This is a genomic window from Arthrobacter sp. StoSoilB20 (genome assembly GCF_019977295.1).
In the GTDB taxonomy this organism is placed as follows: domain Bacteria; phylum Actinomycetota; class Actinomycetes; order Actinomycetales; family Micrococcaceae; genus Arthrobacter; species Arthrobacter nicotinovorans_A.
In genome coordinates this window covers 342,744-398,048 of sequence record NZ_AP024651.1, presented here as the reverse complement: position 1 = coordinate 398,048, position 55,305 = coordinate 342,744, and the positions used below count along the sequence as shown (strand labels likewise).

The following is a 55,305-nucleotide window of genomic DNA, read 5'->3' as shown; positions in this document are numbered from 1 at the left end:
ATCAGTGGCGTCGGCGCAGCGGTGGGTGTTCTGCTGGGCGGCTTCCTTACCGAATTCGTCTCATGGCGGTGGTGCTTCTTCGTCAACGTCCCCATCGCGATCATCGCGCTGATCGGCGTGTGGACTTTGGTGGGTGAAAGCAAAGCCGGAGGTTCCACCAAATACGACTGGCCCGGCGTCGTTCTTGCCGCTCTGGGCCTGGGCTCCCTGGTCTACGGCTTCGCCAACGCCGAGCACGGTTGGGGTGCAGTGGAATCCTGGGGCTTCATCGCGGCAGGTGTGCTGTTGCTGGTCCTGTTCGTTGCCGTCGAGCGCAAGGTCAAGAACCCCCTGCTGCCGCTGCACGTGGCCACCGAACGCAACCGCGCCGCTGCCTTTCTGGCCTCTTTCCTCGCCGGTGCAGTGCTGATCGGCGGCATCCTCTTTATCAACTTCTATCTCCAAATTGTCCTGGGGTTCGCGCCGTTCGCGGCCGGAATCGCGTCGTTGCCCATGACAGTGGTGCTGATCATCACGGCGGGCATCGTTGCGAAAAACCTGCCAAAACTGGGCGCCAAAATCCCGAGTGCACTTGGTCCGGTCTTCATGGCCGCAGCCATGCTGTGGCTCACCCAGGTCACGCCGGATGGGACGTATGCGGTAAACATGCTGCCTGCGTTGATCCTGATGGGCATCGGGCTGGGCCTGGTTTTTGTCCCCATGCAGAACCTCGCCCTCTTCGGCGTCGATAAGGACGACGCCGGAGTGGCCAGCGCCCTGGTCAACGCGTCACAGCAGATTGGCGGCTCGCTGGGCATCGCACTCTTCAGCGCCATCGCAGCCGCAGCCACCATGTCCGCCGGCGGTGAGCCCCTGGCAGCGCTGACCGCGGGCTACTCGATGGTGTTCCTTTGGGCGGCAGGGGTAGCGGTTTTGATCGTACCGATCGCATTCCTCCTGATCAGGATCGATCGCAAAACCTTCAGCGGAACAGGCGATACGCCGCACGTCCACTTGGGCTAGCTGCACGGCGCCGGCGCCGCATCGCGGGCGCCGGCGCCGATTTCTGCCGGCTGGGCCACACCAGGAATGGTTATTCATCCCGCCGGCGCGGGGGCGGTTTCCAAACGGGTGATGCGGTCCGGGAGGGGCTTCGGGATGACGCCCGGCCAGGAACCGTCACGCTTGAAGTTCATGAGGTTCCGGGCCCCTTCGGGGTCGTCAGCGCTGAGTGGGATGATGACGGTGCTGTGTTGCGACGGAGTGGCCGAGGTCTTCGGACTGACCCAGGCCGAGCCAACAGCTGCGGCTGCAAGGTCGAAAAACGGCTCCCCGTCAGCGGTACTCGCGCTGATCTGGATCTGGGTGTTCGGCATGTAGCCTTCCCCCACAGCCCAAACGTTGCGGATGATGTAGTCGATGAGCAAGTCGCCGTAGACGAGGGTGTATCCGGGTTCAATGGCGAACGCCACGGCGTACCCGGTGTTTCCCTTCACGTTCGGCGGCCCTCCGCCGGTAAAGCTGGTGACCGAAATTCCGGGGATGGCATCTATGGCCCCGCGGGCTTCGGCGATGGTCTGTCCACTGTCCGCGTCGTGTGGGATGGACTGTGAGGACGCCTCGGGCAATGGCACCGGAGCGGCACACGAGACGAGCGACAGAAGGATAACGGCAATCAGGGCAGCCTGGGTAGCGGTTCGGTTGGCGCGGCTCATTGCTCCACTATGTATTCATTGATTTTGAATCCGAGGCCGACCCGCCGACGCGCTCCGGCACGTTGGTTGGCAGCAGGCAATGACCGGATCCCACCGCAAACCGAACGATACTGGGATCATGCACAATCAAGAGCTGCACTACCTGCACGGCTTGGACGAGTTGCTGGCGGACCCCGAATCCCTGACCATGGCGAGGGTAGCGGAATATCTGGCCACAGTTCGCGTGGCAACTGCGAACTGGTTCGGTCGGACCGGCCGCGCCGAACGTTCGGCCTGGATCGATCGTGACGGCACGGGCTGGCGCGTGTGGGACACTGACGAGCGCGCTGGGATCATGGACTTCTCAATACTTCGTACCGAGTCGGAAACAGAGGCGCTCGTCAGCTTTCTCCGCCGGGCCCGGTATCACTTCGATCAAGACAAAACGGCGGTCCGGCGCGGCTTTTGACGCAGGCCGGGTCGCTTCACTGGTCGCCAACGTGGGATTCGGGCCGTAGGAACGGTGCCGCGTCTGGAGCTCACCACAAGCCCGCCGCCACAGCCCGCGGAACGGAATTTTAGATCACGACGGCGGCAGCCTTACGTAATGATTGACATGACATAACTCACATTCTGTAAGCTGATTTCGTAGTCAGGCAACGGCTTCCTTCGCTCTACCCCGGGGAGGTCCCCCATGGCCCCGAATTCACTCAAGGCCGAGAATCTCATGGCCCACGGCGTTGCGCTCTCGGCAGCCAGTATCGCCAGACGACGAGCCGCTGGACAGCACGGAAACCACAACGCGGCAAACAAGCCCGATGCCCTCCTTGGAGCGATAGCAGTCCGGCAGCTGTTCCACCGCTGGCCGTTGGTGCCGTCCCGTGAACTGGAACGCATCCGCCACGTCCTCATTCACTGCGACCAGCTCGGCTCACCTGACACACATCACTTGTCCGAACCGGCACAGGCGCTGCTGGACCTGATCAACTGCGAACTGGAGCGCCGGCGTTTAGTGGGGACCCAGGGCGCCGACGGGAGCCGGCCGGCTGATTTGGAGCAGCCTGCCGGAGGGGATCAGCCTGCCAGTGGGGACCAGCCTGCCAGTGGGGATCCGTCTGCCGGCGGGGATCACATCAGCTCCGACGTCGCCTAGTACGGGCATTGGTACCTGCCGGAATGGACTGCTTCACTTCAGGCATGTGCTGCCGCAGTTCCAGCACAAGGTGCTCCACTTCCCGACACGCGCTGCCGCAGTTCCAGCACAAGGTGCTTCACTTCAGGCATGTGCTGCCGCAGTTCCAGCACAAGGTGCTTCACTTCCCGGCACGCGCTGCTCCGCCTACTTGTTTGTGGTGGTCCGCATGGACGCCTGAAGCTCGCGGAGTTCCGCGAGGACGGCTGAACAGTGCGCGCAGCGTTCAGTGTGCTCCCGCACCCTGGCTTGGGCGTTTCCGCGCAGTCCGTTTCTGACATACCTGCCCAGGTATCGCAGGTATTCGGTGCAGGACTGGACAGTGGCCTGGCCGACGTGCTTCTGCAGGTACATCTGGCGGAGGCCCTCGCGCGCCCGTATGGCCAAGGCGGAGAGCGCATTCGGGGTCAGGCCAAGAAGCGGACCAGCCTGCGCGGGTTTCAGTCCTTCGACGTCGACGTACCAGAGCACGTCCTGCCAGCGCCTGGGCAGCTCGCGGAAAGCTCGCACCAAAATGATGGACTCGTGGGTCCCAAGGACGTGGTCGTCGCCGGAAAAAGCAAAGGCATCCACGGTACCCGAGTCGATCAGGACCAGCCTTGTTGCCTTCTGGTTCTTCCGGTGGGCCATCCGCCGGATTGTGGTCAACAGGTAGGACCGGAACGACTCCACCGGACCGCGGCCCTCAACGATCGCTTGGAAGACGGCGGCGAACGCTTCACCCACAATGTCTGCGGCATCGCTGGGGTTGTCTGATTCCGCGCGGGCCACGAAACCTCCCACCCGCCGGTAACGGATGAACAGTTCGCCGAAGGCGGCAACGTCACCGCCACGAACCAATGCCAGCAACTGTTGGTCGTTCAATGGTTGGGCGGAAGCAGGGTCACCGCGGTTTGGGCAGGGCAGGGCTTGGGCGGACATGACGGCCTTTCAGGGTAGGGAGGGCATGGATCAGGGTTGGAGGGAACTGCTGTTCTGCAGCCCTGATGAGGGCGCAGTCAAGGAAGGCCCCGCCCAATGCGCAATGTCCGGCATCGGACGGGGCCGCGTGAAAGGTGCTGAAATACCCCCGCAAGTACCCCCGGCTGGTACCTCCGCCTAGTACCTCCGCCCGGTACCTCCGGCGGGGGTGGTCGGTTACGGGAGGGCCGCTACGACGTCGATCTCCACCAGGAAGTCTCCCAGGAACGAACCCACGGTGGTCCGCGCCGGGTAAGGGGCAACGACGTACTTTTCGTAGACGGCGTTGAAGCCGTCGATGTCACGGCGTGGGTGATGCAGGTGCACGGTGGCTTTGACCACGTGGGAGAAGTCCAGGCCGTGCGCGCCAAGCACCTTGGCCAGGTTCTCCATGGCCCGGATCGTCTGTTCCTCGATGGTGATTCCTACGCGCTCGTCCGTGGTGGGATCGTGGGGCGTCTGGCCGGCGGTGTACAGGAATCCGTTGGCCACGATGGCCTGGGAGTAAGGGCCGGCCGGGCTGGGTGCGAGGTCGGTGACCACCTGTTGACGCGTCATGTTGGTGATGCCTTTCGTTAAGCGGAGGGGACGTGTGCTGCCGAACGCACACTGGACAAATGTTTGGGGGTTACAGAACTTTTGAGAGGAATGCCTTGGTGCGGTCGTGTTGGGGGCTGCCCAGGACTTGCTCGGGTGGACCGCTTTCCACCACTACGCCGCCGTCCATGAACACCACTTGATCGGCAACCTGGCGGGCGAAACCGAGTTCGTGCGTGACCACCACCATGGTCATTCCGGCCTCCGCCAGGGACTTCATCACGTCCAGGACTTCGCCTACCAACTCCGGGTCAAGGGCCGAGGTGGGCTCGTCGAAGAGCATCAGCTTGGGCTTCATGGCCAGTGCCCTGGCGATCGCGATGCGCTGCTGCTGACCGCCGGAAAGCTCCTGCGGGTAGGAGTGGCCGCGGTTGCCCAGGCCCACCCGGTCCAGCAGCACCTGCGCCTCCACCACCACTTCACGGCGGGGCCGGCCCAGAACATGCACCGGTGCCTCGATGATGTTCTCCAGCACGGTCATGTGCGGGAAGAGGTTGAAGCGCTGGAACACCATGCCGGCATTGAGCCTCGAGCGGGCTGTCTGGCGTTCCTTCATTTCGTAAAGCTTCCCGTTGCGCTCGGTGTAGCCCACCAAGTGCTCGTCGACGTAAAGCCGTCCGGCGTCAACTTTTTCAAGGTGGTTGATGCACCGCAGGAACGTGGTCTTGCCGGAACCGGACGGGCCGATCAGGCAGGTCACCGATCCCTTTTCAACCCTGAGGTCAATGCCTTTCAGGATTTCGATAACACCAAAGTTCTTCCGGACGCCCCGGGCTTCCACCATGGCCGTTGTCATCATGCTGTCCTTGTCCTGGGCTTGCGGATCCGTCGCGGTGCTGCATCAAAGCCGCGCCCGTACCTGCGTTCGAGTTTGTTTTGGAAGAAGCTCAGGACGGTGGTCATGAGCAGGTACCAGAGGCTGGCAACAATGAGCAGCGGGATGGTTTGGTAGTTGTTCGCGTAGATGATCTGGGCTGAGTAGAGAAGGTCGGAGATCGCAAGGACGCTCACCAGGGACGTGCCCTTCAGCATGGAAATGACCTGGTTGCCGGTGGGTGGCAGCACCACGCGCATGGCTTGCGGCAGGATCACCCGGCTCATGAGCTTCCCGCCGCTCATGCCCAGTGCACGGGCGGCGTCGTACTGTCCCTTGTCCACGGAACCGATGCCGCCACGGATGATTTCTGCCATGTAGGCTGCCTCGTTCAAGGACAACCCCAGGAGCGCGGCCCCCAACGGGGAGATCAGGACGTTCGCTGAACCGAGGACCACTGACGGTCCGCCGAACGGAAGCCCGAAGGCAATCACCGGGTAGAGCGCTGCAATGTTGTACCAGAAGATCAACTGGACCAGCAGGGGCGTACCCCGGAAAAACCAGATGTAGCCGCGGCTGATGGTGCTCAGGATGGGGTTGTCGGAGAGCCTCATGATCGCGAGCAGCGTGCCAAGGGCGATACCCACCGTCATGGACACCACAGTGAGCACGATGGTCAGCCCGGCGCCGGCCAGGATCTGCGGGGCGAACAGGTAGGAGGCCACCACGTCCCACCTGTAGCGCTGGTTGACTGCGACGTCCCACGCGGCCCCCAAGGCCAGCAGGACGAGGACCACAGCCAGGACCAAACGCACCGGATGTTTCAAGGGCACCACGGGAATCGCATCACCGGAAACCACTGCTGCGGAATCCTTGGTATCTGGAGTTGAGGGTTGCTGCTGCATAGCCACTGCCTCTTGTTTGGGAGTTTTCACTACTGGGTTCGAATTCAACTACTGCGCGACGTTGACGCGGGCTTCGGTGATGGCGCTGGTTTCAAGCCCGTACTTCCCGAGGACCTTGATGTATGAGTCGCTCTTGATCACGGCATCCAGTGCGGCGGAGACGGATTTCACCAGGCCGGATTCCTTCGGCACGCCCACCCCCACGGGAGCGAACTCATAGGTGTGGGCAATCTCGATCTGCGGATTTTGGGTGGCGGCAAAGTTCAGGATGGGCGAGTCGGCCAGCACAGTGTCCAGTCGTCCGCTGCCCAGCGCAGAAATCGCCTGCCGGGTGTCCTGGAATTCACTCTTCTGGATGGCGTCTTTGCCGGCGGCAGCACAGGCAGCGTCGTAGTCGGGAACGTTGACGGTCAGCTGGTAGGAGCCGGTCAACAGGCCAACCTTCATGCCGCAAAGCGCGTTCTGGTCCTTAATGCCTGCGGGATTGCCCTTGGGTACGGCGATCGCGCTGCCGATCTGCATGTAGTCGACAAAATCCAGGACTTCCATGCGTTTCTCCGTGGGGGTCATGGAGGACACGGTCATGTCATAACGGTTTGCCGCCAGGCCGGGAATGATGGAGTCGAAGTTGGCCACCTGGATCTCCACCTTGACACCCAATGCCTGGCCAATGAGGCGGGCCACGTCCGGGTTGGTCCCGGTCATTTCCTGTGTGCCTTCACGGTAGAACTGGGTTGGCTGCTCGTTGGTGGGGATGGCCACGCGCAGCACTTTGGATGTCTTGATGGATTCCGGAAGGAGCTCGACGGCGGCCTGGTTCACTTCCAGCGCGGGCACGCCTGTGCCTGCTGCTGCGGTTCCGCCGGAAGAATCCGACGCCGGTGCGTTGCCGGCGGGGTTGCAAGCCGTCACTGCCAGCAGGATCGCTGCTGTCACAACGACTGCGGGTAAGGCACGTTTGGTGCAGCGGGGTGCGGAGACATTCGTCATCAGGGAGTCCTCAGGTGTGCAAGGCCCATGGGGTCGGCCTTGGGGGTTGGTTGGGTGCGGGTGAACGCTTCATTGCGGTGCCGGATCAGGTCCCGGCCTTCGGTACGCAGTTCTTCAACGGTGGATACTCCCAGGAGCATCATGGTGCGGGTGATTTCGGATCGGAACATTTTCAGGACGTGGGCCACGCCGGCTTCCCCGGCGGCCGCAAGCCCGTAAAGATAGGGGCGCCCGATGGAACAGGCATCAGCACCCAGCGCCAGGGCCTTGACCACGTCCGAACCCCGGCGGATGCCGCCGTCGACGATGATTTCCAGCTGCCCGGCAGCCCTGTCCACGATGTCCGGAAGGACATCCAGCGCAGTGGCCATGTGGTCCAGTTGCCGTCCGCCGTGGTTGCTGACCTGGATGGCGTCGATGCCCAGCGCAACAGCCAGCGCGACGTCGTTCGGATTGACCACGCCTTTGAGGATGATCGGCCCGTTCCAGCGTTCGCGCAGATCCTGGATGTCGTCCCAGTCCGTGGGTTCGTAGGAACCGGCCAGCAGCGTGCGCCACATGTCCGGGGAGCTGGCCAAAGGACCCTCCGGGATGTCGGCATCGAGGTTGGGGAAAGCTATGGCGTCGTTGGCCAGGAACCCCAGCGCCCAGGCAGGGTGCAGCATTCCTTCCACCACGGTTTTCGGTTTGATGGACGGAGGTGCGGTAAACCCGTTGCGGTAGTCCCGCTCCCTGTGGCCGATGGCCCGGCAGTCAACGTTGACCAGCAGGGCTTCGTAGCCGGCCGCGGACACGCGGTCCAGGACGGCCTGCAGCAGCGCTTTGTCCGGCGTGGGCTCCAGGTTGAACCACCGGCGGAGGCCCGGCGCAGCGGCACTGACATTTTCCATGGTGGTGGTGCTGAGGTGGGCCAAGCCGTAGGGAATGCCATCGGCGAGCGCGGCCCGGGCCGCCGCGGACTCACCCTGGGGGTGGAACAAGCGCGTCCCGCCTGTAGGCGAGAGGGTCACCGGCATGGAGACGGGTCCACCCAAGAGCGTTGAGCTGAGGTCCAGGTTGTCCACGGATCCCCACTTGGGAAGGAAGGACCACTCATCGAACGAGGACCGGTTGCGCCGGAGCGAAACCTCGTCCTCGCCCCCTCCTTCGATGTAGTCGAAGATGCTTTTGGGAAGGCGCTTGGCTGCCAGCTTCCGCATGTCCTCCACGCTGTAGCATTTCCGGGCCAGGCGCTCCCCGGTGGAGCGGGCCGGTCCCTGCACCGAGGCGAGTGCCTTGATGTCTTTGAATTTCATGGGAGTCCTCTGGGTTCATGCCGGGCTTACCGCCCAGCTCCTTTCCCAATAGTGACGTAGATCTCATGTCCTCTATATGTGAAATCCTCCACAAGATCACAAATAGCCCTGTGATAACGTCCAGCTATGGACGCAGCCCAGCAACCCGGGATCCAGCAGGCGGCAGTACGGCTCTCCGATTGCATCCAGCTGATGCAAGCGGACCTGGTCAATGCCAACCCCACCCCGGAAAACCTGGGCCATCCCGTATCGGACGTGCTGATGTACGACCCCCTGGACCACTGGTCCAGCGTGGATGACCGCATCATCCTTGCCGTCGGATGCACCTACGGCTCACCGGACTTCGATCAACTCCTCCACCGGGCAGCGAACAGCAACGCCGCGGCAGTGATCGTCAAAGCGCACGGCGCAAAGATGGAGCAGCTCCGCTCGGCCGCCCTGGACTATGGACTGTCCGTGCTGGTAGCACCGGATGACGCGGACTGGACACGGCTGGTGGCACTGGCCAGGGCATCCGTCATGGGTGCCGCAGCCGACTCAGTGGCCGGGGTCCGGCTGGGAGACCTCTACGCTTTCGCCAACGCCGCGGCGTCCATCACCAACGGCGCCGCCAGCATCGTGGATCCGCTGGGCCGCATCCTTGGCTACTCCACCCTGCCGGGCCAACCGATCGATGAGCTGCGGCGCATCACTACTCTCACCTTGGAAGAGACCACCCCTCCGGCGTTCGACCAGGACTTCAAGATCGTCTACGCCGCCCCGGGAGCGGTGCTGGTGCCGGCGCCCGAGGACGGCATGGCCCGCCTTGCGCTCGCCGTCCGGGCTGGAGGCGAGCTGCTGGGTTCCATCTGGATCATCGATCCCGGCGAGGAAAACCGGGCAGCTGCGCTTAACGCACTGGACCGGATGGCGCCGCTGGCCGGTTTGCACATGCTGCATGCCCGCTCCGCTTCGGACTTCGGGGAGCGACGCAACGCGGACCTGATCCGAACACTCATGGACGACACTCCGCACGCCGCGTTCGCCGCCGCCCAACTGGGACTGGACACTGCCAACGGGCTGGCCGTAGCAGCGTTTTCGATTGTCCGCCCGGAGACCGGAAGCCTGGAATCCGTCCGTGACATCCACCGGCTCCTGCATCTGGTGACCACGGTGTGCAATGTCCAGTTCGGCACCGGCCACAGCGCCTTGCTGGGTTCAGTGGTTTATGCGCTCCTGCCGGGCGGCAAGGGGAACTCGCCCCGGGCGGTGCATGGACGGATCATCCAGGAAATCCAGGCGTACTCGCACACCATCAGCTCCTACCCGGTCATCGCCACGGTAGGGGGCATCGCCGATGGCATTGAGGATCTTCCCCGATCCCGGTCCGAGGCAGTCCAGACGCTGAACCACCTGCTGAACCTGCACACCCGCAGCGGGAAGGGCCGGGGTGCCGGCAACTCGCGCAGTGGGAACGCACGGGTGTCCGGGAATCCGCCGGGGGTTGCCCTCTATGAGGACTTCCAGATCCCGTTGAACCTGATCAAAGTGGGGGCGTTCATCGAGGAGAACGGGCTGGACGGCACGGATGAGATCGCCAGGATCCAGGCACGGGATGCCGAGCAGCAAACAGACTACCTGGACACCCTCCGCGCCTATCTGGCGAGCAACGGCAACATCTCGGCCATGGCCGCACAACTCCATGTCCACAACAACACGGTCCGGTACCGCGTGACCCGCCTGGCCGAGGACTTCAACCTGGACCTGGCGGATCCGCAGAAACGGCTCTGGCTGTGGCTGCGCCTGACCACCATGGACCTGGCCTCGAAGTGAGCCCGGTTCACAGTTATCCCACGCAGGCCGTGCCTTAGCGGATGATGGGAAGTCCCGCCGTCGGGAAGAGGCTGGGGAAGATCGACGGCGGTGGCACCGGTACCGTTTCGAGCGGAACAGTAACGGTGTCGGCGCCCACGGTGACCACGTGTTCCCGCACCTCAATGCGCAGGGGTTCGTCACTGTAGCCGGGTCCGGAGACGAGCGTGAGCCCGATTGAACCCTGTGCCAGGTCCACGGCCAGCAGCCGTCCCTGGACCTTCAGCCGGAACGACAGCCCTTCCCATTCCACGGGAAGGCGCGGATCGAAGCGCAGCACCTCGCCCTGGTCCCGCATGCCGGCGAAACCACAGACCAAGGAGCTCCAGATCCCTCCGGTGGAGGCGATGTGGACGCCGTCGATCGTGTTGCCGTGCGAGTTGTCCAAGTCGATGAACAGTGCGTCGGTGAAGTGCTGGAGCGCGACGTCGCCGTAGCCCACCTCGGCGGCCATGATGCCCTGGACGCAGGCGGACAAGGTGGAGTCGCCTGTAGTGATGGGATCGTAGAAGTCGAAAGCGCGCTGCTTTTCCTCGGCTGAGAAGTCCTGCCACTGAAGGAACATCGCCAGTACGGTGTCGGCCTGCTTGAGGACCTGGTGCCGGTAGATGACCAGCGGGTGGAAGTTCAGCAACAACGGGTACTTGGACTTGGGGGTGTTCCAGTCCCACGGCTCCAGTGTCATGAAGTCGTTGTCCTGGCTGTGGAGCTGCAGGTGCGGATCGTAGGGCAGGGACATCCGCTCCGCGGCCTGGCGCCACACCAAACGCTCGGTGTCGGCAATGCCCTCGTGTTCCAACGCAGCGGCGGCGCGGAGGTTGAAGCGCGCCATCACGTTGGTGTACAGGTTGTCATTGACCACGGCCGTGTACTCATCCGGGCCGGTGACGCCGTGGATGTGGAACATGCCGTCCTTGCCGAAGAAGCCCAGCGATGCCCACATGCGGGCTGTCTCGATCAGCAGGTCCGCCCCCAGTTCGTCGCGGAAGGTGGCGTCGGCGCTGGCCCATTCGTAGCGGTTGGCCGCAAAGGCAATCGCCGCGGCAATGTGGAACTGGGCAGTTCCGGCCGCGTAGTAGGCGCTGGCTTCAAGGCCGTTGATGGTCCGCCAGGGGAACAGAGCACCGTCCACGCTGAGTTCCTTGGCCCGTACCCGCGCATCGGGCAGCATGGCGTGCCGCGATTCCAGGACTTTCCGGGCACCACAGGGGTTGGTGTACGTCAGGTAGGGCAGGAGGTAGATCTCCTGGTCCCAGAAGTAGTGGCCCTCGTAGCCGGAGCCGCTCACGCCCTTCGCCGGGATGCCCGCCACCCCCGCACGCGCGGTGGCCTGTGCCAGCTGGAAGAGTCCCCAGCGGACCGCCTGCTGCATTTCGGGCTGGCCACCGACCAGGATGTCGGCCGTGGTCCAGTACTCGTCGTAATGCGCCTTGCTCTGGGCCAGGATGTCCGCGAACGGCACCAGGTTCGCTTCGGCGTCGGCTGCCAGGCTTTCGCCCCGGTCTTCGGCGTCCGAGGAGCCGGCCACCACGTAACTGACCGTTTTCTCCAAGCGGAACGTCTCGCCGTCGTGGATTGCCAGAACGTAGCGGACGGATGAGTCGTCCTCGCCCACCAGGGTCTCGAACGGCTGGCCTTCGGCCGAGATCCAATGGTCCACGGCCATGGCGACGCGCTGGCGCGATTCGGAGGTCTCCCAGGCGAGGCGCAAGGAGCCGTCGGCACCTTGAAGGTGCAGGGGCAGCAGCACACGCCCGGCGTGCCGGCCCGAACGTCGGGGGTCGTGGGCCGAGTGGTCCTCCACAGGCTGGTCCTGACGGTTCACGATGCCGGAGGTGATGTCCGCGGACACCACCCGGTCAGCCGTCAGAGACAATTCCAGGCCCAGGCATCCGCGCGAATCGAACCCGACTGCGCGTCGCTCCACCGTGGTGACGGTAGCGCCCGAGCGGCAGGCCCACGTGATGGATTCTTCATAGATGCCTGTGGAAAAGTCGACGCTGCGGTGGTAGTCAACCACGGCAGACTCCGCCAGGCTCAGGGCTTCGCCATCAATGGAAACCGTGAAGTTGTTGGCATCGGGAACATACACAATCCGCTGTCCGGTCCGGGCAAAACCGTAGGCATTCTCGGCGTGCTTGATATCCCAGATCTCGTGGAAACCGTTGATGAACGTACCGGGAAGTTCGGAATCGCCCGCTGTTGAATGCGAGCCGCGGATGCCAAGGTGGCCGTTGCCAAGCGCGAACAGCGTTTCCAGCGTCCCCTCGTCACCGGGGACGTGGATATTCTCCACGAGTTTCCAGGGCTCGCAGGGGAAGCGCAGCCGATCGGTGCTGATGAGTGCCATGGGCGGTTGCAGTCCTTCGAAAAAGTAGGGTCAGAGAAGATCGTTGAGGTCGTCGACCACCAGCGTGGCGCCGGCGTCGAGCAGTGTCTGGCGGCCCGCCCCGCGGTCCACACCGATCACGGCGTAAAAATTGGCGCCTGCGCCGGCTTGGACGCCGGACACCGCGTCCTCCACCACAATGCATTCCTCCACAGGCACGCCCAGCAGCCCCGCGCCATAGACGTACGTGGCCGGGTCCGGCTTACCGGGAAGTCCGACGGCGGCAGCCACCTGGCCGTCCACCACCACCTCGAAGTGGTGGTCAAGGCCGGCGGCCTTCAAGACAGCCGGCGCGTTCCGGGAGGACGAAACCACCGCCACCTTCAATCCAAGCTCCACTGCGGCGTTGATGAACTTGACCGACCCCTCGTAGGGTTCAACACCGCGGGAGTTGACGATCTCGTTGAAGATGGCGTTCTTGCGGTTGCCCAGGCCCTGCACGGTCTGGTTCGCGGGGTCGTCGTGGACCGGGCCTTCGGGCAAGGTGATGCCACGGGATGCCAGGAAATCACGCACGCCATCGAACCGTGGCTTGCCGTCGATGTGGTCGAAGTAGTCACTCTCCCGATACCCCTGCGGGTGACCGGCTTTGGCCAGATAGTCATCGAAAAGCTTCTGCCACGCATGCTCGTGCACCACGGCAGTGGGCGTCAGCACGCCGTCGAGGTCGAACAACAGTGCTGAAGCGCCTGTCCAGGCATTACGAAGATCAGTCATGTGCAGTAATCCGTTCAGCGCTTGTGGCGCGTGGTTTTGCGTTCGATGAGCTTGGTATCGAGCAGATGGTTGGAGGGCTGGTGGGGGGTTTCGGTATTCAGGAGTCGTTCGCACAGCAGGTTCGCTGCGAAGGCGCCTTGGTCTGCCACGGGCTGCGCCACGGTGCTCAAACCAAGGAACCCACTCATGGGGTGGTTGTCCATTCCGATCACTGACACGTTCTTGGGCACGGATAAACCGTATTCGCGGAGCGCCTTCAACGCACCGAACGCGGCTTCGTCGCAATGTGCGAACACCGCCGTGGGGCTCGCGCCGCGGGCGATGAGTTCCGTCATTGCCCGCCGGCCGTCATCGATGCTTGGCCCCGCACACACCACAAGGTCCGGGTGGACGGTGAGGTGGTGTTCATCCAGTGCACGCTTGAAGCCACGGAACCGCGGAGTCTCCGTCGCAACCGGGTGTTCATTGCTCGAGAGAACGGCCAAGTCCCAATGGCCCAGCCCCAGCAGGTGTTGGGTTGCCTGCCAGGCTGCGTGTTCGTCATCGATAGCTACATTGTCCCACGGAACATTTTCCATGCCCACGCTGGCTATCGCCAGTCCGCAGGCCTCCAACGCGGCCACCTCGCCGGGCACCAGGTCCATGGTGAGCAGGAGGAGCCCGTCCACTCTCTGCGCGAGGTTTCCCAGGTCTGCGAAGAACTGCCGCCGCACGCTGTCCTGGTTACGCAGGCTGATCAGTACGGTGTCATAGCCGCTGTCGCCAAGGACTTCCTCAGCTGCCTCCACGGCCTGCGCGAAGAACCAGGAGGTGGCAGTGGGTGCCACGATGGCCACTGAACCCGTCCTGCCGCCCTCCGGCCTGGACGCTGCAGCCAAAGCCTTGTAGCCCAGCTTGGCGGCAGCACCGGCTACCTGTTCTTGTTCCCGTTCGGAAACGTTCGGGAGGTGCCTGAGGGCCCGGGATACCGTGCAAATGGACAACCCGGAGAGGACGGCCACGTCCTGGATTGTCGCCCTGTGAGTGCTAACCATGCAACACGGCCTCAGCCCTTTCCACGCTCGCCTAACGCCTTCGCGTGCGACCCGTACCGGGTCACCAGCCAAAAGTGTAAGCGCTTACAATTTTGTCATTCAATAGAGTGCGGTCGAATGCGAAATTGTGACGCGAATCTCACCAAGAGATTGATTCGGGAGCCCGGATGCCGTCTAATCCGGAGATCAAACCCAGAACTTCAACCCGGAACTTCATCCCAAGAACATCAACCCAGGACGTAGAACTTCAGGAACGCACTGACGTCCACCAGCTCCGGTGGTTCGATCCTGTGGCCCATCCCCGGATAAGTCCGTGCCGTCAACGCGACGTTGGCTTCCAGCCATTCCGCAGTGTGGGCGATCGCGTCCTCGTTGATCACGGGGTCGCCCTTATCCCGTCCCCAGAAGAACGGGGGCGGGCTGTCAAAGGACTCGCTCAGGGCAAGGAGGTCGTTCTCCAGCACAAAGCCGGACAGGCCCACCGTGGCCTTGAAGGCCTGGGGCCGCAACCGCAGGAGCGTACTGGCCATGGCCATACCCTGCGAATACCCCAGCAGGCTCACGCTGCTGTGATTGTCCTTGACCGAGTTGATCCAGTTGAACACCGTGTTGGTGGACGCAATCACATCAGCAAAGTCGTTGGTCAGGAAGTAGTCCAACAGGAACCAGCCGTAGTCATCGCCGATCACTTTCGGACCGCGAAGTGCAGCGCACGTGAACTCGCCGGGAAGATGCGGAAAGAGGTCCACCATGCGTTGCTCGCTGGTTCCATAACCGTGCATCATCACCAGCAACGGAGTGCCCGCGCGCTGGCTTTCGGGCTTTGACCACACCACTGAATCCATGGGCATGAGCCTAGTAGACTGGCGCCATGACTCCGCAGGAACTGGCCAACCTGGCTCATCTGCGGCGCGCCCGCGACTTCATTGACCGCGAGTATGCGCGTCCTCTGGATGTGCCCACCATGGCCGCCGGAGCACTCATGTCCCCCGCGCATTTCTCCCGCCAGTTCAAGGCCGCCTACGGCGAATCCCCCTACAACTACCTCATGACCCGGCGGATCGAACGGGCCATGGCCCTGCTCCGGGCAGGCACCAGCGTCACGGACGCCTGCATGGAAGTCGGCTGTACGTCGCTGGGCTCCTTCAGCACGCGATTCACGGAAATCGTTGGCATCAACCCCAGCGAATACCGCTCGCGCGAACACCATGCAGTCAAGGCCATGCCTTCCTGTATCGCCAAACAGCACACGCGGCCCGAACGAAATGGGGGCAAGACTTCTGCTCCGGCTTCGGCGCCGGTTTCGGCTCCTGATGGACTGAGCAGGATTGAAGAAGCGCCCGCGCCACAGCTGCAATAGCGTGTGATTCATGAACATTTCATTGAAGTATGCACATGTCACCGTCAACGATGTGGATGAGTCGCTCGCCTTCTACCGCGACGCCCTGGGTTTCGACGTAAGGAACGACGTCGGCTCGGACGGCCAGCGCTGGGTCACCATCGGCAGCGACGCCCAGCCGGATCTTGAACTGGTGCTTTCCCCGCCGCACGCCGGCCGTTCACAGGCCGACGGCGATGCCATCCAGGAACTCCTGACCAAGGGTGTTATGCCCATGCTGGTGTTCACCACGGATGACCTGGATGCTACGTTCGAGAAGCTCCGCGCGTCAGGAGCCGAAGTTCTCCAGGAACCCATCGATCAGCCCTGGGGACCGCGCGACTGCGCCTTCCGCGACCCATCCGGCAATATGATCCGTATCAACCAGGGCTGACGGGCTTAACGCCAGGGTTCTGCTCCGGCTGTACGCAGCCGGTTGCCGGGCTCAACCCTCGTCTTCCACTGCGGCATTACGACGGCGGCCGGTTGCCGCCGCACCCGAGGCGACCGCCGCCGTCGTACTGTCTGCCGGTTACCGCCGCACCCGGGGCGACCCGCCGCCGTCGTGCCGTCTGCCTGGTGTCCGTTCGTCTTCCGTACTGTCTGCCCGCTGCCGCCGCACCCGCCGTACTTGTTCACCCGCCGGACTTCTTCGCCTGCAGTACTTTCCCTAGTGACTCAGCACCCCGGCGTCGGACCGTTCGCCGTCCTGGTGCGTGGAGGCAATGGCGGCGGATACGACGTCGGACAACCGGCGACGCTGGCTGTACGCCTGGCGTTGCAGCCGTTCGCCGGTGCCCCGGCGGAGAATGTTCGCCACGCCTGCCCTGGCGAGGGCAAGATCACCGGTGGCTGTGAGCGCCGGGCGAACGTGTCGGAGCAGGGCGCCGGCAACATCGGCAGCGGGATAGGGGCGCTGTTCCAACGGGTGCAGCAACTGGTGGTTGGTGCCGAAGCGGCTGGCTTTCCAATTCGCCATCCGGATGACCGGCGTCAGCGTGCTTGACGCCGGTTTTCCCTGCCGCCACTCGGCCGCCGAGGTCTCCACCAAGGCCCGGGCAATCACGGCGATGGTGAGGGCGTCCTCGGCATAGAGGCACACGTCCGCTATGCGCAGTTCGACAGTGGGATGCCCTTTGGAGAGCCGGGCATCGAAGTAGATCATGCCCTCATCCAACGGAACTCCAGTCCCCAGCAGCTCCGAGAGCATGGCTTGATACCCCTCCGCGGAACCGAAAACATCCATGGGACCCGCAGTGGGCCATCTGTTCCAAATCTGCGTGCGATAACTGGAAAAGCCTGTGTCGGCCCCCATCCAGAAGGGAGAATTGGCGCTCAAGGCCAGGAGCACGGGCAGCCAGTGCCGCATCCGGTCCAGGACGGCTACTCCTTCGTCCGGGGATTCGATGGACACGTGGACATGGAAACCGCAGGTGAGCTGCTCACGGGAAATCAGCCCGAATTCAGTCCCCATGGCCGCGTACCGCTGGTTCCCCATGGTGGGTGTGGCGTGGAAAACGGGTGGTGTGGCCAAGGCCGCCACTCGCGCCCCCACGGCCCGGGCAGCTTTGTCGGACAATGCGCGTCCGGCACGGATCTCGGCCCTGAGTTCGGCGGCAGTTCGGCAGGGCCGCGAGTTGACTTCCACCTGCTCCTGCTTGAACTCCGACTTCAGCGTCGCTTTTCCGGCACCGCTTCCATGGGCACCGCCTCCGTCTGCACCGGCGCTGTCCCCGTCCTGCGCCTCATCAAAGTGCGGGGCAGCAACGTCCAGGAGGTCTGCGGCCAGCGCCAACGGCATTCCGTCCGCGGGATCTGCGATCAACAGTTCCTCTTCGACACCAAACGTACGCATGGCCACCCCTCCCGCTGTTGGTTATTCAGAGACGGCGATCATCCAATGTGGCGTGGAACCTCCATTTGGAAACCGCAACGGCAATGCAGCACCTGCGTCTGCAAGTAGACCTCCAGGAGGCTGGGACTTTCCGGATCATCGGTGGTCCGGGGCGCCTCAATCACCCGTTCAGTGGGGCGTCCCAAGGTCATGGGATCGCCGCAGTGGGTGCAGCTGAACCAAAGTCCTGCTGCGGAAGTGGAAAGAAATTCCCGTTGGATCTCAGGCACCAAGGCCACCAGCGGCACAGCGTGGGCATAGAACGTATCGCACTCGCTGCAGGTGTAGCTGACTTCTACTACCTCGGACCGATTCGGTTGGGCCTCAACCACCGTTTCAACAAAAATGTACGAATCAGTGCCGCATACTGTGCACCAGGGCCGCGCTCCGGTTTCACCGGTTGCGGGATCCGTCCCTCTGGCAGGTTTTGGGACGGGCAGGGATCCAAGCGTCATTGCCGTTCTCCTTTTACTTCTCCAAGGAGCCAGCATGCCTGCACGTCAGTGCCGGCCGAAAGCGGCCGCGGCTAAAAGGTGCAGTTCTTGGACCATCCGTGATGGCACCAGGTGACATGAGGCTCCAAGGGCTATCTGCTTAACCCACCTAAAATGTAGATCACCAGTGGTGCGCGTCACAAGTCACGGTCTGGCCACAGGCCGGCCGGTCCTCCGGATCAGGGCTCGAAATGGGCCACGGGAGCCTGCTTGGCCACACTGGTGACCAGGGACTCTGCGACCTCACGCAGCTTCTGGTTCCGGGTGCTGGAGGCCTTCTTGAGGATCTCGAACGCTTCCTCCTGGGTACAGCGGTTCTGCCCCATGATGATGCCGCATGCCAGGTCAATGACGGTCCGGGACTGCATGGCATCCTGGAGGTCGTCGGCGTGCTGCTGCTTTACCCCGATGCGCACGGCCAACCTCAGCGAGCGCTCCGCCTGGCTTGCGTACAGTTCACAGTTTTGGATGGTGGCGTCATCAAAGACACCGGCCTGGGGAGCAAAGAAGTTCAGCGCAGCAGTTGCGCCTTCATCCAGTTCCAGCGGCACGCAGAGTGCAGACAGGTGCCCGCGTTCCGCGATCACCGTGCAGTACTCCTTCCACCGTTCCTCGATGGAGGTGTCAGGAACATGCACGGTGGAATGGCTTCTCATTGCCTCCAGGCACGGTCCGTCCCCGTAGGCCTGCTGGACTTCGTCGATCAGCTTGGCTTCCTGGGTGCTTCCGGCCACCGTTGCGGTGCGTCGACGGCGGCTGACGGTGATCCCGCAATGGACTGGCACGCCAACAGCCCTGGACACGGCTGCCGCCGAGAAGACTGCGAGATCGCCAAGGAACCCGCCCACGTCTTCGCTGTCAATCACCAGGTCCTGCAGCTGCTCCGGCACCGAAATTTCGTCTGGCGCCGACGCAGCATCAGGCAGCGCTAATTCAACGTTCATTTCGTCCATGCCTTAGTTTACGGTCGTACTGCTTCAGCTTGTCACCCCTTTTTGGATGCCTACAAAATCCTTGCATATGCGGTGCACCTATGTGCACAATCTAGCTAACAGTCCCCATCACAGGACCCAGGCTTTCCAGCTCATGCAGACGGGCGTCCCGCATTTTTTCGATGCAGAGGTACAGACCCATGCCGGCCCAGCCAGCGTCCAGAGTTCCAGACGAAGCCCACCAACCGCCTGATGAGCCGTTGTGGTGCCAGCGCTGCAACACCGACAAAGACCTGCTGGTGAACTCCATCCAATCGCACTACCCACCTGCGCCCAACATGGTCGAAGTGACCTACGAGTGCAATGCCTGCAGGTACGCCTATCAGCAGGTGGCATCGGTCCAGCGCGTGGCGCTGATCCTGAACCGTCCGGGCGTGAACCAGGGCGTATTGCAGTTTGGCGGGCAGTATCTGCACTGCGGCGAGCCCATGAAAACCAAGAGTTGTGAGCTTCGCAGGATCCAGGCCCCCTTGGTCCTCAAGCCCGGCGGCCAACTGCGGATATACGAAGTACTGATCAACACACGCATCCTCGGATGCCACTGCGGATTCCGCATGGAGATCCCGGAATGAGGATCAGCGGCCGCAACACCGTATCTGGAGCTACCGGGAGGGATAGCATGCACACGGAATCACAGAGGAAAGAATCTTCATCCACGGCCTCACAGCTCAGGCCGGCCAACAGGCGCAAGCTTCCCGATCCGCCGGATCCGGACAACCTGCCCATCGACTACCGGAGTTCCGGCTGGGATTCCAGCCGCTACCCGTCCTCTGTCCCGGAGAGCCTGAGGCCGCAGCATTCGTCGCGTCGAAGGAGCGCCTGACCATGAGCGAATTTCCTCCGGACCCGTCCCACCCTGGCCCCTCCCGCGGTCCGGGCACGGATCCAACCCGCGAGCCAGGACCTACCCCCGAGCCCGTTCCCTTGCCAGAGCCAGGGCCGCCGCCCGTTCCGGACCCCACGCCTGAACCCCCGACGCCGGGACCTGCGGTTCCGTCGCAGCCCGGCCAGGGCGAGCCACTGACTCCCTTGACCTAGGGGGCACACCACAGACCGGATCCCGGCAAATCCCCCAGTCAGGATCCGAACAAGGGCATGCTGCGCTACAGGGAGCACGGCATGCCCTTTGTGTGCCCGGAAGTTGCTGCGACCCAAGCGGTGAGCCCTTCAATCTTTGTTTATGTTGGTTTCTCTTGACTTGCCAACACAAACAAAGATAGAGTCAAGCAATTCCACATCGTTGTGACAGCAGTCACGGAAGTGGCCGTCTTGAATGTCCGGCTTGACCGCAATGGAGGGTAAGTGTTCGCCGAAGAACGCCAGCAACTGATCTCCGCACTCGTCGCAGAGCGCGGACGGGTGAGCGTCACTGACCTTGCCGACCGTTTCAGCATCACCACTGAGACAGTCCGCCGGGATCTCGCAGCCCTTGAAGTTTCCGGGAACCTGCGCCGCGTCCACGGAGGCGCCGTACCCTCGGACCGCCTCAGCACCCGCGAGGAAAGCATTCTTGAACGCGCCGTACAGCGCCAGATCGAGAAACTCCGCATTGCCAACGCAGCCCTTGGGCTCATTCCGGAACTCACCACGGGCAGCATCCTGCTCGATGCCGGCTCCACCACCGAAACGCTGGCGGACCTGCTGGCCCAGCGGACACCACCGGCCAACGGAAACGATGAACTTGTGGTCATCACGCACGCCATTCCCATTGCCGGCAAGCTCTCCTCCACCCCGGGGATAGCACTCCAGATCCTTGGTGGGCGTGTCCGCGGACTGACGCAGGCCGCCGTCGGGCAGTCCACAGTGGAGGCCGCCTACAAACTTCGCCCGGACATCGCTTTTGTGGGAGCCAATGGCATCCACGCAACCTTCGGTCTCAGCACCCCCGATCCTGAGGAAGCCGCGGTCAAGGCCGCCTTCGTCACCTCAGCCCGTCGCGTGGTGGCCTTGGCCGACTCTTCCAAGCTGGACTCCGAAACACTGGTCCAGTTCGCAACGTTGAAGGATGTTGACACCTTGATTACAGACAGCCAACCCTCCCCCGAGCTCGCCGCGGCGTTGGCCGATGCCGGCGTCGACGTGGTGATCGCATGATTGTCACCTTGACCGCCAACCCCAGCCTTGACCGCACGGTGGAACTCCCCGGCGCCCTGGCCCGCGGTGAAGTGCAGCGTGCGGTGGCCGTCCACCAGGAATCCGGTGGGAAGGGCGTCAACGTTTCGCGGGCGCTCGTGGCCTCCGGCCTCGACACCGTGGCAGTTCTTCCGGGCGCAGACTCGGACCCCGTCCTTTCCGGACTGCACGACGGCGGCGTGCCGTTCGCCGCGCTTCCCATCGGCCAGGCGCTGCGCAGCAACGTCACGCTCACCGAACCGGACGGTGTCACCACCAAGATCAACGAACCCGGCCCGGAACTGAGCGGTGAACAGCAGGAAGCCCTGATCGGGTTGCTGCTGGAGCGCTCCCGTGGCGCCAGCTGGGTAGTACTGGCAGGATCGCTCCCACCAGGAGTGCCTGCGGATTTCTACGCCACAATCGCGCGTCGGCTCCGGTCGAACGCGGACGGAACGGCAACGCCCGGCATCGCCATCGACTCCTCCGGGGCACCCCTTGCGGCCGCCTTGGTGGGCGACGCCGCGGGGAAACCGGACCTCCTCAAGCCGAACGCGGAAGAGCTCGCAGAGCTCGCTGCCGCCGCCGGCTTCACCAACGTCTCCACTGCTGACGAACTGGAAGCGGACCCGGCCAAAGCCGCTGAAGCCGCAGCCGCCGTCGTCGCCAGCGGTGTAGGTGCCGTTCTCGCAACACTCGGGTCCAAGGGAGCAATCCTGGTGACGGCGGACGGGGCGTGGCTCGCCACTCATCCACCCATCAAAGCCGTCAGCACGGTGGGCGCCGGGGACTCTTCACTTGCCGGCTACTTGCTGGCTGCAACCCAAGGCGGCTCTGCGCAGGACTGCCTTCGTCAAGCCGTGGCACATGGTGCCGCTGCTGCTTCGCTGCCAGGCTCCACTGTCCCGGCAGTCCACCAGACAACCCCAGACGCCGTAACCATCACGGCCCTCCAGAAGGACTCACAGTGACCCAGCTGATCACACCCCAATTGGTCACCCTCGACCAAAACCTGGGCGACTCCCCCGCCGACGTCATCCGCGTCCTGGCCGGCAAGGTTGCCGCCTCCGGCCGTGCTTCCGAGGTTGAAGGCCTCTTCGCCGACGCCTTCGCCCGCGAGCAGAAGACAGCCACCGGCGTCCCCGGCGGCATCGCGATCCCGCACTGCCGTTCCGCAGCGGTCCAGGAACCGGCCCTTGCCATGGCCCGCTTGTCCCACAAGGTGGACTTCGGCGCCAAGGACGGCCCGGCAGACCTGATTTTCTTCATCGCAGCCCCGGACGGTGCCGACCAGGAACACCTGAAGCTGCTCTCCAAGCTGGCCCGGTCCCTGATCAAGAAGGACTTCACCGCAGCACTGCGTGCGGCGGCCACTGAGCAGGACATTGTTGACCTCGTGGACGGCGCACTGGCCGATAAGCCGGCTGCCGCACCCGCACATGCTGCCGCACCTGCCGCGGTTTCCGGCTCTGGCGCCGGCACGACGGCGGCTTCCGCACCCAAGCGCATTGTGGCCGTGACAGCCTGCCCCACCGGCATTGCGCACACGTACATGGCTGCCGACTCACTGGTGGCTGCTGCCAAGGAAATGGGCGTCGACCTCCAAGTGGAGACCCAGGGGTCATCCGGTGCCAAGCCGCTGGACCCGGCCGTGATTGCAGCAGCTGACGCCGTAATTTTCGCCGTCGACGTTGATGTTCGTGGCAAGGAGCGCTTCGCCGGCAAGCCGGTCATCAATGCTCCCGTCAAGCGCGGCATCGACGAACCCACCAAGATGGTCGAGGAAGCACTCGCTGCCGCCAACGATCCCCGGGCACGCCGCGTTCCCCATGCCGGCGCTGAAGACCAGGCTGAGCGCGCCGAGGAGGAGAAGGGCGAGCACATCGGCCAGAAGCTGAAGCGCGCCCTCCTGACCGGCGTGAGCTACATGATTCCGTTCGTGGCCGGCGGTGGCCTGCTGATTGCGCTTGGCTTCCTGCTCGGCGGCTACGACATCACCGGAGTCGCAGACAAGGTGGTTCTCGAGAACAACTTCGGCAACCTGCCCGAGGGTGGACTCACCATCTACCTCGGCGCGGTCTTGTTCAAAATTGGTGCCCTCTCCATGGGCTTCCTTGTCCCGGCGCTGGCCGGCTACATCGCCTACGCCATCGCCGACCGGCCCGGCATCGCCCCCGGCTTCGTTGCAGGCGCCGTTTCAGGGTTCATGGGTGCAGGGTTCCTTGGTGGCATTGTGGGCGGCCTCCTGGCCGGCTACATCGCGCACCTGATCGGAACCTGGCAGGTGCCGCGCTGGCTCCGTGGCCTGATGCCCGTGGTTATCATCCCGCTGCTTGCTTCAATCGTTGCCTCCGGCTTGATGTTCCTGGTCCTCGGCGGCCCCATCGCCGGCCTCACAGTAGCCTTGAACACTTGGTTGACCGGCATGAGCGGCGCCTCCGCCGTTGTTCTCGGCATCATTCTTGGCCTCATGATGTGTTTCGACCTCGGCGGCCCGGTCAACAAGGTTGCCTACGCGTTCGCAGTTGCCGGCCTGAGTGCCGGCAGTTCAGACAACCAGGCTCCGTGGATGATCATGGGCACGGTCATGGCTGCCGGCATGGTTCCCCCGCTTGCCATGGCATTGGCTACCGCCCTGGACAAGAGAGTCTTCACCCTCAACGAGCGTGAGAACGGCAAGGCAGCCTGGCTGCTGGGAGCCTCCTTCATCTCCGAAGGTGCCATTCCTTTCGCAGCAGCAGACCCGCTGCGCGTCATCCCGGCCAGCATGCTGGGCGGCGCCCTCACCGGAGCCCTTTGCATGGCTACCGGCGTAACTTCCCAAGCACCGCACGGGGGCCTGTTTGTCTTCTTCGCCATCGGCAACCTGCTGATGTTCATTGTCTCGATCGTCGCAGGCATGGTGGTCAGCGCCCTGGCCGTCATCGCCCTCAAGCGCTGGGCCGTCAAGAAGCCGGTGGAAGCAGCGGAACCCGCACCGGCCACAGCAAGCGTCTAGCGTCACCCCGTCCGGGCCTCCACGGTCTAGACTTCCCACAAAGCCACCACCGACAACCGCCACCCTTCACAAAAAGGAGCACCAATGCCAGAACGTACAGCCACCATCGCAAGCCGCGTCGGCCTGCACGCCCGCCCGGCAGCCATCTTCGCTGAGGCAGCCGGAGACCTGGATATCGACGTCACCATCGCACGCCAGGGTGAACCCGCCGATGACGCTATGGACGCTGCCAGCATCCTGTCACTCATGAGCCTGGGCGCCTCCCACGGAGACGTCGTGGTGCTGCGCGCCGAGGGTGAAGGTGCGGACGCCGCACTGGACAGCCTGGTCAAGATCCTGGAAACGGACCACGACGCCGAGTAGCGATTACTTAATCTTCAGTGCCAAAGAAAGAGCCTGGCGACTTCCTGATGTGGGAGTCGCCAGGCTCTTTCTTTGTGGTGTGGGTAAGTCGCGGTGTCGCCGTCATCCGCAGTACGCCGTCGTCTGCTGTCACTGCGGCGGGCTTACGGGTTGGCGAGTGAGTCGAGATGGCGCGCGAGCACACCGGGCATGTGGCTTGAAGCCGGCAACTCCCCGCTCCACAGTCCTTGCATGGCGATTCCATCAAGGAGTGCCCGCAGCCGCTGCGCTTCGTAGCCGGGATCGCGCCCGTTGTGGAACAGGCCCGCCTCGATCAGGATCTGCACAGCGGCGTGGCACGCTCGATCGACTGCTTCGCTCAGCCTGGTCGCCGCAGGACGGAGCTGGCTGTCGGTGAGGGAAAGAATGCCGAGTTGGACCTGCGCCACCAGTTCCAAGCGCCGCTCTTTGTCGAGGGGGAGCAGTTGCAACAGCAGCCCATCAACGAGTTCGCGGCCGGTCAGCCCGAGCGAGGAGATCCTGGCGGTGACCCGATCCTCGATGAGTTGCAGGCAGTACTCCCGAAGGGCGTGCTGCGTAGCAAATGACCGCCGCAACGAGGCAGCAGCAATGCCTGCTTCCGCTGCCACCCCGCGGACTGACAAGCCCACGAGCCCATGACGTTCGAGGACCCGTAAAGACGCCTCCGCTATCTCAGCGGTGCGTGCTTCGGCGTCGATTCTGCGCGGCATGGTGTTTCAGTGCGAAGAGGCAGCAGAGGACAAGGACCGGGCGGCCTTCTTGGGCCAGATTGTGTAACTCACAGCCCAGAGGAAGTCGATGGCAAAGATGATCCCCAGGATGCGAAAGAACCCGGCGAGGGCTGCGGTTCGCTCTGCGTCATTGACCAGAAGGATGATCGCGCCCAGGGTTGCGCCGGCGATGACTACCGCCAACGCAGTTAGAAGCACATCCCGCCAGCATTTGACCGTGTAGCGGGAGCCTGTGACGCGTTCCGGTGCGGGGCCGCCCGCAAACCGGTGGTGGAAGTGCCCATCGGCCCATGCCACCATGCGCTTGCCGTACGCGATGGAGACGCCGATGTAGATCGCCGCCAGCCCGTGCTGCCATGAGGCCGTTCCCCCGCCGAGCAGATCAACTGCCACCAAGGCGAGCAGGACGGCGTCGATCACCGGAGCAAGGATCAGCAGGGCTCCACCGAGTCGGGGCCTCCTGAGCAGGTACCGCGCTGCGAGTCCGGCGATAATCGCCACCCAAAACGCAACTTCGCACACCACGATTGCGACCAGAATCATTCACTGCTCCCCAAGGCTCGTTCATGCCGATCTTTATTAGTACGAGTGTACTCACAAAGCTCCTGGAACAAACCCAGGGCCCGGGACCGCCCTCGGGACCCGGGGCAGTTGGAGGGATCCGGGGCAGTTGGAGGGTGCCGGATAACCTCCGGGCTACCCGCCCGGCGTTTCACCGTTAAGGAAGGCCGCAACCGAAGCTTCGGTGGGCTTGACTTCCTTCAGTTCCCCCTCGAGGTAGGCCTCGATGATGCGCGGGTCCACGTAGGAGGAGCGGGCCACGGACGGGGTGTTGCCCAATATCTTTGAGGCTTCCTTGATGGCCCGAACAATTGCTTGGCGGGGAGTTCCCTTATGGCCGGACTTGATCAGGCAAAGGGCCGCCGCGGCCGTACCCTTCCAGGTCCGGAAATCCTTGGATGAGTAGGCATCGCCGGTGATGCCTCGCAAGTATCCGTTAATCATGGAGGCATCCACGGAGACCCAGGTTCCCTCCGAAAGGTAGGCAAGCAGGCGCTCCTTGCCCGGGCGCTCGGCCAGTGGTTCCAGGAAGGCGGCCAAGGCGGGGTCGTGGATGGATTTGTCCCACAGCTGGCCGCTCTTGCCTGGGAACTTCAGGAAGACGTCCTGCCCTTGCACCCGCGCATGGCGGCACCGGAGTGTAGTGAGCCCGTAGGAACCGTTCTGCTTCATGTACACCTCGGAGCCAACCCGGAGCGCGCCGAGGTCCATCAGCCGCACGGCAGCGGCGAGGGTCTGTTGCCGGGGATCGTCCATGTTTTGCAGGTGGACGGTGACGTTGCGCCGGATCGCCGGCAGCACCAGTCCCAGCTTGGCGGCGCGAATGAATTTCTCGGTGTCTTTCCGCTCCCGCCAGGTGGGGTGGTAGATGTATTGGCTGCGCCCGGCGTCGTCGACTCCGGTAGCCAGGATGTGTCCGTTCTCGAAAGGACTGATCCACACATCGGTCCATGCAGGCGGGATCGCCAGCGCATTAATGCGCTGGCGATCCTCCTTGCTGACCAGGCCCCCGTCCGGGTGCCGGTAGCTGAACCCTTTTCCTACCCTGCGGCGCACGATGCCGGGCTTGGACAAGTCACTGCGCTTCAGCCTGGGCACGGCTCTTCCGCCCTACTCGTGATCCACCCGGTCCGTGGCGTTCTAGGCTTCGTCCGGATCCGTGACGGAAGCGCCGGCGTTCATGATTTCTGCGTTGATCATCCACACCAACTGCTCAAGGCGGGAGATGAACGCGTGCAGCAGGTCAGCGGTGGTGGGATCTTCCTCATCCACCTCGTCATGGACATCGCGCATGGTCTGCACAGCGCGCTCTACGCGGTCCGTGACCAGCTTGACGGCGTTCTTGGTGTTGACCAGGCCGGCAGGGAACTCCTCCAGGCGCGTGCCCTTGGCGATGGTGGCACTGCGGCCATCCGGCAGGGCATGGAGTGCGCGCATACGTTCGGCGGTGTCGTCGGCAAACTGGCGCGTGGCCAGGACCAGCTCATCCAGTTGAAGGTGAAGATCCCGGAAGTTCGGTCCCACAATGTTCCAGTGCGCCTGCTTCCCCTGGAGCTGCAGCTCGATGAGGTCGGTCAGGACGATCTGAAGGTTGTCTGCAAGCTGCTGTGACGCTTTCATGTGTTCCTCTCATGGACGTTCATGTGAGCCAAAAATGCGCCGCAAAATTTCTGCGGCAACTGCCCAATCATCAAGTGACGACTGGCATAAGCCTTTCATAAGGATGCTTAGTAGTACAATGAGGAGTGTTAGTGTTCACAACTGGCGAACTTGGCTCCCAGCGGAGCTTGGGGAGCCAAATGCGGTAAAGGCACTTTGAGGCGGCCGAACGCCTTGGAGTACCGGCATAACTCAATCGAAGTAAATCGGAATGCATAGTTGGGAATCCGCGATTCATCAAAGATTCCCCCAGAAAGGAATGTGCTGACCATGAATACACTTCTGATCATTGCTGGTGTAGTAGCAATTGTTCTCCTCCTTGTAGGCGGCTTCTCCCAGGCCCTTAACTGGTTGCTGTGGGTTGGCGTCGTCCTCCTTGTTGTCGCAGCCATCGGCTGGTTGCTGAGCTTCATGTCAGGTCGCAGGGGACATACGGTTTAGGCACCGCTGGACCCCACCCGGACTCAACGGGTACTCCATCTGCACTTACAGACCACGAGGGCTGTTCCCACCACTGCAAGTGTGGCGGGAACGGCCCTCGGGCATCATCAGCCTCAGCCCGGGGCATCCCCGGTGGCTGAGGGCGGTGGGGCAGCATCGGAGTCCCGGGGTGTGGGAATCTCGTCCACGGCAGTATCGGGGACTCCCTGGGCCGGCCGTTCCGGCGTCTCGCGTTCATCACCCTGGCCAGGCATTTCCTGTTCCGGGGTGGGTGTACCGTAGCCGCCGGGCTCGCTGTCCGGTTCCACGCGGTGTTCGTCCTGGCTCATTGCTTCCTCCTTGGAAATGGCGATGAGGCCCCGATGCAAAATCGAGGAATGCTGACAGTTCGACCGTAGTCCCGTGTATGGTCGTCGTCCACCAAAACCATCTTGGAGGTGCAGAGATGATAGAGCCGGAGCAGGCTCCCAGAACCGGCCGCAACGAATCCGTTGAGGAGCGTATGGACCGCAACTGGATGGAATTGATCCAGGAATTGCGGGTGCTCCAGACCGGGGTCCAGATTCTGGGCGGTTTCCTGTTGACGCTGCCCTTCCAGGGACGCTTCGAATATCTGGACGACTGGCAACGGAGCCTCTACCTCTTCAACGTGATGGTGGCGGCGCTGACCACCGTCCTCATAGTGCTCCCCGTCAGTGTCCACCGCCGGCTGTTCCGCAGGGGCCTCAAAGCCACGCTGGTTTCGACAGCCGACGTCGTCACCAAGTGGGCATTGGCCGGTGTGGCGTTGCTGATCGTTGGATCGGCCACCTTGGTGTTCGATTTCACCGCCGGCCGGACATCCGGACTGGTGGCCGGAGGATTCATCATCCTGGTGCTTCTGCTCCTGGTGGTGGGAACCCCGGTGTGGCTGCACCGCCGCGCCGTCCGCAACGGGGAAGGCAATAACGGAACTGCGCGAGAGGTGTGAAAAAGATGCTGCGACCTGCCCAACACGAACAGACATCCGGCAAGGCCCAAAAGCGCAATTGGGTCAAAGACCACGGCCTGCTGCTGGTCAATGCGGGCCTGTTCGTCTTTTTCCTCGGCGGCATGATCCTTTCAGGGGCCGCCAAATACAGCGAAGAACAGCAAGCGCATGGTGAACCGGCAACGGGCCTGACCGATTTCCTGACTTCGGGAAGCTTCTGGGAAGCCGTCTTCGAGAACTGGGAGTCGGAGTTCCTTCAAATGGCCATGTACGTGGTCCTGACGGTATTCCTGTTCCAAAGGGGATCGTCGGAGTCGAAGCCTGTGGATAAGGACGCGCCCCAGGATGAGGACCCCCGTGACGCCAAAATGACCGCAAAGACCCCTTGGCCGGTGCGCCGGGGCGGCTGGGTCCTGAAGGTCTACGAGCACTCGCTTTCCGGCCTCCTCGGCCTGCTTTTCCTGCTCTCGTTCACCTTGCACGCATTCGGCGGTACGGCCGCCTACAACGACGAACAGCGCAGCCACGGCCTTCCCGAGGTCTCCACCTGGGAGTACATGGGTTCCAGCCAGTTCTGGTTTGAGTCCTTCCAGAACTGGCAAAGCGAATTCCTTGCCGTAGCCGTTCTGGTGGGTGCCTCCGTATACCTCCGGGAGCGGGGTTCACCCGAGTCAAAGCCTGTTGCAGAGCCCCACTATGAGACGGGCGCCTAGCCACATCCGAGAAAGGAATGCATCATGCCAGGAAAGAAAAACTCCAGTTTGAAAGACCCGGAACTTTATGAAGAGCTCCGCGAGGATGGCGCCTCCAAGGAGAAAGCTGCCCGCGTCTCCAATGCCGCTGCTGCCAAGGGCCGCAAGGAAGTAGGAAGCAAGGGTGGAAAGTCCGGTGATTACGATGACTGGACGGTGGACAAACTGAAGTCCCGCGCCAAGGAATTAGGCCTCAAAGGCTATTCCGACAAGAAGAAATCCGAGCTTATCTCCATGCTGAGAAATCACTGACAGCGGTTAAGAAGCAGCGGCCGCTCGCACCGCGGCCGCTGCTTTTTGGGATCTTGATGGGTTTATTTACGACGCCGGTTCACGCCTTTTTCTTGGCCCGCGCCTTTGGTTTGGTGGCGGTTTTGCCGGCGGCAGCGGCGTCGTCGTCCGCTTTTTCCTTGCCGCGTTTCTTGTCCAGGCTGCGCTTCAGTGCCTCCATGAGGTCGATGACGTCGCCACCCTCCCCTTCGCCTTCCACGGCACCGAAGGTGGCCTCGGTATCCAGGGCCTCGCCCTTTTCCAGCTTGGCCTCGATCAGCGTCTTCAACTGGACCTGGTAGTCATCGGTGTACTCATCGGGATCAAAGTCATGAGCCATGGATTCCACCAGGGCCGAGGACATCTCCAGTTCCTTGTCCGAGATCTTGATGTCGGTCTCCAACGACGGGAACTTGGCTTCACGGACCTCGTCGCCCCACAGCAATGCCTGCAGCAAGAGGACGTCGCCCCGCACGCGCAGTGCACCCAACCGCGTTTTCTGCCGAAGCGCGTACTGGACGATTGCGATCCTGTCCGTGTCCTCCAAGGTTTGCCGCAGCAACATATAGGCCTTGGGCGATTTGGAATCCGGTTCCAGGAAATAACTGCGCTCATACATGATGGGGTCCAGCTGCTCGGCGGGGATAAACTCCACCACCTCGATTTCCCGGCTGTTCTCCTCCGGCAACGACTTCAATTCGGTGGAGGTCAAAACCACCGTGCGGCCCTCTTCTTCGTAGGCCTTGTCAATATCCTCGTAGGCCACTACTTCGCCGCAAATTTCGCATTTCCGCTGGTACCGAATGCGCCCGCCGTCCTTATTGTGGACTTGGTGCAGGCTTATATCGTGATCCTCCGTGGCACTGTAGAGCTTCACTGGTACGTTGACCAGACCGAACGCGATAGATCCCTTCCATATGGCCCTCATGCACCCAGTCAACAGCACAACACAGCAGAGGAGAAGAGGTGGCAGGCAAGCAACAGGAGCGCGTGAACGTGGAAGGCCACGAACTCACGCTCACCAACCTGGGAAAAATCATCTACCCGGAAACCGGCACCACCAAGGCCGAAGTGCTGGAGTACTACGCCGCCGTGGCGCCCTTCCTCATCCCCGCCGCTGCCAACCGGCCCGTCACCCGCAAACGCTGGGTCAATGGGGTGGGCACCGCCGAAAATCCCGGGCAGGTCTTCTTCCAAAAGAATCTCGAGGACTCCGCGCCCCGCTGGATTCCCCGGGCGGCCATCCAGCATTCGGACCACGTCAACGTTTACCCCATGGTGAACAACCTGGCCACGCTCACGTGGATGGCCCAGATCGCCTCGCTGGAAATCCATGTTCCGCAGTGGCAAGTCGACCCCTCCGGCAAGCCCCTCCGCCCCGACCGCTTTGTCCTTGACCTTGACCCCGGGCCAGGGGCAGGGCTGCCCGAGTGCGTCGAGGTTGCCAAACTTGCCCGCTCCATCCTCCAGGACATGGGCATGGACCCCGTCCCGGTGACCAGCGGCAGCAAAGGCATACACCTTTACACGGGCCTGGATGGAACCCTGAAGTCCGAACAAGTTTCGGCCTTCGCTCACGAACTGGCCCGCGCCTTGGAATCGGACCATCCCGATTTGGTGGTGAGCGATATGAAGAAGTCCCTGCGCCACGGCAAGGTGCTGGTGGACTGGAGCCAGAACAGCGGTAACAAAACCACGATCGTCCCCTACTCGCTCAGGGGCAAGGCACACCCCACAGTGGCCGCCCCGCGCACCTGGAGGGAGCTCGCTTCCGCTTCCTTGGACCACTTGGACTTCCAGGCGGTGATGAAGCGGGTCAGGACGGGCAAAGACCATTTCGCGCCCATCTCGGACCGGCACCTGCCGCCCCACGGTGAGGACGACAATGACGACGACGGCGCCGCGGCGGCTTTGAGCGGTTCGGGCACCAGCGGTTCGGGCACCAGCGGTTCGGGCACCAACGGCTCCAGCACCAACGGTTCGGGCACTAACGGTTCCGGCACCAACGGCTCCAGCACCAACGGCTCCAGCACCAACGGTTCGGGCACCAACGCTTCCAACACCAACCGCGAGCGTGTGGTGACGGTGGAGAACCGTCTCGCCAAGTATGTCGGGATGCGCGATCCGCAGAAGACCCCGGAGCCGTTTCCGTCGTCGTCGGCTGCTGGTTCTGGAGCGTCCCGATCCGGAAGCTCCTCCTCCGATCAGCCGAAGCCCGGCGACCCTCCGCCGCCCGGCGGCATCTTCGTCATCCAGGAGCACCACGCCCGCCGGTACCACCTGGACCTGCGCCTGGAGCACGGCGGAGTGCTGGCGTCATGGGCGCTTCCCCGCGGCGTCCCGGAAACACCGGACCGCAACAATCTGGCGGTGCACACCGAGGACCACCCCATGGAATACGCAAATTTTGCGGGCGTCATTCCCAAGGGTGAATACGGTGCAGGGACCATGACCATCTGGGACCGCGGTGAGTACACGTGTGAGAAGTGGCGCGACGGCAAGGAAGTCATCGCCACCCTCACGGGCGAACCAGGCGGGGGCTTGGGCGGAACCAAGCGGTTTGCGCTGATCAATACGGGCCAGAACTGGCTTATCCATCTGATGAAAGAGCAGCCCGGGGGTCGGCGGGCGTCCTCAAATACTGCGCCGAAGTCCGGGTCACAGCCCTCTGTAACCGCGCCTGCCGCTCCCCAACCCATGCCGAATTACAGCCCCATGCTGGCCACTTCCGGGACCACCGCTGATCTCCGTGGCGACGACTGGCTGTATGAACTGAAATGGGACGGGATCCGGGCGATCATCACCGGCACCGAAGGCAGGATCCGCCTCATGAGCCGCAACGGAAATGACCTCTCCGCCACGTACCCTGAACTGACGGACCGTGCGTGCTGGCCAGACGGCGACTTCGTGGCCGACGGAGAGATCGTGGCCCTGGGCAAGGGGTCCCGCCCCGACTTTGGCCGGCTCCAGGCCCGGATGAACCTGGTCAAGTCGGCCGACATAAAGCGCGCACAGGCATCGGTCCCGGTGCAGCTCATGCTCTTTGACCTGCTTTACGACGCCGGCATGGACCTGAGCGGGCTGCCGTTCAGCGAGCGCCACCAGAAGCTCTCCGGCTTTGCGAAGCGCCTGCGCAAAGGTTGCCCCCTGCACTTGTCAGCGGTGTTGGACCACGATGTGGAGGACCTCATGGCCAGCGCTGCCGAGCTCGGCCTGGAAGGTGTCATGGCGAAGAAGGCCGACAGCCGCTACGTCATTGGCCGACGCAGCAGGTCCTGGCTCAAGCTCAAGCTGGAGCAGAGCCAGGAAGTGGTGGTGGGTGGTTGGCGTCCAGGCGCCGGGGCGCGGAGCGGGACGTTCGGTTCCTTGTTGCTGGGCATCCCGGACGGCAACAAGCTGCACTATGTGGGCAGGGTCGGTACCGGCTTCAAGGACTGGCAACTCCGCGAGGTCATGGAGCAATTGGAGCCCCTGGTGGTAGCGGATTCCCCGTTCGCGGATATTCCGAGGGAGGACGCTGCGGGAGCCCGGTGGGTCTCCCCTGAGCTGGTGGCCGAAGTGACTTTCGGGGAATGGACGGGCCCCGGCCGGTTGCGCCATCCCGTGTGGCGGGGGTGGCGTCCGGACAAGTCCCCCAACGACGTAAGCCAGCCCAACTGAGTAACAGATAACGCTCCATTGAGGGTTCAATGGGACGTTTACTGTCACTCAGTTGGGCTGGCTACGCGGGGTGGTGCGGGTGTTGTCAGGACGAGTGCGGCAGCTGTGGGCGGCTGGTCCTGTGGATCGCCGTTACAGCTGCGCCCTGGCCCATGCGGCCGTGGGCTTGGTCGCGGTCCTTCGGGTGGCGGCGTTTGCCGTTGCCGTCCGGCCACTGTTTAGTCTGGTCTCCGCCCAGTGCGACGGCGATGGTTGTCGGCTCGGGCATCGGCGCCATTCCCATGGACTCCACCAAGTGGCTTGCAACCTCAGGATTGATGCGCTCAGACTCGTGATTCGCAGTCATGGTTCTTCCTTTCCAGTGTGCCTGTCTTTTCTTGTGTGCCTGTCTTTTCCTGTGTGCCTGTCCGCCGCGTTTACCAGCGGACCTTCTTCTCGGTCTTGGCCTGCTTGCCGCTGGCGGACGTGGGCTTGTGTCCCTTGCCGGTGCTTTGCCAGCCAGCCGGCGCACCGCCTCCGGACTTGCTGGCCAGCATGGCCTTCTGGGCGTCGGTCAGCTTGGATTTGATACCGCCGGAAGCCGGGGCATTGGCTGCGGGCTCCTGTGCCGGGGTCTCGGGGGTGTTGTTTTCGGAAGGGTTGGCAGTCATATGTGGACTCCTTGAAGTGTGAGTCCTGAAGAGACACGTATCCCATGACGTTGCGGTTCTGGAAAGGCATTCGGGAACGGCATGGAGGCAGGGCCTCAACAGGCGTGGATTTTTGTCAGGTGAAACTCGGGCAGTGCCGTGAGGCAAAGGCCGGTCTACTCAAAAATCAGTGTTCCCATGCCTCATACCCTAACCAAGAACCGGGAAGTTTGGGAACCCCTTGGCTAGCATGGCCTTCATGACCCGGGGATCCGACGTTGCCGCCACCCTTCGCGCTGCGGGATGCGTTTTCGCAGAAGACGAAGCTAAGGTGCTCCTCGGGGCCGCCAACCATCCTGACGAGCTCAACCGCCTGGTGGAACGACGGGTCAAGGGGCAGCCCTTGGAGCACATCGTTGGTTGGGCGGATTTCTGCGGGACCCGCATGGCGGTCCGGCCTGGTGTGTTCGTGCCACGGCGCCGCACGGAGTTCCTGGTGCGCAAGGCGGCCATGCTCGCCAAGCCGGGTGCCGTCGTCGTTGATCTTTGCTGTGGTTCCGGAGCGCTGGGTGCGGCAGTGAGCGATCAGCTGGGGAATTGCCGCTTGCATGCGGCGGACATCGATCCCGACGCTGTCCATTGCGCGCGCCTGAACATCGAACCCCGTGGTGGGACCGTCCATCACGGGGACTTGTACGCGGCGCTCCCGGCTGAGCTGCGCGGGACAGTGGACGTTCTGCTCGCCAACGCACCGTATGTTCCTACCAGGGCCATCGGGATGATGCCGCAGGAGGCGCGGGTCCATGAGCCGCGGTTAGCGCTCGACGGCGGGACTGACGGCCTGGCGGTCCAGCGGCGGGTTGCGCTGGGGGCGGCCGGGTGGCTTAGGCCGGGCGGGTTTCTGGTGATGGAAACCTCCCGGCACCAGGCGCCCGGGACGGCCCGGATCCTTGGCGGGGCCGGGCTGCGGGTGGAGCTTGCCTCCGATGAAGAGCTGGATGCAACCGTGGTGATCGGTCATCGAGCATAGCCCGTCCAACCGTCAGCCTTGACCAAAGAACCGCCCACGCAGGGACAGCAAAGGCCGACACCATACCGGGTGCCGGTCTTCGCTGTCTCAGGAAGTGTCGGTCAGTCTATTGCTGCTGTGCGGTCTCTAGAATCTGCGGCGGAAGCAGTACGTTCAGCGGCTCCGTGAATGGCCCGTCAGTTAACGTCCCACCCTGCCGTCTTCGCCGCCTTCAACTCGGCAAATTTGGTGGTCATTGTCGAGTTGCCTCGCGTGAGCTTCCTAATGGTGAGATCGTCGGCTTTGGCGTTCGCGCGCCTCAGGTTGTCGGCAGACTTCTGCAGCGCCACTTTCGTCTTTTCCAGGTCCTTGATCGCTTCGTCGATGCGCTTGATCGCCTCCACGAAACCGTCGGAGGCGAGCCTCCAGTTCCGACCGAACGCATCCTTGAAATCGCTGATCTGCTGTTCGAAATTCGTGATGTCCAAGTTCTGCGCCTTGACCATGGCAAGTTCGGTCTTGTATTCGAGCGAATTCATCGCGGCATTCCGCAGCAGCGCGATCAACTGGATGAAGAACTGCGGCCGGACGACGTACATCTTCGGATAGCGATGAGAAACGTCGACGATCCCGGTGTTGTAGAGCTCGCTGTCAGGCTCGAGCAGAGAGACCAACACGGCGTACTCGCACCCCTTCTCCGTGCGATCTTTATCCAGCTCTTTCAGGAAGTCTTCGTTCTTGTGCTTTGTCGCGGTTCCGTCGTTCTCGTTCTTCATCTCGAACATGATCGACACAATCTCAGTTCCGGCACTATCGGAGTCGCGGAAGATGTAATCACCCTTGCTCCCGGCCCGAGCATCGTTGTCCTTCTCGAAATAGGCAAGGGGAAAGGCTGTGGCACGAATGCGGTTGAACTCGGTCTCGCAGTGCTGCTCAAGAGTTTCTCCGACCATCTTGGTCGACAGCTTCGCTTTCAGGTCCCGCAGCCGCTCGATCTGTTCTTCACGGTCCTTGATCTGGGTTTCGTACTTGTCCTTCAGAGACTTCTCACCAAGCTGCTTCTCGAGCTCGGCCCGTTCAAGGCTGCTTGCGAGCTTGTCCCGCTCCTTTTCGACCGTGTTGACTGCTTCGGAGATCTCAAGCTTCTGCGCGGTTTCGATGGCTTCGAGCTTCGCCTTGAGGTCCTGGATCGCGGAGTCTTTCTCCGATGCAGTCTTCTGAAGTTCGTTAGCGAGCTTCGCTTCGGCCAGTTCAACTGATGCCTGTTTATCCTGCTTCGCCTGTTCGAGCTCCTTCATCAGCCCATCGCGCTCCTTTTCGACGGCACCAAGTGCCTCGGATACGGCGAGCTTCTGTGCAACCTCACCGGCGTCGAGCTTTGACTTCAGTTCCTGGATCTCAGCATCCTTGGCCGCCGCGATCTTCTGACGTTCGCTGGCGGACTTCGCCTCCGCCAGCTCGAGAGCAGTGGCCTTGTCCTGCCCTGCCAGTTCAAGCCGTTCGTTGAGCTGCTGTTCGAACTCAGCATCGCGAACCTGCTTGGCGATGTCGGCGTAGCCGGCTTCGTCGATAGTAAATGTCTGTCCGCAGTGCGGGCACTTGATGTCATGCATGTCTGGAACCTCAATCAGCTATGTCGGCCTCGAGCAGCCGCACGGGTGGACCCTCCGATCTTTCGGAAGGAAAGGGATTGTCGAAATACGCGGAAACCGGTCCCCCAATGCGTGGTTTCCTGCAGCAGTCGCAACTCCGGAGACTTCCTTGGTTGCTTGAGAATGACGCTACGGCAACTCCATGCAATTTTGACTGGGTATTCTGATAACGCCTCTTATCAGACGTCATACATCGCAGGAGAACGACTCGAAGTAAGCTGAGATGGACGTCTTAGGAGGCGCAGATGAACGAAATAGAAGCCATGCGCATGACCCTCACGGACGTTGCCGCCCTTGCAAAGGTCCAGCGCCCCGTCGTGTCCATGTGGCGCAAACGCAGTGCCGGATCCGCTCACCCATTCCCGAAGCCTGTAGCGCTCAACGGCGGGTTGGAACTCTTTGACTCCGGCCACATCACCACCTGGCTGACCGATACTGGACGGGGCAACAACCCAGAGGCAGCCAACGACGTCGCCGCCTTCACCCGCATGCCCGGCATGACTGCCGATGGAACCCGGGGAAACACCTTCGAGACCCTCACGGCTCTGCTGGCGCTCAAGGCAATTACTGGCAACTCGCTGGCACAACTGAGCACGGAAGAATTGTTGGACGCGGCTGACGAGTTCGATCCGGATGACACATTCCTGTATTCAGAAATGGAAGCCGCGGGTACATCGCTCGCCTCCACAGCGGCCTTCGCCGACGAACTCGTAGACAGTGCCTACAACGTGGCAGCGGCCTTCGAGCATTTGCTTGCCGCCAGGTTCCGCGAGGGGCTGAAGGACTACTCGACCACTGCCCTCACCGACTCTGCCGTGGGGTTGGTAGCAGCCGCCGGCGTTGAACTGGCCGCAACTCTTGGCGGAGACTCCGTCTTTGCTGATTCCACACGAGGCGGTAGTGATCTTCTGATGGGCGTCGTCCATGCCGCTGGGGAAGAAGCGCCGGTCACGTTTCTGACAGCGGACGACGACGGCGATTCAGGTCGCCTGGTGCGTCGCCGACTGCGGGTGCACGGCGTGGACTGCGGGCAGATCCATCTCGATCCGAGCGGGGAGTTCGCCGTCCAAGGTCCTGTAGTTCACGTGGCTCAGTACCCGTCCCCAGGCGAATCCGGCATGGGCGGAGCGCAAATCCTTGCGGCAGTGGAACAGCTTCTCTTGCAGATGGATGATCAGCAGCGGGCTGTCATCATTGCCCCAGCACGGGTTCTCTGCGATCCACCGATGGACGTTAGCCTAGCGGCGCTCCGTGGAGATTTGCTGCGAATCGGCCGGGTCCGCGCCATTGTGCGACTCCCCCAAGGTTTGCTGCGGGCCAAACCCCGCGAAGCTCAAGCCCTCTGGGTGATGGGTCCTTCTCTAGCTGACAATCCCAATGCCGGACGCTGGACCATGGTGGCGGACGTCAGCACTCAAGATCTCACTGAAGACGTGAAGCAGGATTTGGTCAGCGACATTATTGCCTCGATGGGAACCCGAGCAATGGTCCGCGCCCATGCGTTCCGATTCGCTCGACTGATGCCAACCCAGCAGCTGCTGGCCAGCAAGTCCTTGGTACCAGCACCGCCTCATAGTTCGGTTGGAATGCCAACTGGCGCCGAGGCGGCACTTCGGATAGAGGAACTAGGACGTCTGCTGCATTCCGGTGAGTCGCCTACTTCGCAGGTTGTGACCACACATGACAACATGACGAATCAGGCCGATTCTATCCAGAAACTCATGACCTACGGCGCCCTCAAGCACATCAAGGGAAACAGGATTGCGGAGGCGGACCTGAACCCGCAGAAGGGAACCCGGGTCCTGGGCCCGCCGGAGCTGCTTGACCCGCACAACGCACCGCACCGGTACATCAGCCTCCTGGATCTTGCAGCCAACTACCCTGCAAGCCGGCTCACTCAGCCGGACGACGTCGTCTTCTGCACTAGCCCCCGGCCTGCTGCCACGGTTGACGCTCACGGTGGTTCCGTTGTCATATTCCCGGCGAAGGTATTACGGGTCGACGCCGCTGACCCGGGCGGGCTGCTGCCGTTCGTCGTTGCCTCCGACATCAACGGTCTTTCCCCAACGGACAAGGCCTGGCGCAGGTGGCGCCTGCGTCGCGTGCCTGAGGCCCAGCGGAGGAAACTCGGCGATACTCTTGCCCGGCTGCAGCACGAGCAGCAACAAGCCCTAGAACGGCTCGGGCAACTCCACGAAGTCGCTACGCTGATTACGGACGGCGTGGCGAGCGGAAGTCTCACCCTGATAGATCCCAGCAGTAATCTCGCCGAACCACAGACAAAAGGAACCCAGTAATGCCCCCGAAATTGAAGGTGGACCTCGCCCCGTCCACCATGAAGGAACTCAAGGACACCCTCTGGAAAGCAGCAGACAAGCTGCGCGGCTCTATGGATGCCTCACAGTACAAGGACGTGATCTTGGGCCTGGTGTTCCTGAAGTACGTCTCCGACGCTTTCGACGAACGACGTGAGCAGATCCAAGCCGAACTGGAGGCGGACGGTCTCAACGAGGACCAGATTGCCCAGCTGATCGACGACGTCGACGAGTACACAGGCCGCGGTGTCTTCTGGGTGGCGCCGCGGGCGCGGTGGACCTATCTGGCGGAAAACGCCAAAGGCTTGCCTGCTGCCATGGGCGAGCACCCGAAGTTAGTGGGCCAGCTCATCGATGAAGCCATGGACATGATCATGATGGACAACAAGTCCCTGGCCGCCACGCTCCCCCGTATCTATAACAGGGACAACGTGGACCAGCGCCGACTGGGCGAGTTGCTGGACCTGTTCAATTCCGCACGGTTTACGGGCCAGGGCGCTAGCAAGGCCCGAGACCTGCTAGGCGAGGTCTACGAGTACTTCCTCGAAAAATTCGCCAAGGCCGAGGGCAAGCGCGGCGGCGAGTTCTACACGCCCGCGGGTGTGGTCCGCGTTCTGGTCGAGGTCCTCGAACCCCACCGCGGCCGCGTCTATGACCCCTGCTGTGGATCCGGCGGCATGTTCGTACAAGCCGAGAAATTCCTTGAGGCCCACAACATGGAGGGCTCCGACATCTCCGTCTATGGGCAGGAGCTCAACGAGCGCACCTGGCGGATGGCGAAGATGAACCTGGCCATCCACGGCCTCAACGCCAACCTTGCCTCCCGCTGGGGCGATACTTTCGCCCGCGACCAGCACCCGGAGCTCACCGGCAACAACGGCGCGGACTTCATCATGGCCAACCCGCCGTTCAACATCAAGGACTGGGCCCGCTCTGAGTCGGACCCACGCTGGAGGTACGGCGTTCCGCCTGCCGGCAACGCGAACTACGCCTGGATCCAGCACATCATTTCAAAGCTGGCCCCCGGCGGGAGCGCCGGCGTGGTCATGGCCAACGGGTCCATGTCCTCCAACTCCGGCGGCGAAGGCGAGATCCGCGCCCAGCTGGTGGAGGCCGATCTCGTCTCCTGCATGGTGGCGTTGCCCACCCAACTCTTCCGCAGCACCGGCATCCCGGTCTGCACGTGGTTCTTCGCCAAGGACAAGACGGCCGGCCCCCGCGGCTCCGTTGACAGGACCGGGCAGGTGCTGTTCATCGATGCACGGAACCTCGGCTACATGGTGGACCGAGCCGAGCGAGCCCTGTCCGACGAGGACATCGCCAAGATCGCGAACACCTATCACGCCTGGCGTGGCACGACATCGGCGGTTGAGGCCGGACTGACGTACGACGACGAAGCAGGCTTCTGCTATTCGGCCAGCCTCGCGGAGGTCAAGGCTACGGACTATGCACTCACGCCGGGAAGGTACGTTGGGGCCGCGGACGTCGCGGACGACGGCGAGCCGATCGAGGAGAAGATCGCACGGCTTTCCAAGGAGCTTTTTGAACAGTTTGAGCAGTCCGAGCGGCTGGCGGCGGTTGTGCGCGAGCAGTTGGGGAGGGTCCTGTGAGTATGCCCAAGGTTTCCATAAAGGAGGTGGCCGTAGAGCGGGGCCTAGTCGGCGGCCCCTTTGGATCTTCTTTGGGTCAGAAGGATTATTCAGTATCAGGAGTTCCGGTGATACGCGGTACTAACCTGGGTTACGGCCGCGCGCTGGGGGGTGAATACGTCTACGTCTCGGAGGAAAAGGTCCGGAACGTTCTGGCGCGAAATACTGCCGAGCCCGGGGACTTAGTATTCACTCAACGTGGCACCTTGGGTCAAGTAGCTTTGGTTACCAACGACCACTTCCCCGTATACGTCGTTTCACAGAGTCAGATGCGCCTTCGGGTAGACCCATCAATTGCTTCCGCTGAGTACCTCTACTACGCCTGCTCGTCGTCCCAGTTCTTCAAACAGATTCACGACAACGCTATATCTACCGGGGTTCCCCACATCAATCTAGGAATTCTCTCGCGGCTAACCGTTCCTCTGCCCGAACTGTCTGGGCAGCAAGCGATCGCGGAGGTTCTGGGCGCCCTCGACAACAAGATCGCCGCCAACACGATTCTCGCCAGAATGGCCATGGAGTTGTCTGAAAAGCTCTACTCGCAGATCATCAAGTCAAGTGAGATCATTATGAAGCCGCTGGGTAAAATGGCAACGACCGTCTTGGGCGGGACACCCAGTCGCAACAACTTGGATTTTTGGACTGAGGGCACAGTGCCTTGGTTGAACTCGGGGAAGGCCAATGAGGACCGCATAATCCAACCTTCCGAATACATCACTACGGCTGCACTGGAGCGTAGCGCGGCGAAATTGATGCCGATAGGCGCTACAGTTATCGCGATTACGGGTGCCACTCTTGGGCAGGTCTCCCGATTGGAAATCGAGGCGAGCGGAAATCAGTCCTTAGTCGGGGTCTGGACTCAAGACAGAGCGGTAAATGATTGGTTGCATTTTGCCATTCATGATCGAATCCCGGAACTACTGAAGAAAGCAACAGGGGCGGCGCAACAGCACGTGAATAAGCGTGATGTCGATGCGCTTGAAATCCCTTGCCCTGCGCCCGAAAGATTAGCTAGCTTCGCGGCAAAGGCTAGTCCGCTGTTGGAGACTGCTGCTTATGCCGACCATGAAAACCTAAAGCTGGCTGCCACTCGCGATGCTATGCTCCCCCAACTCCTGTCTGGCAGGCTCCGGGTCAAAGATGTCGAGAAGCTATTGGAGGGAGCGGGCATATGAGCCCAGCGGAGATGAGTTCCAGTCGAAGCTTAGCGACCGGGGCTGCTCGCCTGGTGGGATTCGGTTCTTCAGCTGCCCAGCATCAGTCAACCCGTAGTTAGATGCACAATCATCTCGGAAAGACATTCGGCCCAAAAGGGGGAACACCGTGACAGCAGCAACACCAGCCGTAGCCTTTTCCGAAGCTGACTGGGAGGGCATGACCCTTGAACTTTTGGCCGAGCCACTCGGCTGGCGGCCCTTGCCTGGGCAGGACATCGCTCCCGGTACGGGTGAACGGGAGACGTGGGATGAACTGCTGATCCGCCCTCGGTTGCTCGCAGCCCTCCAGCGCTTCAACCCTGCTGTTCCGGCCCAGTACCTGCAGCAGGCAGTCGCCGAGATCGCTTCTCCGGAATCGAACGACGCAATGGCCGAAAACCACCGTATCCACAACTACCTCGTGAATGGCTACCGGCTCAGTTACATCGATTCCGACGGCAACGAGGCAAACCCCACCATCCACCTGCTGAGCCAGGACCCCGACCAGAACAACTGGCTCGCCGTCAACCAAGTCACTTTGGTGCAGGGCGACTATAAGCGGCGCTTCGACGTCGTCCTGTACTGCAACGGTATGCCGGTAAGTGTTATTGAACTCAAGAAGGCAGGCAGCGCCACGGCTGACGTGGCCGCGGCACATGCGCAGCTACAGACGTATCTTCGCGAGTTTCCCATGGCGTTCCGCTTCTGCGTGTTCACGCTCGCATCAGACGGTATCCAAGCAAAGTACGGCACTCCGTTCACTCCCCTTAACCACTTCTCGCCATGGAATATAGATGATGATGGTCGGCCGGTCGCACCAGGCTACATGGAGGCCGGCGTCGCCGTCACGGCTCTGGAGACCGCCCTTTACGGTTTGTATAACCAGGAGCGTTTTCTGCAATTAGTCCGTAGTTTCACGGCCTTCGACGGTGGCCCGGAAGGGCTACTGAAGCGCATCGCGAAGCCTCACCAGTACTTCGCCGTCACCAAAGCCGTCGGCAGCACCGTTCAAGCAGTGGAAAGCGACGGCAGAGCCGGCGTCGTCTGGCACACACAGGGCTCTGGTAAGTCAATGGAAATGGAGCTCTACGCCAACCTCGTGGCACGGCATCCGAAGTTGAAAAACCCGACGGTCGTGGTGATCACGGACCGAAACGAGCTCGATGGCCAGTTGTTCGAGGGCTTTGATCGAAGCCTGTTGTTGACCGAGTCGCCGCGGCAAATCCGGAGGCGCTCCGAGCTCAGGGAGGAACTGAGTAACCGTGCAACCGGCGGTATCTACTTCACTACTCTGCAAAAGTTCGGCCGCAGCAAAGCCGAGAAAGATGCCGGTGCCGAGCACCCACTGCTGTCCGACCGACGCAACATCATTGTGGTTGTTGATGAGGCGCACCGCTCGCACTACGACGATCTCGACGGATACGCCAGGCACCTGCGTGACGCACTCCCCCATGCCACGTTGATCGCCTTCACCGGAACGCCCATCTCCTTTGCTGACCGGAACACGCAGGATGTCTTCGGCGATTACATCGACGTCTACGATCTGTCTCGGGCGGTGGAGGACGGTGCCACGGTACCGGTGTACTTTGAGCCGCGGCTCATTAAAGTCGGACTCGCGTCCGATGTGACCGAAGAGGTCCTCGACCAGGCAGCCGACGAAGCCACTCTCGGCCTCGACGATACTGAACGGGCGCGACTCGAGGCGAGCGTCGCCGTCGTAAATGCCGTGTACGGCGCGCCCCAGCGTATCGCTGCGTTGGCTGAGGACCTGGTGGCACATTGGGAGAACCGGCGTGCACAGATGGGCAAATTCATCGAGGCTCCCGGTAAAGCAATGATCGTGGGCGGGACCCGGGAAATCTGCGCCAAACTGTATTCGGCCATCGTGGCGCTGAGGCCTGACTGGCATTCGGATGACCTTGCCGAGGGAAAAATCAAAGTGGTTTACTCCGGTGACGCCAGCGATGTTCCCCCGGTGTCCGATCACGTGCGCCGAGAGTCGGCGAATGCGACGGTAAAAGAGCGACTCAAGGACGTTGACGACGAACTAGAGCTCGTCATCGTCAAGGACATGATGCTCACCGGCTACGACTCACCGCCGCTGCACACGCTGTACCTGGACCGGCCGCTGAAGGGTGCGCTGTTGATGCAGACCCTGGCCCGCGTTAACCGCACCTTCCGCGGCAAACAGGACGGTCTGCTTGTGGCCTACGCGCCGCTGGCGGAGAGTCTAACCAAGGCGTTGGGTGAATACACTAAGGACGATCAGACGAACAAGCCCGTCGGCAAGAGCGTCGACGAAGTGGTTGGGCATACGGTGTCGCTGGTTGAAAACCTCCGTGGGATGCTCTCCGGATACGACTGGAAATCCGTGTTGATGAAGGGCGGCCCGCGGGCCTTTGTCAGCGCTGCCACGGGCGCGGCCAACTACCTGCGGAGCCCGGAAACACCGGGGAACAAGCCGGCTGAAGGCGAAGAAACTCTGGCCTCAAAGTACCGCCGGTACTCCGGCCAGCTGTCACGGGCGTGGGCGCTGTGTTCCGGCTCGGATAACTTGGCTGAACTTCTGCCCGAAATCCAGATCTACGAGGAGACGCGGGTCTACATGGCCAAGTTCGACGCCGCAGACCGACAGGCCAGCGGGGAGCCGGTGCCGGAGGAGATCCAGCGGCTGCTGGGTAACCTCGTGGCGTCAGCAACCTCTTCCGGAGAGGTACTGGACATCTACGAGGCAGCTGGCATGCCGAAGCCCTCGCTGGACGACCTGACGCCGGAATTCATGGCCAAGACCCAGAATGCCCGCAACCCGCAACTGGCAATAGAGGCACTGCGGAAGCTCATCGCTGACGAGTCTGCTGTTGCGACCCGAAACAACGTGATTCGCCAACGGGCCTTCTCAGAACGCATTACCGAGCTGATGCGAAAGTACACCAACCAGCAGCTGACGTCGGCGGAGATCATCGCCGAGTTGGTCGAGCTGGCACGCGAAGTCGCGGCCGAGGGCAATCGAGGCGCCCATTTCAGTCCCCCTCTGAATTCGGACGAACTGGCCTTCTACGACGCTGTGGCCTCGAACGAGTCTGCCGTGGAGATACAGGGCGAAGGCGTGCTCGCCGATATCGCCCGCGAGCTGCTGGCGGTGATGCGCCGGGACGTTCGGACCGACTGGACGGTACGCGATGACGTCAGGGCAAAACTTCGTTCATCGATCAAAAGGCTTCTGGTCCGTTTCGGGTACCCGCCGGACAAGCAACCGGAAGCGATCAAACTGGTGATGGAGCAGATGGAGTCTATGGCTCCTCGGTTTGCGGACGCTCGGCTTAACGCCTGAGGCTGCGCTGGTGTGGTCGTTGGGGTGTCTCGTGGCCGTTACGCTGGGATCATCAGGCAAGAGCCTGAGGTGCCGTTAAAGAACAAAAGACCCGAGTGCAATCGGGTCTTTGTTCAGCGCGGTGCGCTCATTGGTGCGGTCAGAGGGTCATATCCTCAAATCCGAACACTTTGAGTGTATGGCCCTACGCACGTGGGGCGCAACGTTGTTGTGCTCCTAGACACGTGTAGCCCGTGCCCTGTTCCTCCGGGAGGAGGTGCCGGCATGGAATCCAAACGGAAACGTGAAGAACCATGGGGCGCCTGGAATCTGGCGGTGAACATCATCCGACTAGTCGTTGATGTCGTCCGCCTGTTCTGGCACAACATCCCCTAACCGGGAGCGGTGGCCATCGGTGTAGAGCCGGTGGCCGCCGTCAATATGCCATCGACTCATTGCTCTCACGCAACCGCTCGTCAGCCGCACTCGTGGGCACGACGATCTGCGCGGCTCCTCCCAAACCGTCAGCTTTTAGGCCCGAATCAGCCCCGTTACGTGGGTGTAGCTAAACAATTTGGTAACAACGGGCTCCGGAGGGCAAAAACGGCCGGACATCCGCATGATTGCAGGGCAAGAGCGGGTAATGAGATGCAACACACCTAGGCAATTTGCGCCCTCAGAGGGCCTAAAAATCGGATCTCAACTCGGGTTTTCGGCCCAAAACCCGTAAAATTGAAACCCTGCCCAGAGCGGGGCAGCAGAAGTCGCAAGCAAATGACCTCCCTAGGAGAAGCCCAAATGCCCATAGACCAAAGCACGTCCGTCTCTCCGGATGGCGCAAGGAACGCCACCGGAAACCAGGAATCGGCAGCCCCCACGGGCGCCGCAAACGCAGTAAAGAACGCAACGAAGAAAACGAAGCTTCGCCCGAAGCGCCGGCTCAAAGAGTCCGACGTCAACGTGGTGAACAAGCCGATGCTGCGCAAAGCACTCGGCGGCACCATCGTCGGCAACACCATGGAATGGTACGACGTCGGCGTGTTCGGCTACCTCATCACCACCATGGGCCCTGTCTTCCTGCCCGAAGCAGACAAGTCCGTCCAGACACTCTTCCTTCTGGGCACCTTCGCCGCAACCTTCATCGCACGCCCCCTCGGTGGCATCGTGTTCGGTTGGCTGGGCGACAAGGTGGGACGCCAGAAGGTCCTCGCAGCAACACTGATGCTCATGGCGGCCAGTACCTTCGCCGTCGGCCTCCTTCCCGGCTACGCGCAGATCGGCATCTGGGCCGCCGCACTGCTGGTGATCCTCAAGCTCATCCAGGGCTTCTCCACCGGTGGCGAATACGCCGGTGCCACAACCTTTGTCAGCGAGTACGCCCCGGATAAGCGCCGCGGCTACTTTGCCAGCTTCCTGGATATGGGCAGCTACATCGGCTTTGCCCTTGGTGCCGCCCTGGTTTCGGTCCTGCAGCTCACGCTCGGACAGGCAGCCATGGAGGAATGGGGTTGGAGGATTCCGTTCCTGATCGCCGGTCCGCTGGGCCTGATCGCCGTGTACTTCCGCAGCAAGATCGAGGAATCCCCCCAGTTCCAGGCAACTCTGGACGCCCAGGAAGCTTCCGCCAAGGATGCAGCAGCACAGGACGCTGCCGTTGCCAAGGGACCCATCGGCATTATCAAGGCCTACTGGCGCCAGATTGTGCTGGCCATGATCCTCGCAGCCGCAGCCAACACCGTTGGTTACGCCCTGACGTCGTACATGCCCACGTACCTCACGGACTCCAAGGGCTATGATCCCGTCCACGGCACCCTGCTGACCATCCCGGTCCTGGTGATCATGGCCGTGTGCATCCCGCTGACCGGTAAGCTCTCGGACCGCATCGGCCGCCGCCCCGTGCTGTGGGTTGGCGCAGGCAGCACCATCGTCTTCTCGGTTCCGGCCTTCATGCTGATCGGCATTGGCGAAATCTGGTCCACCCTGGCCGGGCTCGCACTGATCGCCTTCCCGGTGACGTTCTACATCGCCAACCTGGCCTCTGCCCTGCCGGCACTGTTCCCGACGTCCAGCCGCTATGGCGGAATGGGCATCGCGTACAACTTCTCGGTGGCGATCTTCGGTGGAACCACGCCGTTCATCGTGCAGGGCCTGATCGAGGGAACCGGCGATGACATGATGCCGGCGTACTACCTGATGGCCACGTCCATTGTGGGCGCAATCGCCATCTACTTCCTGCGCGAATCCGCCCAGCGTCCCCTGCCCGGATCCATGCCCAGCGTGGACACCCAGGCCGAGGCACGCGAGCTCGTCGAAACGCAGGACACCAACCCGCTCATCAACCTGGACGAGATGCCGTTCGACGGCCAGCCGATCGATGATGCAGTGTTCGGTAAAGGCAACAAGGACCTGACCCCCGCTTAGGAACTCTTTGCCTGCAACTTCTGCATAGCGACGCTTATTGCAAGCGACTCGGTTAGTTCGCGGCGATCCTGCCGCCCAGCGTAGCCACCAACCCCAAGGCGCTCTCCTTGAGGTTGGTGGCTGCGGCTGTTAAAGCCCCAACTGGGCCTTCACTGCTTCGCCGATGATCCGCGCACCTTCCGGGAATCCGCCCGGGTTGGGCCCGGCGAAATTGAGCCGGATGTACGGCCCTTCCGGTTCCGCGGGGAACCACTCCGTGCCCGCGGCAATGAGCACCCGGGCCACCTCGCAGTCCTTGGTGAGGCGATCGACGTCGAACCCGTCCGGCAACCGCAGCCACAGGTTCAAACCGCCCTTGGGCAGGTGGTTAAGGTGGGCCTGCGGAACATGCTCCCGGAGGCTGGTGACCAGGAGGTCGCGGCGTGACTGCAGTTGATGGCTGAGTCCGCGAAGATGCGTCTGCCACCCGGGCTGGGTGACGACGTCGAGCGCTGCCGCTTGAAGCAGCCCGCTGACGTACATCGATTCGGCGGCCTGTGCACCCATGATGCGTTCGCGGACGGGCCCCCGGGCGATGACGGCGGCGACGCGGATCGACGGTGAAACGCTCTTGGTCAGCGAGCGGATGTAGACCACGTGGCCGGAATCGTCCCTGGCGGCGAGCGGAACCGACGGGGCCGTGATGCCGAAGTCGTGAGCCCAGTCGTCCTCCACAAGGAAAGCTCCGTGGCGTTGGACGATGTGCAGGACTTCCTCACCCCGTTCCGCCGACCATTGCGCGCCCGTGGGGTTGGCGAAGTTGGGCTGTGCGTAGAACAACCGGGCGCCCGATTCCTCGAACGCCCTGTCCAGTTCTTCCGGATCCGGGCCTTCAGGACCGGACGGAACAGGAATGACGTTGACGCCGGCCTGGCCCGCTGCCAGCAGCGCACCCCAGTAGCTGGGCGACTCCACCAGCAGCGGTTGGCCGTGGCCCACCAGGCCGCGGAAAATCGAGCTGAGTCCGCTTTGGCTGCCGGGAAGAACCACGACGTCGCTGGGCTGGGGCGGCGTGACGCCCACCGGGGTTGAGGTACTGAGTTCCTGCGCGAACCAGGTCTGGAGTTCGGGAAGTCCTTGGGCCGGGGGCCTGGACAGGGCCGCGTCTCCCCTTGCGGCACGAGTGAGGGCGGCGCGGACGAGTCGTTCGGGAAGTAGTTCACGGTCCGGATAGCCGGAGTGGAAGGCGATAACGTCATTGGCGGCGCTACGCATGGCGGCAGAGTTCAGAGGCCGTGCGGTTTGGGCGGCACGCAATGCCGCTGTCTGCCAGCCGTAATCCGAGGGCCTGGCGGTCCGGTACGCCCTCACGAAGGTTCCAACGCCCGGACGGCTCTCGATCAGCCCTTGCGCTGTGAGGGTCCGCAGCGCTTTTTGGACGGTGACCGGACTGGCCTGGTACTCGGTCACGAGGTGTCGGGTGGACGGCAGCCTGGCTCCCGGAGCAGCCCCGGCGATCCACTCCTTCAATTCCGAGACGATCCGGGAACTGCTATCGTTATTCATGAGTCACAATAGTAGCGCTACTACACTTTTACGGCCAGTGATATCCACCCGGACTTCGACCGGTATCTGGTGGGGCCTCCTCGGCGTCGTCGCTTTCTCCTTCACGGTGCCCCTCACCCGGGTAGCCGTGGCCGGCATGTCGCCACTGTTCATTGGCGCGGGCCGTGCAGTGGTGGCGGCCCTTCTTGCAGCGCTTGCCCTCGGCCTGACCCGGCAGCGGTTCCCCCGGGGCAGGCAATGGATTCGCCTGGCCGTGGTGGCCGGAGGAATCGTGGCAGGGTTCCCGCTGCTGACCACCTTCGCCTTGACCAGTACGTCCGCCAGCCATGGAGCAGTGGTGATCGCGCTGCTGCCGGCAGCCACGGCGACTGTTGCGGTGATCCGGGGGCGGGAACGTCCGCGGCTGCTCTTTTGGGCCCTCACGGCAGTGGGCGTGGTGGCCGCTGTGGTGTTCGCGCTGGTGCAGTCCGGTGGTTTCGGTTCGCTGCACTGGGCCGACCTTCTGTTGCTGGGTGCCGTGGTGGCGGCGGCCATTGGCTACGCGGAAGGCGGGTTGCTGGCCAGGGAACTCGGGGCGTGGCAGACCATCTCCTGGGCTTTGGTGGTGGCTTCACCCGTCATGATCCTCCTGACGGCGCTGTCCCTGGGCTCCGGAATGCCTGGCGCTACTCCCCTCCCGTGGTTGTCCTTCGCGTACCTGGGCGTGGTGAGCATGTTCCTGGGCTTCTTCGCCTGGTACCGCGGACTGGCCATCGGACCCATGGCCCAAGTCAGCCAGATCCAACTCGTCCAACCCGTCATGACCATCGCGTGGGCCGGCCTCCTCCTGGGCGAGCCGATGACGTGGACCACCGTAGTGGGAGGGCTCGCGGTGATCCTCTGCGCCGGTGCCGCCGTACGTGTCAGGCTCAGGAAGTAGAAAGTACCCGCGGCGGCTCGGCGAGCGCAGCGGATGTGGAACGGGCACGGACCTCGTAGACTCGGCGCATGCATGAGGTTGCTTCGGAATCCCCAAGGCCCACAGGGGCCATCCACCATCTTGAAATCTGGGTACCGATCCTTGAACGGGCAAGGGAAGAGTGGGGGTGGCTGCTGGGCGAGCTCGGGTATGTGCCATTTCAAGAGTGGCCCACCGGGTGCAGCTGGAAGCTCGATGGCACTTACGTGGTGGTGGAACAGACCGATGCCATCACAGGGACAGCGCACAGGCGCACCGACCCTGGGTTGAACCACATTGCCTTCCACGCAGGAACCCGCCAGAACGTGGACAGGATCCGTGCACTCGGCGCCGATGCGGGCTGGTATGAAATGTTCGAGTCCAAATACCCCCACGCCGGAGGACCGGACCACTACGCCGCGTACCTGCTCAACACGGACAGTTACGAGGTAGAGCTGGTGGCGGACTAACGCCTGGCTGATTGCCGTTTTACCGGGGCTCGCCGTTTTACCGGGCCGTTGACGGGTACATCACCTGCGATGGGCAAAGCACAGTGCGGCTTTGTCCGGGTTGCGTCGGAGGAGGTCCAGCATGTCACAGGTACCGGTCCTGGAACGGGCGAAAGCGACCGCTGGAGAGGTGGGCGCGGCCGGCTATGCCGCAATCCTGTGCCTCCTGGTCCTCGGAGCCGCCGGCATTGTTGGCTTGATGACACACCTGCCGTGGTTGTTCCCGAGCCTGGGACCCACGGTGATGCTGTTTTTCGAGTCGCCGGAACAGAAATCGGCGCGGCCGCTCAATGCCCTGGTGGGTCACGGCGTCGGGCTGCTCGCGGGCGTGGGCTGTTTCTACGCGATGGGCCTCATGAACGCCGCTCCCGCGCCGGTCGGCGGACTCAATCCCCGCTTTGTGATTGCGGGTGCACTCTCCGTGGCCGTCACCACCATGGTGCTGACGGCCATCAAGATGCCCCATCCCCCGGCCGGGGCCACCACCCTGATTGTGAGCCTGGGGATACTTGCCGCACCAGCCCAACTCCTGAGCATGGCCGGCGCCATAGTGCTGGTCACCCTGCTCGGCTGGGCAATCAACATGGCCTTGGGCACCAAGCCGGCCAAAAAAACCGGCTAGTAGTCAGGCCCTAAAGCCAGCTAGGCGCCGGGCCCGGAATTGATCGGCGGAACCGCAGGACGCCACATCGCCACCCGCGGCCAGCGGGTCAGGCCCAACTCAGCTTCGTGCTCCATCAGGTGGGCCAGCTCCGGGCCCCAACTTCCGGCGTCGAGCACTTCAAAACCCAGCCGGCGGTAATACGGGGCATTCCATGGGACGTCGCGGAACGTGCACAGGGTTTGACGCAGCATTCCGTGCCCCCTGGTCCACACACGCGCCGCATGCAGCAGTTCACGCCCCAATCCCTGGTGGGCATGGTCCGGGTGGACGCTGACCTGTTCCACATGGCCGTTGCCGTCAACAACGTCCGCCAGGAGGTAAGCCACCGGATAGTCGAGTCCGTCCACAAAAACCCAGGCGCGACCCCCTGCAGCATAAGCGTGCAGTTCCTCGACTGTCAGGGGCTCGTCCTCCGCCACGGAGTCCATGCCGAGCGACCGGAAAGCCTGGCCCGCGGCACGTTCGATATCCTGCATCATCAGAAGATCGTCCGCATGCGCGAGCCTGATCATTGCCGGGAATCCGGACTGGGCGGAGTTGCAGCCGACGGTGCCTGCGCAACCAGGAATTCGTTTCGCTTCCCGATCAGGTTCTCCATGTAACGGGCCAGGACCAGCTTCTCCGCCAGCCTGCCCAAGGGGCCGAACGGTGCAGCGAATTCCACCGTGTCCACCATGAGCGTCCCGTCGCCGTCCGGCCGGAACTCGTGTGTGTGCCGGAGGTACTTGAAAGGGCCTTTCACCTGTTCGTCAGAGAACGACGACGGCGCCTCCATGCCCGTGATGCGGCTGGTCATACGGAACCGGACTCCGAGGTGCCATGCCTGCCACGTCACCGTTTCGCCTTGGGAGATGAGGCCGCTGGTCACTCCACCGATTGCCTTCTCGCGGCTCTTGGTCATGGACCCCACATGGGCGTCGATGTTGCGGGAGAGATCGAACAGCTCCTGCGGTGACATGGAACTGCGGGTGCGGCATACGAAAGCTACGGGCATATCTCGATCTTCCCAGACGTTGCCCTGTCCGCGCGCCGGAGTCCGCTACGGCTTGTGACCGGGCTAATGGCGGCAGCTGGCAGGATCCTGATAATTTTCAAGGGCAGACCCTAACTGATCGGTGGTGTTTTCCGGTGCCCGCAATCATCACCCATGCCCGCGAATTGCACCGGCTTGGCCCTGCCAACAATGATCGCCTCTCCGCAGTTCGGGTTGCGCTGAGCGTCGCCGTGCCAGGGTTGTTCCTCATCCTCATCGGCCGCCCGGACCTCATGATGTACGCCGTATTCGGCGCGCTGACCGGCATGTACGGGCGCAACGAGACGCACCAGCTCAGGCTCAAGCATCAAGCGCAGGCGGCCCTGTTCCTGGTGGGCGGGCTGGGCATCGGCGTCGTCCTTTCGGTCAACCACATTCACTCCTGGTGGCTTGTCCTGATAGCTACGGTGTTCGCAGGTGCCGGCTCGCTTTACGCCGATGCTGTCCGGCTCAAGCCCATTGGCCCGTTCTTCGGGATCCTCGCACTGGGCGCTTGCGCTTCGGTGCCAACCAGCGTGCCACCCACGACGGCGGTACTCATCGGGGCCGGGTCCGCCGCCTTTTCACTCGTAGTCGGCTTTGCCGGTTGGTTCCGGCACCGCAGGTGGGAGTCCGGTGCGGCCCGCGATGTTCCCGTCCTCCGCGGTCCCCGGCGCCAGGCAGCGTTGGTCCAGGCTGCCTTGGTCCACGCCGCGCGCTACTCGCTCGCCGTCAGTGCGGCCGGGACCATCGGAGTGCTGAGCGGAAGCGGGCATCCCCACTGGGCCATGGCTGCCGCGGCCGTGCCCCTTGCCGGAGCCGACCTCCCCAGCCGCGTCCACCGGGGCATCCACCGCATCGTGGGGACGTTCCTCGGGTTGGCGGTGGTCGCCGTCGTACTTTTCCCCAGTCCGCTATCGCCGCTTCAGTACTTCCCCGGTCAAACCGCCGTGGTGCTGGCCGTGCTGGTGGTCCTTTGCCAGTTTCCCACCGAGCTTTTCATGGCCCGGCACTATGGGTGGGCCATGGTGTTCTTTACGCCGGTGATACTGCTGATCGCGCAGTTGGCAGCGCCCATGGATCCTGGCGTGCTGGTGATGGAGCGCGCCATCGAGACCTTTGTGGGGGCTGTGGTCGGGATCGCGGTGGCGGTGCTGGTCCGGGCGCGACGGGACCCGCAGTAAGCCCCTCCCCTTCCAGCAGAGCTACGGCTCCAGCGGTTTGCGGGGTGGGCCGGACGTCAGCTTGGCCGGGAGAACCCGGGCAAAGAAGGTGACCACTTTGTAGCGGCGCGTCGGGATGGAAACGCCCTTGCCGTTGGCGTTGTCCTCGAGTCCTTCGCGCACTACCCGTTCGGCCGTCAACCAGAGGAAGCGGGGGGCTACCGACTTGTCCATCCCCATGCGGTCATGGAATTCTGTGTGGGTGAAACCGGGGCATACAGCGGTAACCTGCACCCCGGACTTCGCATACGTGATGTTGGCCCACCTGCTGAAGGTCACCTGCCAGGCCTTGGCCGCCGAATAGGTGCCGCGGTTGGCGAAGGCAGCAACGCTGGCCACGTTAATGATCCTTCCTTTGCCCCGGGCCAACATGACCTCCAACGCTGCGTGGCACAGCTCCATGGGCGTCTGCACATGCAGCCTCAGGTGCCGCCGTTCCTCGTCCAGGTCATTGCGTTCAAAAGACTTCAGAAGACCTATACCTGCGTTGTTGACCAGCACGTCCACGGGCCGGGCGGCATCCCTGAGGCGGTCGGCAACTGCCGAAACCCCGACGCCGGTGGTCAGGTCAGCGGGAAGGACCTCCGCCGAGATACTGAAGTCGCGTTCGAGCTCGGCGGCCTTTTCCTTCAAGCGGTCCTCGTCGCGGGCCACCAGCACCACGTGATGTCCGGCTTCGGCAAGCTGGCGCGCAAATTCAGCACCGAGCCCGGCCGTGGCCCCCGTGATCAGGGCAGTGAGTTCATTGGCTCGTGTCGTCATGCGCCAAGACTAGTAGGGCTGGAGCGAAGAACGCACCGGTTCAGGGATCGGCACGATTTAGGAGTTCGTCCAAAAGGGCGGATTCAGGTGCGGCTGCGTGCGCGGTTTCCGGCACGGATGCCTGCGCGGCTTCAGGGGCGGCTGCCCGGGCGGATTGGGGCGCGGCTGCCTGGGCGGATTGGGGCGCGGCTGCCTGCGCGGCTGCCTGGGCGGCTTCCTGCCGGGCTTCAGGCATGGCCGTTTCCGCTTCCTGATCCTTGCGGGTACGTGGCCGGGTCACCACCACAGCAACAAAAATGATGCCCAGCATGGCCAAGGCCCACCAGGGAAAGCCGGGATCGATCGCGGTACTGGGTAGGACTTGCTGGCCATCACCGGTGGTCGGGGGCTCCGTGCGTTCGCCCCGCACCAGCAACCTGTGGCTGTTGACCCCCTTGGGCGTGCACGTAATGAGGGTGACGTAGTCCTTCCCCTCGACCTTCCGGAGTGCATCTGTCTCGTCCGGAAGGACCGTCAGGATCTGGTCCACCTTGTAGTACAGGGTTTCGTCCAGGGTCGAAATGCTGAAGACATCGCCTTTGGCCATCTGGTCTACGTGGTCAAAGAGGGTGGCGTTGACAAAGCCGGAGTGCCCCGTCAGGACACTGTGGGTGCCTTCGCCGCCTACGGGAAGCGCCGAGCCAAACAGGTGCCCGACTCCCTTGGAGAGCGCGTCCTCGTCGGTGCCGTGAAAAATCGGCAGGTCCGCATGGATGGAGG

At 62.7% G+C, this 55,305-nt stretch carries 56 protein-coding genes (2 of these 56 running past the window's edge); 28 read left to right on the top strand and 28 right to left on the bottom strand.

Annotated elements, in window-relative coordinates; translation table 11 throughout:
• Window positions 1-1,002, top strand: partial view of an MFS transporter gene (locus LDN85_RS01920; RefSeq protein WP_026542143.1) — the 3' portion only. 492 nt of this gene lie to the left of the window's left edge; the window shows 1,002 of its 1,494 coding nt (coding positions 493-1,494); its start codon lies off the left edge, out of view; it ends in the stop codon at window positions 1,000-1,002.
• 74 nt (window positions 1,003-1,076) lie between these two features.
• Here the strand turns inward: LDN85_RS01920 and LDN85_RS01915 are convergent, their stop codons facing one another.
• Complete coding sequence (locus LDN85_RS01915) at window positions 1,077-1,694, bottom strand: hypothetical protein (RefSeq protein WP_223944431.1); 618 nt, start codon at window positions 1,692-1,694, stop codon at window positions 1,077-1,079.
• 118 nt (window positions 1,695-1,812) lie between these two features.
• On the opposite strand from LDN85_RS01915, the gene LDN85_RS01910 reads away from it, so the two are divergent.
• Complete coding sequence (locus LDN85_RS01910; protein WP_223944430.1) at window positions 1,813-2,142, top strand: hypothetical protein; 330 nt, start codon at window positions 1,813-1,815, stop codon at window positions 2,140-2,142.
• A 225-nt stretch (window positions 2,143-2,367) separates the two neighbouring features.
• Window positions 2,368-2,826, top strand: coding sequence for a hypothetical protein (locus tag LDN85_RS01905; protein ID WP_223944429.1), 459 nt, complete (start codon window positions 2,368-2,370; stop codon window positions 2,824-2,826).
• 186 nt (window positions 2,827-3,012) lie between these two features.
• Here the strand turns inward: LDN85_RS01905 and LDN85_RS01900 are convergent, their stop codons facing one another.
• The 6 genes from LDN85_RS01900 to LDN85_RS01875 all read right to left on the bottom strand — a co-directional run bounded on the left by LDN85_RS01900 (window position 3,013) and on the right by LDN85_RS01875 (window position 8,426).
• Entirely contained in the window at window positions 3,013-3,786 is a 774-nt protein-coding gene (locus LDN85_RS01900) for a sigma-70 family RNA polymerase sigma factor (RefSeq protein ID WP_091552614.1), read from the bottom strand.
• Window positions 3,787-4,002: 216 nt separating this feature from the next.
• Window positions 4,003-4,383 (bottom strand): Rid family hydrolase, encoded by a 381-nt coding sequence (locus LDN85_RS01895; RefSeq protein WP_223944428.1) that lies wholly within the window; start codon window positions 4,381-4,383, stop codon window positions 4,003-4,005.
• Between the two features lie 70 nt (window positions 4,384-4,453).
• Window positions 4,454-5,218, bottom strand: coding sequence for an amino acid ABC transporter ATP-binding protein (locus LDN85_RS01890; protein ID WP_026542147.1), 765 nt, complete (start codon window positions 5,216-5,218; stop codon window positions 4,454-4,456).
• The gene (locus tag LDN85_RS01885; protein WP_035761107.1) at window positions 5,218-6,141 is read right to left on the bottom strand and encodes an amino acid ABC transporter permease; all 924 of its coding nucleotides are present in this window, start codon (window positions 6,139-6,141) and stop codon (window positions 5,218-5,220) included. The genes LDN85_RS01890 and LDN85_RS01885 overlap by 1 nt, the downstream gene beginning before the upstream one ends.
• 48 nt (window positions 6,142-6,189) lie before the next feature.
• Entirely contained in the window at window positions 6,190-7,131 is a 942-nt protein-coding gene (locus LDN85_RS01880) for a transporter substrate-binding domain-containing protein (protein WP_223944427.1), read from the bottom strand.
• Window positions 7,131-8,426 (bottom strand): alpha-hydroxy acid oxidase, encoded by a 1,296-nt coding sequence (locus tag LDN85_RS01875; protein WP_026542149.1) that lies wholly within the window; start codon window positions 8,424-8,426, stop codon window positions 7,131-7,133. The genes LDN85_RS01880 and LDN85_RS01875 overlap by 1 nt, the downstream gene beginning before the upstream one ends.
• A gap of 126 nt (window positions 8,427-8,552) precedes the next feature.
• Between LDN85_RS01875 and LDN85_RS01870 the strand changes: the two genes are divergently transcribed.
• Window positions 8,553-10,238 (top strand): helix-turn-helix domain-containing protein, encoded by a 1,686-nt coding sequence (locus LDN85_RS01870; protein ID WP_091552611.1) that lies wholly within the window; start codon window positions 8,553-8,555, stop codon window positions 10,236-10,238.
• 34 nt (window positions 10,239-10,272) lie between these two features.
• Here LDN85_RS01870 and LDN85_RS01865 read toward each other — a convergent pair whose 3' ends face one another.
• The 4 genes from LDN85_RS01865 to LDN85_RS01850 form a co-directional block, all read right to left on the bottom strand.
• Entirely contained in the window at window positions 10,273-12,627 is a 2,355-nt protein-coding gene (locus LDN85_RS01865) for a glycosyl hydrolase family 65 protein (RefSeq protein ID WP_223944426.1), read from the bottom strand.
• Between the two features lie 30 nt (window positions 12,628-12,657).
• A complete protein-coding gene (locus LDN85_RS01860; RefSeq protein ID WP_223944425.1) occupies window positions 12,658-13,383 on the bottom strand; it encodes an HAD-IA family hydrolase in 726 nt (241 codons plus the stop codon).
• Between the two features lie 14 nt (window positions 13,384-13,397).
• Complete coding sequence (locus LDN85_RS01855; protein ID WP_223944424.1) at window positions 13,398-14,417, bottom strand: LacI family DNA-binding transcriptional regulator; 1,020 nt, start codon at window positions 14,415-14,417, stop codon at window positions 13,398-13,400.
• A gap of 227 nt (window positions 14,418-14,644) precedes the next feature.
• A complete protein-coding gene (locus LDN85_RS01850) occupies window positions 14,645-15,262 on the bottom strand; it encodes a phospholipase (protein WP_026547397.1) in 618 nt (205 codons plus the stop codon).
• Between the two features lie 26 nt (window positions 15,263-15,288).
• On the opposite strand from LDN85_RS01850, the gene LDN85_RS01845 reads away from it, so the two are divergent.
• Both LDN85_RS01845 and LDN85_RS01840 read left to right on the top strand, forming a co-directional pair.
• Window positions 15,289-15,777 carry a helix-turn-helix transcriptional regulator gene (locus tag LDN85_RS01845; RefSeq protein WP_223944423.1) on the top strand — a complete coding sequence of 163 codons (489 nt, stop codon included), beginning with the start codon at window positions 15,289-15,291 and terminating at the stop codon, window positions 15,775-15,777.
• 10 nt (window positions 15,778-15,787) lie between these two features.
• A complete protein-coding gene (locus tag LDN85_RS01840; RefSeq protein WP_011773069.1) occupies window positions 15,788-16,189 on the top strand; it encodes a VOC family protein in 402 nt (133 codons plus the stop codon).
• A gap of 276 nt (window positions 16,190-16,465) precedes the next feature.
• Here the strand turns inward: LDN85_RS01840 and LDN85_RS01835 are convergent, their stop codons facing one another.
• The 3 genes from LDN85_RS01835 to LDN85_RS01825 form a co-directional block, all read right to left on the bottom strand.
• Window positions 16,466-17,650, bottom strand: coding sequence for a glutamate--cysteine ligase (locus LDN85_RS01835; protein ID WP_026547396.1), 1,185 nt, complete (start codon window positions 17,648-17,650; stop codon window positions 16,466-16,468).
• A gap of 38 nt (window positions 17,651-17,688) precedes the next feature.
• Window positions 17,689-18,144, bottom strand: coding sequence for a hypothetical protein (locus LDN85_RS01830; RefSeq protein ID WP_026541779.1), 456 nt, complete (start codon window positions 18,142-18,144; stop codon window positions 17,689-17,691).
• Between the two features lie 218 nt (window positions 18,145-18,362).
• A complete protein-coding gene (locus LDN85_RS01825) occupies window positions 18,363-19,136 on the bottom strand; it encodes a GAF and ANTAR domain-containing protein (RefSeq protein WP_026541778.1) in 774 nt (257 codons plus the stop codon).
• Between the two features lie 179 nt (window positions 19,137-19,315).
• Here LDN85_RS01825 and LDN85_RS01820 point away from each other — a divergent pair, with 179 nt between their 5' ends.
• From LDN85_RS01820 to LDN85_RS01790, 7 genes are all read left to right on the top strand, one after another.
• Window positions 19,316-19,747 (top strand): hypothetical protein, encoded by a 432-nt coding sequence (locus LDN85_RS01820; protein ID WP_223944422.1) that lies wholly within the window; start codon window positions 19,316-19,318, stop codon window positions 19,745-19,747.
• 47 nt (window positions 19,748-19,794) lie between these two features.
• On the top strand, window positions 19,795-19,998 hold the full coding sequence (locus tag LDN85_RS01815) for a hypothetical protein (protein ID WP_155854619.1): 204 nt from the start codon (window positions 19,795-19,797) through the stop codon (window positions 19,996-19,998).
• A 2-nt stretch (window positions 19,999-20,000) separates the two neighbouring features.
• Window positions 20,001-20,213, top strand: coding sequence for a hypothetical protein (locus LDN85_RS01810; RefSeq protein ID WP_223944421.1), 213 nt, complete (start codon window positions 20,001-20,003; stop codon window positions 20,211-20,213).
• A gap of 264 nt (window positions 20,214-20,477) precedes the next feature.
• Window positions 20,478-21,269: a DeoR/GlpR family DNA-binding transcription regulator gene (locus LDN85_RS01805; protein WP_091552603.1), complete on the top strand. Its 792-nt coding sequence runs from the start codon at window positions 20,478-20,480 to the stop codon at window positions 21,267-21,269.
• Window positions 21,266-22,258 carry a 1-phosphofructokinase family hexose kinase gene (locus LDN85_RS01800; RefSeq protein ID WP_026541775.1) on the top strand — a complete coding sequence of 331 codons (993 nt, stop codon included), beginning with the start codon at window positions 21,266-21,268 and terminating at the stop codon, window positions 22,256-22,258. The genes LDN85_RS01805 and LDN85_RS01800 overlap by 4 nt, the downstream gene beginning before the upstream one ends.
• Entirely contained in the window at window positions 22,255-24,285 is a 2,031-nt protein-coding gene (locus LDN85_RS01795; protein WP_026541774.1) for a fructose-specific PTS transporter subunit EIIC, read from the top strand. Before LDN85_RS01800 ends, LDN85_RS01795 begins: the two co-directional genes overlap by 4 nt.
• A gap of 84 nt (window positions 24,286-24,369) precedes the next feature.
• On the top strand, window positions 24,370-24,648 hold the full coding sequence (locus LDN85_RS01790) for an HPr family phosphocarrier protein (protein WP_024819123.1): 279 nt from the start codon (window positions 24,370-24,372) through the stop codon (window positions 24,646-24,648).
• Between the two features lie 143 nt (window positions 24,649-24,791).
• On the opposite strand, the gene LDN85_RS01785 is transcribed toward LDN85_RS01790, so the two are convergent.
• The 4 genes from LDN85_RS01785 to LDN85_RS01770 form a co-directional block, all read right to left on the bottom strand.
• The gene (locus LDN85_RS01785) at window positions 24,792-25,379 is read right to left on the bottom strand and encodes a TetR family transcriptional regulator C-terminal domain-containing protein (RefSeq protein WP_223944420.1); all 588 of its coding nucleotides are present in this window, start codon (window positions 25,377-25,379) and stop codon (window positions 24,792-24,794) included.
• 6 nt (window positions 25,380-25,385) lie between these two features.
• A complete protein-coding gene (locus tag LDN85_RS01780; RefSeq protein WP_026547391.1) occupies window positions 25,386-25,943 on the bottom strand; it encodes a hypothetical protein in 558 nt (185 codons plus the stop codon).
• Between the two features lie 153 nt (window positions 25,944-26,096).
• Window positions 26,097-27,059 carry a DNA topoisomerase IB gene (locus tag LDN85_RS01775; RefSeq protein WP_223944419.1) on the bottom strand — a complete coding sequence of 321 codons (963 nt, stop codon included), beginning with the start codon at window positions 27,057-27,059 and terminating at the stop codon, window positions 26,097-26,099.
• A 42-nt stretch (window positions 27,060-27,101) separates the two neighbouring features.
• Complete coding sequence (locus LDN85_RS01770) at window positions 27,102-27,581, bottom strand: DNA starvation/stationary phase protection protein (RefSeq protein ID WP_026541770.1); 480 nt, start codon at window positions 27,579-27,581, stop codon at window positions 27,102-27,104.
• Window positions 27,582-27,890: 309 nt separating this feature from the next.
• On the opposite strand from LDN85_RS01770, the gene LDN85_RS01765 reads away from it, so the two are divergent.
• Window positions 27,891-28,061: a hypothetical protein gene (locus LDN85_RS01765; RefSeq protein WP_167332885.1), complete on the top strand. Its 171-nt coding sequence runs from the start codon at window positions 27,891-27,893 to the stop codon at window positions 28,059-28,061.
• Window positions 28,062-28,174: 113 nt separating this feature from the next.
• Here the strand turns inward: LDN85_RS01765 and LDN85_RS01760 are convergent, their stop codons facing one another.
• Complete coding sequence (locus LDN85_RS01760) at window positions 28,175-28,390, bottom strand: hypothetical protein (RefSeq protein WP_223944418.1); 216 nt, start codon at window positions 28,388-28,390, stop codon at window positions 28,175-28,177.
• A gap of 116 nt (window positions 28,391-28,506) precedes the next feature.
• Between LDN85_RS01760 and LDN85_RS01755 the strand changes: the two genes are divergently transcribed.
• The 3 genes from LDN85_RS01755 to LDN85_RS01745 are packed head-to-tail and all read left to right on the top strand — an operon-like array spanning window position 28,507 to window position 30,035.
• Entirely contained in the window at window positions 28,507-29,031 is a 525-nt protein-coding gene (locus tag LDN85_RS01755; protein WP_035761033.1) for a DUF6328 family protein, read from the top strand.
• Window positions 29,032-29,036: 5 nt separating this feature from the next.
• The gene (locus LDN85_RS01750; RefSeq protein WP_223944417.1) at window positions 29,037-29,744 is read left to right on the top strand and encodes a DUF6766 family protein; all 708 of its coding nucleotides are present in this window, start codon (window positions 29,037-29,039) and stop codon (window positions 29,742-29,744) included.
• Window positions 29,745-29,768: 24 nt separating this feature from the next.
• Window positions 29,769-30,035: a Rho termination factor N-terminal domain-containing protein gene (locus tag LDN85_RS01745; RefSeq protein ID WP_026541766.1), complete on the top strand. Its 267-nt coding sequence runs from the start codon at window positions 29,769-29,771 to the stop codon at window positions 30,033-30,035.
• A 79-nt stretch (window positions 30,036-30,114) separates the two neighbouring features.
• Here the strand turns inward: LDN85_RS01745 and LDN85_RS01740 are convergent, their stop codons facing one another.
• Window positions 30,115-30,981 (bottom strand): Ku protein, encoded by an 867-nt coding sequence (locus tag LDN85_RS01740; RefSeq protein WP_026541765.1) that lies wholly within the window; start codon window positions 30,979-30,981, stop codon window positions 30,115-30,117.
• A gap of 38 nt (window positions 30,982-31,019) precedes the next feature.
• Here LDN85_RS01740 and LDN85_RS01735 point away from each other — a divergent pair, with 38 nt between their 5' ends.
• Entirely contained in the window at window positions 31,020-33,713 is a 2,694-nt protein-coding gene (locus tag LDN85_RS01735) for an ATP-dependent DNA ligase (RefSeq protein WP_223944416.1), read from the top strand.
• An 85-nt stretch (window positions 33,714-33,798) separates the two neighbouring features.
• On the opposite strand, the gene LDN85_RS01730 is transcribed toward LDN85_RS01735, so the two are convergent.
• Complete coding sequence (locus LDN85_RS01730) at window positions 33,799-34,059, bottom strand: hypothetical protein (protein WP_026547384.1); 261 nt, start codon at window positions 34,057-34,059, stop codon at window positions 33,799-33,801.
• 70 nt (window positions 34,060-34,129) lie between these two features.
• On the bottom strand, window positions 34,130-34,363 hold the full coding sequence (locus tag LDN85_RS01725) for a hypothetical protein (RefSeq protein ID WP_091552595.1): 234 nt from the start codon (window positions 34,361-34,363) through the stop codon (window positions 34,130-34,132).
• 238 nt (window positions 34,364-34,601) lie between these two features.
• Here LDN85_RS01725 and LDN85_RS01720 point away from each other — a divergent pair, with 238 nt between their 5' ends.
• Window positions 34,602-35,372: a putative protein N(5)-glutamine methyltransferase gene (locus tag LDN85_RS01720; protein WP_223944415.1), complete on the top strand. Its 771-nt coding sequence runs from the start codon at window positions 34,602-34,604 to the stop codon at window positions 35,370-35,372.
• Window positions 35,373-35,548: 176 nt separating this feature from the next.
• On the opposite strand, the gene LDN85_RS01715 is transcribed toward LDN85_RS01720, so the two are convergent.
• A complete protein-coding gene (locus LDN85_RS01715; RefSeq protein ID WP_223944414.1) occupies window positions 35,549-36,964 on the bottom strand; it encodes a DUF2130 domain-containing protein in 1,416 nt (471 codons plus the stop codon).
• Window positions 36,965-37,248: 284 nt separating this feature from the next.
• Here LDN85_RS01715 and LDN85_RS01710 point away from each other — a divergent pair, with 284 nt between their 5' ends.
• The 5 genes from LDN85_RS01710 to LDN85_RS01690 all read left to right on the top strand — a co-directional run bounded on the left by LDN85_RS01710 (window position 37,249) and on the right by LDN85_RS01690 (window position 47,894).
• A complete protein-coding gene (locus tag LDN85_RS01710) occupies window positions 37,249-39,300 on the top strand; it encodes a hypothetical protein (protein WP_223944413.1) in 2,052 nt (683 codons plus the stop codon).
• Window positions 39,300-40,928, top strand: a complete 1,629-nt coding sequence (locus LDN85_RS01705) for a class I SAM-dependent DNA methyltransferase (RefSeq protein ID WP_223944412.1) — start codon at window positions 39,300-39,302, stop codon at window positions 40,926-40,928. The genes LDN85_RS01710 and LDN85_RS01705 overlap by 1 nt, the downstream gene beginning before the upstream one ends.
• A gap of 2 nt (window positions 40,929-40,930) precedes the next feature.
• Window positions 40,931-42,142 carry a restriction endonuclease subunit S gene (locus LDN85_RS01700; RefSeq protein WP_223945405.1) on the top strand — a complete coding sequence of 404 codons (1,212 nt, stop codon included), beginning with the start codon at window positions 40,931-40,933 and terminating at the stop codon, window positions 42,140-42,142.
• 199 nt (window positions 42,143-42,341) lie between these two features.
• Window positions 42,342-45,494: a type I restriction endonuclease subunit R gene (locus tag LDN85_RS01695; RefSeq protein WP_263422090.1), complete on the top strand. Its 3,153-nt coding sequence runs from the start codon at window positions 42,342-42,344 to the stop codon at window positions 45,492-45,494.
• Between the two features lie 777 nt (window positions 45,495-46,271).
• Window positions 46,272-47,894, top strand: a complete 1,623-nt coding sequence (locus LDN85_RS01690; RefSeq protein ID WP_223944410.1) for an MFS transporter — start codon at window positions 46,272-46,274, stop codon at window positions 47,892-47,894.
• Between the two features lie 129 nt (window positions 47,895-48,023).
• Here LDN85_RS01690 and LDN85_RS01685 read toward each other — a convergent pair whose 3' ends face one another.
• On the bottom strand, window positions 48,024-49,439 hold the full coding sequence (locus LDN85_RS01685; protein WP_223944409.1) for a PLP-dependent aminotransferase family protein: 1,416 nt from the start codon (window positions 49,437-49,439) through the stop codon (window positions 48,024-48,026).
• On the opposite strand from LDN85_RS01685, the gene LDN85_RS01680 reads away from it, so the two are divergent.
• The 3 genes from LDN85_RS01680 (at window position 49,438) to LDN85_RS01670 (ending at window position 51,507) form a co-directional block, all read left to right on the top strand.
• On the top strand, window positions 49,438-50,358 hold the full coding sequence (locus LDN85_RS01680; RefSeq protein WP_223944408.1) for a DMT family transporter: 921 nt from the start codon (window positions 49,438-49,440) through the stop codon (window positions 50,356-50,358). The two genes, LDN85_RS01685 and LDN85_RS01680, sit on opposite strands and share 2 nt — an antisense overlap.
• Window positions 50,359-50,426: 68 nt before the next feature.
• Window positions 50,427-50,846: a VOC family protein gene (locus LDN85_RS01675; protein ID WP_223944407.1), complete on the top strand. Its 420-nt coding sequence runs from the start codon at window positions 50,427-50,429 to the stop codon at window positions 50,844-50,846.
• Between the two features lie 121 nt (window positions 50,847-50,967).
• Window positions 50,968-51,507, top strand: a complete 540-nt coding sequence (locus LDN85_RS01670; protein ID WP_223944406.1) for an HPP family protein — start codon at window positions 50,968-50,970, stop codon at window positions 51,505-51,507.
• A gap of 20 nt (window positions 51,508-51,527) precedes the next feature.
• Here the strand turns inward: LDN85_RS01670 and LDN85_RS01665 are convergent, their stop codons facing one another.
• Window positions 51,528-52,028 (bottom strand): GNAT family N-acetyltransferase, encoded by a 501-nt coding sequence (locus LDN85_RS01665; RefSeq protein WP_223944405.1) that lies wholly within the window; start codon window positions 52,026-52,028, stop codon window positions 51,528-51,530.
• Between the two features lie 29 nt (window positions 52,029-52,057).
• Window positions 52,058-52,543: an SRPBCC family protein gene (locus LDN85_RS01660; protein ID WP_026541781.1), complete on the bottom strand. Its 486-nt coding sequence runs from the start codon at window positions 52,541-52,543 to the stop codon at window positions 52,058-52,060.
• Window positions 52,544-52,677: 134 nt separating this feature from the next.
• Between LDN85_RS01660 and LDN85_RS01655 the strand changes: the two genes are divergently transcribed.
• Window positions 52,678-53,745: an FUSC family protein gene (locus tag LDN85_RS01655; RefSeq protein WP_223944404.1), complete on the top strand. Its 1,068-nt coding sequence runs from the start codon at window positions 52,678-52,680 to the stop codon at window positions 53,743-53,745.
• A 21-nt stretch (window positions 53,746-53,766) separates the two neighbouring features.
• Here LDN85_RS01655 and LDN85_RS01650 read toward each other — a convergent pair whose 3' ends face one another.
• Window positions 53,767-54,546, bottom strand: a complete 780-nt coding sequence (locus tag LDN85_RS01650; protein ID WP_026541754.1) for an SDR family oxidoreductase — start codon at window positions 54,544-54,546, stop codon at window positions 53,767-53,769.
• Between the two features lie 40 nt (window positions 54,547-54,586).
• Window positions 54,587-55,305 carry the 3' portion of a class C sortase gene (locus LDN85_RS01645; RefSeq protein WP_223944403.1) on the bottom strand. Its footprint extends 373 nt past the window's final position, so only the last 719 of its 1,092 coding nucleotides appear in the window; its start codon lies off the right edge, out of view; it ends in the stop codon at window positions 54,587-54,589.

Bases quoted from the DNA above. Each gene is read 5' to 3' on its own strand.
- LDN85_RS01915 (WP_223944431.1), bottom strand. From the start codon at position 1,694: ATGAGCCGCGCCAACCGAACCGCTACCCAGGCTGCCCTGATTGCCGTT.
- LDN85_RS01910 (WP_223944430.1), top strand. From the start codon at position 1,813: ATGCACAATCAAGAGCTGCACTACCTGCACGGCTTGGACGAGTTGCTG.
- LDN85_RS01905 (WP_223944429.1), top strand. From the start codon at position 2,368: ATGGCCCCGAATTCACTCAAGGCCGAGAATCTCATGGCCCACGGCGTT.
- LDN85_RS01900 (WP_091552614.1), bottom strand. From the start codon at position 3,786: ATGTCCGCCCAAGCCCTGCCCTGCCCAAACCGCGGTGACCCTGCTTCC.
- LDN85_RS01895 (WP_223944428.1), bottom strand. From the start codon at position 4,383: ATGACGCGTCAACAGGTGGTCACCGACCTCGCACCCAGCCCGGCCGGC.
- LDN85_RS01890 (WP_026542147.1), bottom strand. From the start codon at position 5,218: ATGACAACGGCCATGGTGGAAGCCCGGGGCGTCCGGAAGAACTTTGGT.
- LDN85_RS01885 (WP_035761107.1), bottom strand. From the start codon at position 6,141: ATGCAGCAGCAACCCTCAACTCCAGATACCAAGGATTCCGCAGCAGTG.
- LDN85_RS01880 (WP_223944427.1), bottom strand. From the start codon at position 7,131: ATGACGAATGTCTCCGCACCCCGCTGCACCAAACGTGCCTTACCCGCA.
- LDN85_RS01875 (WP_026542149.1), bottom strand. From the start codon at position 8,426: ATGAAATTCAAAGACATCAAGGCACTCGCCTCGGTGCAGGGACCGGCC.
- LDN85_RS01870 (WP_091552611.1), top strand. From the start codon at position 8,553: ATGGACGCAGCCCAGCAACCCGGGATCCAGCAGGCGGCAGTACGGCTC.
- LDN85_RS01865 (WP_223944426.1), bottom strand. From the start codon at position 12,627: ATGGCACTCATCAGCACCGATCGGCTGCGCTTCCCCTGCGAGCCCTGG.
- LDN85_RS01860 (WP_223944425.1), bottom strand. From the start codon at position 13,383: ATGACTGATCTTCGTAATGCCTGGACAGGCGCTTCAGCACTGTTGTTC.
- LDN85_RS01855 (WP_223944424.1), bottom strand. From the start codon at position 14,417: ATGGTTAGCACTCACAGGGCGACAATCCAGGACGTGGCCGTCCTCTCC.
- LDN85_RS01850 (WP_026547397.1), bottom strand. From the start codon at position 15,262: ATGGATTCAGTGGTGTGGTCAAAGCCCGAAAGCCAGCGCGCGGGCACT.
- LDN85_RS01845 (WP_223944423.1), top strand. From the start codon at position 15,289: ATGACTCCGCAGGAACTGGCCAACCTGGCTCATCTGCGGCGCGCCCGC.
- LDN85_RS01840 (WP_011773069.1), top strand. From the start codon at position 15,788: ATGAACATTTCATTGAAGTATGCACATGTCACCGTCAACGATGTGGAT.
- LDN85_RS01835 (WP_026547396.1), bottom strand. From the start codon at position 17,650: ATGCGTACGTTTGGTGTCGAAGAGGAACTGTTGATCGCAGATCCCGCG.
- LDN85_RS01830 (WP_026541779.1), bottom strand. From the start codon at position 18,144: ATGACGCTTGGATCCCTGCCCGTCCCAAAACCTGCCAGAGGGACGGAT.
- LDN85_RS01825 (WP_026541778.1), bottom strand. From the start codon at position 19,136: ATGGACGAAATGAACGTTGAATTAGCGCTGCCTGATGCTGCGTCGGCG.
- LDN85_RS01820 (WP_223944422.1), top strand. From the start codon at position 19,316: ATGCCGGCCCAGCCAGCGTCCAGAGTTCCAGACGAAGCCCACCAACCG.
- LDN85_RS01815 (WP_155854619.1), top strand. From the start codon at position 19,795: ATGCACACGGAATCACAGAGGAAAGAATCTTCATCCACGGCCTCACAG.
- LDN85_RS01810 (WP_223944421.1), top strand. From the start codon at position 20,001: ATGAGCGAATTTCCTCCGGACCCGTCCCACCCTGGCCCCTCCCGCGGT.
- LDN85_RS01800 (WP_026541775.1), top strand. From the start codon at position 21,266: ATGATTGTCACCTTGACCGCCAACCCCAGCCTTGACCGCACGGTGGAA.
- LDN85_RS01790 (WP_024819123.1), top strand. From the start codon at position 24,370: ATGCCAGAACGTACAGCCACCATCGCAAGCCGCGTCGGCCTGCACGCC.
- LDN85_RS01785 (WP_223944420.1), bottom strand. From the start codon at position 25,379: ATGCCGCGCAGAATCGACGCCGAAGCACGCACCGCTGAGATAGCGGAG.
- LDN85_RS01780 (WP_026547391.1), bottom strand. From the start codon at position 25,943: ATGATTCTGGTCGCAATCGTGGTGTGCGAAGTTGCGTTTTGGGTGGCG.
- LDN85_RS01770 (WP_026541770.1), bottom strand. From the start codon at position 27,581: ATGAAAGCGTCACAGCAGCTTGCAGACAACCTTCAGATCGTCCTGACC.
- LDN85_RS01765 (WP_167332885.1), top strand. From the start codon at position 27,891: ATGAATACACTTCTGATCATTGCTGGTGTAGTAGCAATTGTTCTCCTC.
- LDN85_RS01760 (WP_223944418.1), bottom strand. From the start codon at position 28,390: ATGAGCCAGGACGAACACCGCGTGGAACCGGACAGCGAGCCCGGCGGC.
- LDN85_RS01755 (WP_035761033.1), top strand. From the start codon at position 28,507: ATGATAGAGCCGGAGCAGGCTCCCAGAACCGGCCGCAACGAATCCGTT.
- LDN85_RS01750 (WP_223944417.1), top strand. From the start codon at position 29,037: ATGCTGCGACCTGCCCAACACGAACAGACATCCGGCAAGGCCCAAAAG.
- LDN85_RS01745 (WP_026541766.1), top strand. From the start codon at position 29,769: ATGCCAGGAAAGAAAAACTCCAGTTTGAAAGACCCGGAACTTTATGAA.
- LDN85_RS01740 (WP_026541765.1), bottom strand. From the start codon at position 30,981: ATGAGGGCCATATGGAAGGGATCTATCGCGTTCGGTCTGGTCAACGTA.
- LDN85_RS01730 (WP_026547384.1), bottom strand. From the start codon at position 34,059: ATGACTGCGAATCACGAGTCTGAGCGCATCAATCCTGAGGTTGCAAGC.
- LDN85_RS01725 (WP_091552595.1), bottom strand. From the start codon at position 34,363: ATGACTGCCAACCCTTCCGAAAACAACACCCCCGAGACCCCGGCACAG.
- LDN85_RS01720 (WP_223944415.1), top strand. From the start codon at position 34,602: ATGACCCGGGGATCCGACGTTGCCGCCACCCTTCGCGCTGCGGGATGC.
- LDN85_RS01715 (WP_223944414.1), bottom strand. From the start codon at position 36,964: ATGCATGACATCAAGTGCCCGCACTGCGGACAGACATTTACTATCGAC.
- LDN85_RS01710 (WP_223944413.1), top strand. From the start codon at position 37,249: ATGAACGAAATAGAAGCCATGCGCATGACCCTCACGGACGTTGCCGCC.
- LDN85_RS01705 (WP_223944412.1), top strand. From the start codon at position 39,300: ATGCCCCCGAAATTGAAGGTGGACCTCGCCCCGTCCACCATGAAGGAA.
- LDN85_RS01700 (WP_223945405.1), top strand. From the start codon at position 40,931: ATGCCCAAGGTTTCCATAAAGGAGGTGGCCGTAGAGCGGGGCCTAGTC.
- LDN85_RS01695 (WP_263422090.1), top strand. From the start codon at position 42,342: ATGACCCTTGAACTTTTGGCCGAGCCACTCGGCTGGCGGCCCTTGCCT.
- LDN85_RS01690 (WP_223944410.1), top strand. From the start codon at position 46,272: ATGCCCATAGACCAAAGCACGTCCGTCTCTCCGGATGGCGCAAGGAAC.
- LDN85_RS01680 (WP_223944408.1), top strand. From the start codon at position 49,438: ATGAGTCACAATAGTAGCGCTACTACACTTTTACGGCCAGTGATATCC.
- LDN85_RS01685 (WP_223944409.1), bottom strand. From the start codon at position 49,439: ATGAATAACGATAGCAGTTCCCGGATCGTCTCGGAATTGAAGGAGTGG.
- LDN85_RS01675 (WP_223944407.1), top strand. From the start codon at position 50,427: ATGCATGAGGTTGCTTCGGAATCCCCAAGGCCCACAGGGGCCATCCAC.
- LDN85_RS01670 (WP_223944406.1), top strand. From the start codon at position 50,968: ATGTCACAGGTACCGGTCCTGGAACGGGCGAAAGCGACCGCTGGAGAG.
- LDN85_RS01665 (WP_223944405.1), bottom strand. From the start codon at position 52,028: ATGATGCAGGATATCGAACGTGCCGCGGGCCAGGCTTTCCGGTCGCTC.
- LDN85_RS01660 (WP_026541781.1), bottom strand. From the start codon at position 52,543: ATGCCCGTAGCTTTCGTATGCCGCACCCGCAGTTCCATGTCACCGCAG.
- LDN85_RS01650 (WP_026541754.1), bottom strand. From the start codon at position 54,546: ATGACGACACGAGCCAATGAACTCACTGCCCTGATCACGGGGGCCACG.